Genomic DNA, 56295 nt, shown 5'->3' on the forward strand with positions numbered 1-56295 from the left:
GCCGTCGCGGTCCGCGGAGCCGGTGTCGATGCTGTCCATCTTGACGTCGATGGACGCCGTGGAGGCGGCGGGGTCACGGCCGTCCAGGTGCAGGCCGCCGGTGAAGTCGTTGAACTTGCCCTTGACGTTGGTGACCATGGCGTGCCGGGCGACGAAGCCGAGCGCGGAGTGCGCCGGGTCGATGGTGTAGTCACCCGTCACGGCGGCGAGAGCCGGGGCCACGGCGGCGGTCGGCGACGCGGCGGCGGTCTGGACTGCGCTGTTCTTGCGTCCGAAGAGGCCCATGATCTGTCTGCTCCCAGGGAGGTCGCCCGGGCCACAGAAAGACCCGGGTTCGTTGAATGTTCAACCACGCTAACACCATCCAGCGCGAACCCATTCCCACGGCAGCCGACAACCCGCCCACCCGCCGCCCGCGAAGCGGTTCTCACGCGGCGGACAGCGACCGGGGCAGGCGACGTGCGGGCAGGACAGCCCCGAGCGCGCGGGTCACAGCACCTTGTTGCCGTACATCTCACCGAGTGGATCTGCGATGAGTTCGACGCGGGCACCATCGGGGTCCCGGAAGTACACCGACACCTCGCTGTGCACCGCGTGGTCGATGCCGGCCCGGGTGAGGTTGTCGCACAGGTGGCGCCAGCGGTCCGGATCGACCGAGATCGCCACGTGGTGCAGGCCACCCAGCACCTCGGCGTACGGACCCACGTCGAGCCCGGGGAAATCGAAGAAGGCGAGCAGGTTGCCGTTGCCGATGTCGAAGAAGAAGTGCGACGAACCGGGGTAGTCACGGTTCTCGATCAGCTCGGTGAGCGGGAACTCCAGCACTTCCTGGTAGAAGCGAATCGTCCGCTCGACATCGCCGCTGATCAGGGCGGTATGGTGCAGGCCGCGAGCGGACGAGGCGGGCCGCTGCCCCTTCGGCCGCAGATACCGGTCCTTGATGCGGTTCCGCTCCGCCTCCTGGGCCGACCGGTCCGGCTGCGCGTTGCCGTGCGTGCTGGTCATCGCTTCCCTTCCTCCCGGACTTCACGGTGGAGTGTGCCGCTCGGCGATGCCGCAGCAGAGGAAGCCGAGTGGCCACCTTGAAGGCGTGCCCTCCCAGTACCCCGGCAGCAGGCTGCCGGCCCGCGCGACACCCCCCTGTCCGCACAGGGGCGGACGAGTCCCGCAGGGGACGGGAATGTCCGGAGCCGCAATGTTGTATAACTTTCAACTACAAGCCGAGGGCCGCTTCCCCGGCCGCACGAACAGCAAGGACATCCTCATGGCCTCCCTCCTCGACGTCCGACGTGCCGATGAGCGCTTCCACACTCGCGCCGGCTGGCTCGACTCCCGGCACTCCTTCTCGTTCTCCCGCCACTGGGATCCCAAGAACACTCACTTCGGACTGCTGCTGGTCTCCAATGACGACGTCGTCGCGCCGGGCACCGGATTCGACACCCACCCCCACCGGGACATGGAGATCATCACCTGGGTCCTCGACGGCGGCCTCGTCCACCAGGACTCCGAAGGCCACAACGGGGTGATCTACCCGGGCCTCGCCCAGCGGATGAGCGCCGGCACCGGCATCCTCCACAGCGAGAAGAACGACTCGTGGACCCTCACCGGTGAGCCCGCCCACCAAGACCCCGTTCACTTCATCCAGATGTGGGTGATCCCCGACGAGGCCGGCATCAAGCCCGGCTACGAGCAGCTCGACGTCAACGACGAACTCGCCCGCGGCGACTGGACCACCCTGGCCTCCGGCATGCCGCAGCACTCCGACCAGCGCGCGATCGGCATCCGGCAGAAGCACGCCGCCCTTCACGTCGCCCGCATCCGCCCCGACGAGACCCTCCAGATCGTCACCGCTCCCTTCGCCCACCTCTTCGTGGCCCGCGGCAGCGCCGCGCTGGAGGGCGCGGGAGCGCTGGCCACCGGCGACACGGTCCGGATCACCGGCGCGGAGGGCCAGCGCATCACCGCGGGCCCCGACGGCGCCGAGGTGCTGATGTGGGAGATGAACGCCGCCGTCCCCACAAGCTGACGCGCCGACACGCACTCCGATCCGCGCGGCCGGCCTGCCGGACGACCCACCGGCCGGCCGCACACCACCCTGCCGCGGCCGGGCGCGGGGCCACCTTCGTCGGTCCACTCCGGATCCCGGGTGGAGTCCGCGCCGCGGATCGTGCGGACGCCGAGGGCAGGATCGAGGGGCGGCACGAGGATGCCGGTGGCGATGTCCACCAGGTGCCCCGGCGCCGTGCCGACCTGCAGGGCGGTGACGTATTCGATGACCTGTGCGTGGGTCAGCGTCGGGACCTGCTGTCGCAGTATGTGCATGGCGATGATTCGCCCGTGGGCCACCGCTGCCCGGCGGATCTCCTCGTGCAGGTCGTCCACCGCGGTCCGGGTGGCCGTCTTCCTGATGCGGGTCCGGTGGTCCAGCTCCCACTCGCCGGTCGCAGCGGCCACCGGCCCGATCCGGTGAAGGCTCCCGTCGAGGCGATCCACCAGGTAGGGGCCATTGCCGCCCAGGAGCCGACCTGCGTCGCCCGTACGCAGGTACTCCGCCGTCCGGTAGTGGACGATCCAGACGAGTTCGTGCTCCTCCGCCCCGGTGACCACCAGCCGCCCCGGGAACCTGCGGTCCAGATCTTCCTGAGCCACCCGGATCGCGAACTCACGTTCGATCATGCCTGGCATGATCTCGCACGGTTCGGGACGCGAACAGGCGTTTTTCGTCCGAGTTCGCCGTGAACCCAGGGCGATGGATCCAGGCGGCCGCCTCGTGAAGGTGCGCCTCGACCGGACCCGGACGCCCGACGTCCCCGCGGATCGCGCCGTCCGACAGCCCCGCCGACGCCCTGTCCGGCGCGAAGCCGGCCGGCACGTCGGCCTCGAACCGCTCCAGGTCCTCCGCCGAGGCCGGGTCCCGGTCCTCGCGGGGTGTCGCGCACACCGCCCGTCACTCGTAGTCGTACTTCTGGCCGATGCCGAGGGTGCTCTGCTGCGGGAGGAGCCCGGTGCCGACGATGTCCAGTACCGGCGGCACGAGCAGTTCGGCCAGCCGGGCCGTTTCGCCGGGCGTGAGCGCGTCCCAGGGTGCGGCCGCGAGCTCGTCGGTGAGCTTCTCGACCGCGGTACGGAGCCGGAGTCCCTCGTCGGCGGCCGTGCCGTCGGCTCGCACCAGGCCGCGGGCGGCGAGGCGTTCGCGGGCCGCGCTCCACTCCTCGTCGGTCCATTGCCTGCTGCTGAACACCTCCTGCGGAGCGGCGCCGACGGCGGCGTGCGACACCAGGGACTCGGTGGGACCGATGCCGTGGGCCTGGAGGGCGGCGATGTGACCGTCGCCGCGGTGCTCGCGCAGGATGGTGGCGGCCTGCCAGAGCACCATGTGCGGCTCGTCGGGCCAGGACAGCGCGGAGTTGGCGGCGGCCAGGGGTCGGCCCGCGGTGTCCGCGGCCTCGGCGGTGCGGCGGGCCAGGTCCGCGGCCTCGCGCAGCTCCAGCGAGCCGATCCGGTCGCCGAGGAGCCTGCGCAGCGCGCGGTCCACTCCCGCGCCGCGGGCCTCCAGGACACGCTCGGGTGCGGCGGTGAGCCAGGCTTTCGCGGTGTAGCGCCGCACCATCTGCGGCCGGAAGCTGTAGAAGAGGGCGTTCACCAGCTGCGGACCGGCCGGGCCGAGGGGCGCGGCGCGGTAGGCGAAGTAGCTCGGCCAGCGCTCGTCGGTGGCGTAGCCGAGCGCCGCGGCCTCCTCGAACGCCTCCGGCGCGTAGTAGAGCGTGGCGTGTACGGGCTCCAGTAACTGCCACATCTGCCGGACCGTGCTCAGACTGTGCGTCATGCCGCTTCCTCCGCTGTCGCTGTCGCGCATCCAACAGGAACTTGACATCGACCAGATTGCGCCGCTCTCGCCATCTTGTCAATGACTACTTGTCGGCGACTAGATATGGGATAACCTGCCGTCCATGGCCGCAACACGCACTTACCACCACGGAGATCTGCGCCGAGCCATCCTCTCCGCCACGCTCGAGGTCATCGCGAGCGACGGCGTCGGCGCGATCAGCCTCCGCGACCTCGCGCGCCGCGCCGAGGTCTCGCACGCCGCCCCCGCCCACCATTTCAAGGACAGAGCCGGGCTGCTGACCGCGATCGCCACGGAGGGTTTCGAGCTGCTGGCTGCCGCTCTGGCCACGGTGCCGGCCGGCACCCCGAACCGGCTGCGCGAAATGGGCGTGCGGTACGTGGAGTTCGCCCTGAACCATCCGGCCCACTTCGCGGTGATGTTCCAGCCCCAGTTGCTCCACGGCGACGACCCGCAACTCACCGCCGCCAAGGAGCACGCCTCCCGCGCGCTGCGCTCAGGGGTCGAGGACCTCCCTGCCGCCAGGCGCGGCCCCGATGTCCAGCGCGCCGCGCTGGCCGCCTGGTCGCTGGCCCACGGCTTCGCCACCCTGCAGCTCAACGGCAGCCTCCCGCGACTGGACGACGACCCCGCCGAGACCTTTCGCGCACTCGTCGACGACCAGCGCGCCGCGGACCTTCCGTAGCCGTCGCCCGCCTTCAGCGGCTGTCCGCGCCACCCGGACCCGCCTCCCCGGGCAGCCACCGGGCATCCGGCCGACGTACGAGACCCGGAAACCGGGTTCTTGACCCTCACACCGTGTCAGGCCGTCAACTCGGAGACATCATGTTCACCATCGGAGACTTCGCCCGGCACGGCCGCGTCTCGGTCCGGATGCTGCGTCACTACGACGCGACCGGCCTGCTGCGCCCGGCCCACGTCGACCCCGCCACCGGCTACCGCCACTACACGGCCGCCCAGTTGGCCCGCCTCAACCGCGTCATCGCGCTCAAGGACCTCGGCTTCACCCTCCGACAGGTCCAGGCGATCCTGGACGAGAAGGTGACCACCGAGGAGCTGCGCGCCATGCTCCGGCTGCGACGCGCCGAGCTGGAGGCCGCGATGACGGCCGCGGCGGCCCGGCTGGCCCAGGTCGAGGCGAGGCTCCGCTCCATCGAGAGCGAGGGGCAGATGCCCGGCAACGAGGTCGTACTGAAAAGCCTGCCGACCGTCCGGCTGGCCGAACTGACCGCGATCACAACGGACTTCGACACCATCGGCCCGGTCATCCAGCCGCTCTACGGCGAGCTGTTCCGGCGTCTGACGGCGGCGGGCATCGCTCCGTCCGGGCCAGGGGTCGCCTACTACGAGGACGCGTCGGACGGCGGGATCCTCGTCCACGCGGGCGTCGAGGTCTCCGCGCCCCTCGGCGAGGACGACGGGCTGCGGATCGTGGACCTGCCGCCCGTCGAGCAGGCGGCGACCGTCGTGCACCGCGGCTCGATGGAGACCGTCCTGCCCACCGTCCAGACCCTCGGCCGCTGGATCGACGCCAACGGCTACCGCTCGGCCGGCTACCCCCGGGAGATCAACCTGGAATGCCCCGACAACCAGGACGAGTGGGTCACCGAACTCCAGGAACCGGTGCACAGGGCCTGACGAGAGCAGGGCCGGCCCGGCCTGCACCCAGACAGGATTCGCGGCACCGCCGCTCGGCCGAGCAGCAGCCGCAACCCGCAACCCGCAACCCGCAACCCGCAACCCGCAACCCGCACGAGAAATTGATCAACTCGGGCGCCTCGGGCATAACTTGACGCCAAGAGCTGGCAAATTTTCAGTCACTATCCAGAAATCCCAGGTCATAACGCCAGCAATCAGCCCTGCCGGGAAGGCCGAAAAGGCTGTCCACTGAGGCGCCAGCGAAATGATCATGAACGACCAGACCTGGGAGTACCCGACGGTGAGATCCACCCTGCTCAGCAGTGCGCTGAGCGCGACACTGACTGCCGCGCTCAGCGCGATGTCCCTGTCCGGCACGGCGACGGACGCCTACGCCACACCTGCGACCGCGTCATCACGACTGCCGCTCGGCAAGCCGCAGACCTCGACCAAGACCCCGGCCGGCCGGCCCGGTGCCCCGGTCATCATCGACGCCTCCGGACACAACTGCGGTGACGACGCCAGCCCGACCTCTTACCAGGTCGGAATCCCGGCCACCTTCACCCTGGTGCCTCAGGCCTCCGACAGCACGACGGCCGGCTATCGCTACCAAGTCGACGGCGCGGCACCGCTCTCCGTGACCGCCACCGGGTCCGGCACCACCATCAGCATCACCCCCACCGGGGGCGCGAGCCTGCTGGATGTCACCGCAGTCTCGGCCGACGGCAGCATCGGCGACACCACGCGCTGCGTCTTCAGCGCCGCCCCCGCGGCCACCGCTCACGACGGCGACCTGACCGGCGACGGCATCCCCGACCTGATCACGGTGGGCGGCCAGGCAGGTCTGCCCAGCGGGCTGTGGCTGGCTCGCGGCACGGCCGACGGGCAACTCGACACCGACGCCACCGATATCGGCACGCAGGGCACTGGCGCCGACTCCGCGGGCTCATCGGCGGACTGGGACGGCATCCAGGTCGTCACCGGACACTTCCACACGGGCGCGGGCTTCAACGACGTCCTGGCCTACGACCCGGCCACCGGTAGCGGCACGGTGCTGTTCGGCAGCGGCGACGGCTCGCCCCTCCTGCCCACCAGCGGCCACGAGGCCAACGTGTCGTCCCTCGTCTTCACCGACAGCTCCGGGAACAAGGCGACCAGCATCGCCAGCGGCGGCGACCTGTACCACACCCTCAACGGCGAACCCTCCACCGGCTATCCCGACCTGCTCCTGATCGTGGGCGGACAGCTGTGGGACGCGGCCGCCAACCCCGCCCCCGGCGTCTTCGACCCCGTCGACGCCGCGCTGCCGCTGGGCGGCACCAACCCCACCGGCACCGGAGACTGGACCGGCTGGAGCATCACCTCCAGCCTCGTCGACGGGCTGCCCGCCCTGTTCGCCCGCAACACCTCCACGGGCGCGCTGTACTACTACACCCCACAGCAACTCCAGGAACTCGCCCTCGGCAACCCGGTCACTCCCCTTCAGCTCGCGGACAGCGGATACGACTCCGCGACCCTTCCGGTCCTGCAGGCCGCCGACCTCAACGGCGACGGCACCCCGGACCTGCGCGGCGTCTCCTCCGACGGGGCGAGCGCGGCACGTATCTTCGACGCGGCCACCGGAACCCTCACCACGCAGACAGCGCAGACGCTGATCACCTCCTAGCCTCGCCTGGCTCTTCGACGACGGCAGCGAGGGCGGCGGGGCGCGGCGCCAGGACCTCGGCGCCGTCGTCGCCCGCCGCAGGAGGCGCCTCCTGCGATGTGGGGCACCGTGCCCTGCGGAGCCCCACACCGCAGGCCTGCCGAGCGTCACCAGTGACGCGGCCGCGACAACCCCCGTGGCGAGATCACATTTTCGACACGGCCGCTCTCCGGCGTCGAGGATGCGTCCCGTGACACCCCGATATGTCGCAACCCTCACTTCGCTCATATCAGTTGAACCCTTCCGGACCATCACAGAAACTCACTGAGTTCACATAGGCTCCCCACATCGCTGATCAGCACCGTTCATCCATCGCCGCTGATCAACACTCCTGGGGGGGTCCAGAGTCATGGCTGGCAAGAGACGTGCCGAAATCGGCCGGAGACGGTTCATCCGGCTGGCCGGTGGCGGCGCCGCGGGGGTGGCGGTCGCGGGGGGCGGGGCCGTCACCGCGATGGCGACCGGAGTCTTCGAGTCGCCCGCGCCCGTCGACCCGTTCGCCAACATGCCGCGGTCGATCGCGCTGAGCCTGCCGTCCGGGTCGGGCGGGGAGTCCATACCCGTGCCGGAGCTGCCGGACCCGCTGGAGGGCGGCACCGTCAGCGCGCCGAGCGCAGGCCTCCGGATGCCGTACGCGGTCGGCGCGCCGACCGAGACGGACGTCCCGACCACCCTGCCGTTCGAGTTCCAGAAGGCCGGCTACCAGATCGTCCCCGATCTGCCGGAGGCCATGCGTCCGTGGCGAAACCGGCCCACGACCTGGGCCGGCGCGAACCTCTCGTCGGGGGACTACCACCTGAACGCCGACGGCGTGTACATGAAGTTCACGGCCGACGGGAAGTCCTACGACCACCCCGTGGGTCAGATCCAGTTCGGTCTGGGCTGCATCGCCAGCTACCGCGTCGAGACCGACCCGACCCGCAAGGCCGTGTTCCTCGATCGCGCCAGGGCCCAGGCCGACCGGCTGATCGCCAAGCGGGTCGAGACCCGCGGCGCCTGGTACTTCCCGTACCCGTTCGACTTCACCCACGCCGAGCACAGCGGTGTCGTCTACAAGGCGCCGTGGTACTCCGGCATGGCCCAGGGCGAGGCGATCAGCCTCTTCGCCCAGCTCGCCGCTCTGGAGGACGGGCTCGGCGAGGACGAGCGGGCCCTGTACCGGACGGCCGCCGACGGCGCCTTCGCCTCGCTGCTGCGCGCCGACAACAACAACCCTTGGGTGGTGAACAAGGACAGGGCGGGCTACCTGTGGATCCAGGAGTACCCGTTCAAGACGGCCGGCACCGGCGACTACACCTACAACGGCATGATCTTCGCCCTGTTCGGCGTCTGGGACTACCACCAGCTGACCGGGAACGAGCTCGCCGCCCAGCTGTACGACGGCGGCTGCACGACGATCGCCCGGTACTTCACCCTGCTGCGCAACCCGCGCTGGTTCTCGTACTACTGCCAGACGCACCGGATTCCGGCGAACACCTATCACCACCACCACATCACGCTCTGGCAGCAGCTGAACTGGCAGACGAACAGCTCGGTCTTCGCCCACCAGCTGGACATGCTGATCGAGGACGTCCCGCCGGGCGTGAAGTCCGGCTCGGTGATCGCCATAGCCGCCGGCACGCACACCCTGTACAAGCCGGACACCAAGCCCGACGGCAGCTGGCTGAAGGCCAAGGCGGACAAGATCCTCAGCACCAAGAAGGTCACCTTCACCCGGGCCACCCAGGCACCGACCGACATGCGTCGACGCATCCAGGGCGCGGGCGTCTGGTACCGGATCAGTGCCGGAGCGTACAAGGGCTACTGGATCGGGGAGTCCTACCCGAAGGCGTTCCTGCGCGGTGAGCACGTCGGCGTCACCTACAAGGTGCCGCGCACGCTCACGGTCGCGGCGAACGCGTCCGCCGAGGCGGTCGACTTCGGCACCAACGGCGTGGCGGGGACGCTCAAGACCCTGAAGTACTCCGCGCCGCACACGCTCCAGTTCGACCGCCGGGCGGTCGTGAACGGCCGGTCGATGGTGCGGATCACCTCGGCGGAACTCGCCGGGTACTGGATTCCGGCCAACCAGGTGATCACCGACGGGCATTGAGCCGTCCTCGCCGTACTCGGCGATCGCCCCGGCAAGCCGGTTCGGACGGATCGCGGCCCGGGCACGCGTGTCGCGTGTCCGGGCCGTGCGGTTCGCCGACGCCGCGGCTGTGGGCGGGGCGGCCTCGGGTCAGGCGGACAGTGCCTGGTGGAGGGCGTCGAGGCCGTCACGGTAGATGCCCGCGAACAGGTCCTCGGCCTCGGCGTCCGTGATGCCGTCGGGGGTGAAGCGGCCGGACCACTGGACCTCGGCGACGTCGTCCCGGCCGGCGACCGGGTGGACGCGGAGGGTGGAGAGGTAACCCGTGACCGGGAACGGCGCCTCGAGGATGGCGTAGCTGTAGTGACGCGCGGCCTCGTCGAAGGCGACCAGACGCTCGACGATGGCGTCGCCGTCCGGGTTGGTCAGACGGCGGACCCGGCCGCCTTCGAGCGCGGTGCTCTCGGTGATGTAGGGGAGCCAGTCGGGGAGGGCGTCGAAGCCGCCGATGAGATCCCAGACCCGATGGGGGGAGGCGGGGACGACGCGGGAGACGGAGGTGGAGGCCATGGTCTTCTTTCCTGGGGAGCGGAGCTCGGGGGGCGGGGTCAGGCGTTGTTCGGGAGCGGGGCGGCGGCGCTGACGAGGCCGGCGGCGCGCAGGTCGGTCCAGAACGCGGCCGGGACCCTCTCGTCCAGGGCCGCGGTGTCCTCGGCGATGCGGCTGGGGCGGGTGGCGCCGGGAATGACGGCGGCGGCCGCCGGGTGGGCGAGGGAGAACTGCAGGGCGGCGGCCTTGATGCTCACGCCGTGCTTCTCGGCCAGGGCCTTCAGCCTGCCGACCCGCTCGACGATCTCGGCCGGCGCCTGCTGGTACTCGAAGTGGGTGCCGCCGGCCAGGATGCCGGAGCTGTAGGGACCGCCGACGACCATGTCGACGCCCTGTTCCTGGGCCATGGGCAGCAGGCGCTGGAGGGCGTGGTCGTGGTCGAGGAGGGTGTAGCGGCCGGCGAGCAGGAAGCCGTCGGGGCGGGGCTCGTCGAGGGCGAGGGTCAGCTCGATGGGCTCGGTGCGGTTGACGCCGAGGCCCCAGGCCTTGATGACGCCCTCGTCGCGCAGCCGGGACAGGACGCGGAAGGCGCCGGTGCGGGCTTCCTCGAACTTCTGGAGCCACAGGTCGCCGTGGAAGTCCTGGGCGATGTCGTGGACCCAGACGATGTCGAGGCGGTCGGTGCCCAGGCGCCTGAGGCTGTCCTCGACGGAGCGCTCGGTGGCCTCGGCGGTCCATTCGTGGACGATCTTGTTCGGGTTGCCGTGCTCGAACAGGCCGCCCTTCTCGCCGAGATCGCGGGCGGCACTCTCGTGCTCGTCGAGGATGACCCGGCCGACCTTGGTGGACAGGACGTAGGAGTCGCGGGGCTTGGCCGACAGGACCTCGCCGAGGCGGGTCTCGGCGAGGCCGGCGCCGTAGAAGGGGGCGGTGTCGTAGAAGCGGATGCCGTGGTCCCAGGCCGCTTCGACGGTGGCGCGGGCCTCGTCGTCGGGGATCGCGCGGAACATGTTGCCGAGCGGGGCGGTGCCGAAGCCGAGGCGGCCGGGGAGGATCTTCTTGAGCGACATGACAGTGCCTTTGCTTGTACGTGTGGGGGTGTCGCGGTGCAGCGCGGGCGTGAACCCGCATTCGCTTGCACACACGCCTTACATGCGAAAACAATACTTGCATACGCGGGCAATTGCAAGCGATGGCTGTTTGCTGGGCGTGTCGGCGCCTCGGGAAAAGCGGCAGCACGTCCTCCGCAAGCTCGTGCGGCGCTTCACCCCGAAGGGGCGGACGCAGAACGGGGCTCCGCTCCGGGCGTCTGCCCGGAGCGGAGCCCCGCGGGGAGGGGATGTACGACGGCTCAGTTGAGCTCGTCGGGGTGCGGGCCGGTGCGCAGGCCGCGGTCGAGCGCGGCCACGGCGCGCATCTCCTCGTCCGTGAGGGCGAAGTCGAAGACGTCGAAGTTCTCGCGGATCCGGGCCGGGGTCACCGACTTGGGGATGACGATGTTGCCCAGCTGGAGGTGCCAGCGCAGGACGACCTGGGCGGGGGACTTGCCGTGGCGGGCGGCCAGGTCGCCGACGGAGCGGTCGTCGAGGACGGCGCCCTGGGCCAGCGGACTCCACGCCTCGGTCGCGATTCCGTGCTCGGCGTGGAAGGTGCGCAGTCCGGCCTGCTGCAGGCCGGGGTGCAGCTCGATCTGGTTGACGGCCGGGATCAGCGTGGAGTCGCCCATCAGCCGCAGCAGGTGGCCGGGCTGGAAGTTGGAGACGCCGGCCGCGCGGATACGCCCCTCCCCGGCGAGCCGCTCGAGGGCGCGCCAGGATTCCCGGTACAGGTCTCGGGCGGGCGTCGGCCAGTGGATCAGGTAGAGGTCCACGTGGTCGAGGCCGAGCTTGGCGAGGCTCGCGTCGAAGGCGCGGAGGGTGGCGTCGTACCCCTGGTCGGCGTTCCACAGCTTCGTGGTGACGAACAGCTCGTCGCGGGGCAGCCCGGAGGCGGCCAGCGCGCGGCCGACACCGGCTTCGTTGCCGTAGACGGCTGCGGTGTCGATGCTGCGGTAGCCGGTTTCGAGGGCGGCGGTGACGGCGGCGGCGGTCGCGTCGTCGGGGACCTGGAAGACGCCGAAGCCGAGCTGCGGGATCTCGACGCCGTTGTTCAGCGTCACGGTGGGGATGGTGGCGGGGGCCATGGTGTGCGGATCTTCCTTCACGGGGTGCGCGGGGTGAGGGTGTAGCGGACGGTCTGGGCGCTGATGAGGCCGTCGCGGAAGACGAAGGTGTCGACGCCGTCGGTGACCTGGTGGGTACTGCTGGTCGCGGACCACTCCAGGAACAGGACGTCCGCGGCGAAGCGGGGGGTGAGCTGCCACTCGGCATCGGGCAGGTCGGCCAGCAGCCGGCCGATGCCCTCCCGGACGCCCCGGCGGCCGGTCAGCACGCCGTCGGGAGTCACGAAGACCGCGTCCTCGGTGTAATTGCGGCTGATCAGGTCGAGGTTGCCGGTGCCGAGGCGGGTGCCGTGGTCGGCGAAGACCTCCTGCGGGGTGCGGGTCATCGGGCGAGCTCCTCGAGTGCGCCGGCGGCGAAGGCGTGGTCCTGCTCGGGCGCGCCTCCGCCGACGCCGATGGCACCGACGAGCCGGCCGTCGCGGTGTACGGGGATGCCACCGGCGATGAACAGCAGCGGCCGGTCGAGCGCGGTCGGCAGGGAGTGGAAGGGCCCGTCGGGCTTGACCAGGTCGACCAGGTCGGCGGTCGGGGCGTCGAGCTGGAGCGCCGTGTACGCCTTGCGGGTGCTGGTCTCGCCGGAGATCAGGACCGCCCGGTCGTCGCGGCGGAAGGCGAGCAGGTGGCCACCGGCGTCCAGGACCGTGACGCTGACGGCGACCCCTGCCGCCTCGGCGGCACGGCGGGCGGCGGTGATCAGGATCTCGGCGTCGGCGGTCGTCAGCGGGACGACGGTGGCAGGGGCGGTGGTGCTCATGGCGCTTCTCCTTGGTGATGTGCGGCAGTGGATGGGGACGGCGGTCTGGGAGGTCAGTGGTGTACGGGAGTACGGGCCGGGACGTCGGCGGCGGCCGGGCCGGCCGAGGGCGCACGGCGCTCCAGGGCCGCGGACCACAGGGCCAGGCCCAGCGCGGCGGCGGCGAGGACGGCGCCGACCCAGTTCGGGGACGTGTAGCCGAAGCCGGCGGCGATCACGAGTCCGCCGAGCCAGGCGGCCAGCGCGTTGCCCAGGTTGAAGGCGCCGATGTTGACGGCGGAGGCCAGCGTCGGCGCGCCGTGCGCCTGGTCGAGCACCCGCTTCTGCAGCGGCGGCACGGTGGCGAAGCCGAGCGCACCGACGAGCAGGACGGCGAGCGCGGCGAGGATCTTGTCGTGCGCGAACACCGTGAACAGTGCCAGCACGACCGCGAGCCCGCCGAGCGTGACGTACAGCATGGGCATCAGGGCCCGGTCGGCGAACCGGCCGCCCAGCAGGTTGCCGAGGAACATGCCGATGCCGAAGAGGACCAGGAGCCAGGTGACGGAACCGTCGGAGTAACCGGCGACATGGGTCATCATCGGCGCGATGTAGGTGATCGCGGCGAAGACACCGCCGAAACCGAGCACGGTCATCGCCATGGCGAGCAGGACCTGCGGGTTGCGGAAGGCGGTGAGTTCCCGGCGCAGGTGGGCGCCCTCGGGGCGGGGCGTCGCGGGTACGAGCTTGACGATGCCGAGCAGTCCGATCACGCCGAGCGCGGCGACGATCGCGAAGGTGGTGCGCCAGCCGACCGCCTGCCCGACGAGGGTGCCCAGCGGCACGCCCACGATGTTGGCGACCGTCAGGCCGGTGAACATGGTGGCGATGGCGCCGGCCTTCTTGTCCGGGGCGACGAGGTCGGCGGCGACGACGGATCCGAGGCCGAAGAACGAGCCGTGGGCGAGCGAGGTGATCACACGGCCGGCCAGCATCATCCCGAAGCTGGGGGCGAGTGCGGACAGTATGTTGCCGAGCACGAACAGGCCCATCAGCAGCATGAGCATCCGCTTGCGGCTCACCTTGTTGCCGAGCACCGTCAGCAGCGGCGCGCCGACGACGACGCCGAGCGCGTAGCCCGTGACCAGCAGGCCCGCCGTGGGAATGGAGATGCCGTAGGTGGCGGCTATGTCGGGCAGCAGCCCCATGATCACGAATTCGGTGGTGCCGATTCCGAAGGCGCCGATGGCCAGGGCTAGGAGTGCGAGAGGCATGGGCTCGGCCTTCCAACAGTTGCTTGAGCGAGCTCTTTAGACGCTCAGACAATAGTTGCAGACGCGCTATAAGTGCAAGCGCAGCTAACCCTCGTGCGGTATGACCGGGGTCTCAGAGGGGGCGCGCACCCCGCACCCCGCACCCCGCACCCCGCACCCCGCACCCCGCACCCCGGTGCAGGTGACAGCTCCGGCGGGGCCCGGCGGGACAGCAGGAGGGATACTTGCGCTCGCCCCCTATCAGCCCTGGCCGGTAATTTTTTCCGCGCCTATCCTGGAACCTGTCCCCCGGAAGGAGATACGGACTGATGACCGCCACAGACCCCGCCCTCACCGCCCTCGCCAGCGGATGGGGCGCGCTCTCCCTCCTGCACGGCAAGATCGAGACGCGTATCGAGCGCGCGCTCCAGTCCGGACACGACCTCAGCGTCCGCGAGTACTCACTCCTCGACGTACTCAGCCGTCAGCACGACGGCGAGGGCGGACACCTGCAGATGAAGCAGGTCGCCGACGCGGTCGTACTCAGCCAGAGCGCCACCACCCGCCTCGTCTCCCGACTGGAGGACCGGGGCCTGCTGTCCCGGTACCTGTGCCCCACCGACCGCCGCGGCATCTACACCGACGTCACCGCCTCCGGCCTGGAACTCCTCCAACAGGCCCGCCCGACCAACGACGCGGCCCTGCGGGAGGCGCTCGACGAGGCGGGGAAGAACCCGGAGCTCGCCTCGCTGGTCGAAGCCGTCGAGGCCGCGAACGCCCCGACGCCGCGGCCGTAGCGACCGGAACACGGCAGGGCGCCCTCGCTTCGCCGAAGGGCGCCCGCGGTGCGTCTCCCGGAGGGCTCCGCACCGGGATCAGTGACACGGGCGGCAACGCCCCCGCCCCGGGCCGATCCCCGTCGCCCGCCGCAATTGCCCGCCAAGCGATTGTCACGGGTCGAGAGTCGGTCTCACCGTAGACGGGTGAGGCTCCGCGCAATGTCGACCAAGGGGGAACCGCGTGGGTGTGCTGCGATTTCACTTCACCGCCGCCGATCTCGGCAGGACCCGTGTCGCAGCCCAACCGGATCCGTTATGGGAACTGGTACTGAGCGCGAACCTGCTCGGCAACCGCGAGGGCCGTGCGGTGTTCGACCGATGGCGCGTCGATGCCCGCGCCCGGATACGGACCCTCCCGCCCTGGCTCGGAGGCCTGGTCCGCACCCTCGCACCCCCGAAGGGTGACTTCCCGGATCTGCTCACCCCCCTCGCCGCCCAGCACGGCATCGAGGCCGGCTTGGACGCCGTCCTGTCGACACCGCGGGACCGTCTGACGCGCGAACTCACCGCATTGGGCCCCTTGCCCCGATGGGCGGGTCCGCTCGTCCGGGGCGAGCGTGAGGGTCTGGCCCTGCTCGGCCAGGCCCTGGACGGCTACTACACACACGTGCTCGGGCCGTACTGGCCCCGCGTCGAGGCCCTGGTGGCCGCCGACCAGGCGCTGCGGGCCCGGGCGTTCATGCGGGGAGGTGTCCCCGCCGTGCTCGACAGCCTCCGGCCCTGTCTGCGCTGGCAGGATCCGGTGCTGGAAGCCGACTATCCGCAAGATCGAGACGTGCGTCTCGACGGCCGCGGGCTCCTGCTGGTCCCCTCCGCGTTCTGCTGGCGCCTGCCCGTCACCTGGATCGACCCGGAGCTGCCCCCTGTCGTGGTCTACCCGGTCCACCACACTCCTCAGTGGTGGGGCACTCCGCAGGAGAGCACCGACCGCGACGCCCTCGCCGCCCTGCTGGGCGCCACCCGGGCAGCCGTGCTGCGGGCGGCGGCCGCCGGTGACTCGTGCGGGGAACTGGCCCGTCGTGCCGGCAAGTCGGTCAGCATCACCAGCTACCACCTGAACGTGCTCTGCGAGGCCGGGCTGGCGACCTCGGTGCCGGACGGACCACGCACCTTGTACACCACGACCACCCTGGGACTACGTCTGCTGGAGCACAACGGCACCCCCGACGTGCGCTCCGGCATGCGCTGATCCGCCGCGCCTCCCATGCGAGCAGGCCTTTCGCATCAGGATTGGACAGCGTTGTGGCCCGCACTCCGCCCCGCGACGCTGGGCGCGTGCAGATTCCCGGCGCGGAGAGACCGCGTGCGTACATCGACAGGGGGAAAATCATGAACAGACGAAAGATGATCGCGGTCACCGCGGCGGCCTCCGCCGTGGCGGGGGTGCTTCTCCTCGCCCCCGCGTCACCGGCCTCCGCGGCCACATCCTGTTACGACAGCGCCAAGACCATCACCGGCACCGACGACAACTGGCACTGGCCCGCAAGTGACCCCAACTACCGGTACACCACGTCGTACTGCAACGACATCAACGTGAAGATCACCACGACGGTGAAGGTTCAGACCTGCTTCGAGCCGTCGAGCGGCGGCTATTACTGCAACAGCATGCGCACCGTCTATGCCAACACCTGGGGGCTCGCGGCCACGGACGTGAAGGACGGCACCAAGTTCTGGCTCGTCTTCAACACTTCACAGGTCCGGGGCCTCGTCGCCTACTGAACCGAGGTGCGCTCGCGGCAGCGAGCGGTGCCCGGCCGCACCGAAGAAGCGGCCGGGCACCGCAGGGCCCGCCCACAAACGGCAAGCAGGTCGGCGCGCAGGCCGATGAGGGCGACGGCAGCAACGGCACACCGCGGCGGTCCGGGTGGACGCGGGCCGACACCCGCCTGCGGCCCTGCCACGGGCGCGCGCACGGCACCGGTTGTCAGTGGCTGCTGGAAGCATGAGCACATGGACACAGACGGCATCGAGAAAAGGGCTCTGTCGGCGTTCCTCGCGGCGCAGCGAGCCAGTGTGCTGGCCATTGTCGATGGTCTCGGCACGCAAGCTCTGACCACGTCGGTCCTGCCCTCCGGCTGGACCCCTCTGGGGCTCATAGAACACCTGGGGCATGCGGAGCGGCACTGGTTCCAGGAGGTCGTCACCGGGGCGGTCGAGCCGTTGGACTGGCCCGACGACCATGCCGCGTTGACGACGCCCCGATCGCCGGAGACGGTTTTCGCCTTCTACGACGAACAGTGCCGGCGCTCCGACGCTGTGATCGCCCGCACGCCGCTGTCGGCACCTCCGCGGGGCCGTCACCCCGGTCCGCTGGGGGACGAAGTCACCGACCTTCGCGGGATCGTCCTGCACATGATCGAGGAGACCGCGCGTCACGCCGGCCATCTGGACATCGTCCGCGAACTCCTCGACGGACGCACAGGACTCGGACCTCGCTGACGGTCGTACCGAGGGCCGGTCTCCGACTCTGATCGGCGTGCGCCGGTGGCGGGCGAACCACTCGGTGCCGTGGACGAGGAGCGGGGGTCGTCGCGAGGAGGATGCCGGACACCCGCCGGTCGGTGCAGTGGGGGAATTACACGACCGTCGTCATACGAAAGCGATGAGTTTGGCCGCGGATCGCAGTCTCAGCAACGCAACCAACGACGGGAGTCGAGATGGACGGGCTGAATCAGGTGGCCGACGGCGTCTGGGTCCGGCAGAGCGAGTGGGTCTGGACCAATTCCGTCGTGGTGCGCGCCGAGGAGGGGTTGATCCTGATCGATCCCGGCATCGACGGCTCCGAGTTGAGCCGGCTCGCCGATGACGTGGAACGGCTCGGCATTCCGGTGGTGGCCGGGTTCTGCACCCATCCCCACTGGGACCACCTGCTGTGGCATGCCCGGTTCGGCGAGGTGCCGCGCTACGCCACTCCCGCCGCCGCGCACCTGGCCGGCCAAGCACGGGAGCGCGCGCAGGCGATGGCGGCGGAGAGCGCCTCCGGCATCCCCCTCGACCTGGTCGCGCTCGTCACCCCGCTGCCCACGGACGGCGGACCCGTGCCGGGCGAGATCATCGAGCATCAGGCGCACGCCGTCGGCCATGCCGCCGTCCTCCTCGCGGACCGGGGCGTCCTGCTGGCCGGCGACATGCTCTCCGATGTCCTGATCCCGCTCCTCGACGTTCGCCAGGGCGATCAGGTGGGAGCCTACGAGACCGCGCTCGACCGGCTGGAAAAGGCCGCCAGGCAGGTCGACGTCGTGGTCCCCGGCCACGGCGCCGTTGCGAAGGGTGCCGAGGTGGCGGCGCGCCTCGCCGCCGATCACGCGTACATCGACGCGCTGCGGCGAGCAGCGGAACCGGTCGACTCACGTCTTGATCAGGACTGGCTCTCCGGCCCCCACCAGTCGAACCTGGAGCAGGCCCGTCAGTCATCCGGATGAACGATGCACTTCGGCGTGATCGCCCTCATGCGCAGTCGGCCGGCAGGGCCGCCCTGGCCAGCCAGTCGTCAATCAGTCCCGCCAGGACGTTCGGCTGCTCGTGTGGAAGCGCGTGACCGGCGCCGTCCAGCACTGCCAGGGTGGCCCGCGGGTAGTGGTCGAGCAGGTCCGCGGCCGCCACGTACCCGACGACGGAGTCCTGCCTGCCGGCCACGACGAGTGTCGGACCCTGGTAGGCCGGCCCCTCCGTCTCTTCGAGTTCCCATCGCTCACCGATCCGCTCCATGGCGGCCCGGTCGACGAGGGGGATCGCCGGGGCGACGAACCGCTCGTAGCGGTCGAGCATCGCCGGCGATTGCACCACGAAATAGCGGCGGAACTCCTCACTGCCCAAATCGTCTGCCGCGACCAGCGCCTGATGCGCCGGGATATCGCGGGCCCCTGTGAGCAGCGGACAGACGAGGGCCAGCCCGGCGACCCGGTCTGGGCGTCGAACTGCAATCCCTTGGGCGTAGTAGGCACCGGCCGAGTGGCCGACGACAAGGACGTCGTCTGCCCCTGAGACCTCATCGGCGAAGCCGAGCAGCACGTCGAGAACGTCGTCGGCGCTGCGCAGAGACGCAGGTGCCGGCGTACGCCCCATTCCGGGGAGGTCAGGATAGATTCGCCGGCAACCGTCACGCGCACCCAGAGCCGGCTCGAAGCAGGCCACGGCCTCGCGGTGGTCGACCCCCGCTCCGTGCAGCACCAGCACCGGCCTGCCTTCGCCGTACTCCACGTGGTGCACCGACACGTCGCCCACCGCACACTCCATCCGGTCAACCTATCAACGCAGCACTCCTGCCTGCCGTAGCGGTACGGCCGGACTGGTCCCAGGTGCAGTCCGCGGTCAGCAGCCGGCCGGCGCTGCCGTGCGAACTCGTCGGAACGGTGCAGTTCTGAGAGGTCGTCAGCCGTTGCGCTCACTCCCTGGGCTTCACGACATGTCCGAGACGGCGAGCCGCGACGAGCGCGAGACGGCACTCGACCGGCAAGTCCAGCAGTGCGCTCCTGAAGTCCAGATCCAGGTAGTCGATGTCGGTGATGGCGGCGCCGCACGGGCCCATGACGCGGTTACCGCCGTCCGAAGTGGATCTCCTTGAAGTTTTTGGCGATACTCCGGCGCAACTCCTGGTCGTCGGCGCCGACGTCACCTGAAACCGCATGGAGGCAGAGAAGATGACCGTACAGACCGACCATGTCGACGACGAACTGATCCAGGCAGCGGCGCACGTCGCGGCCACACGCTGCCGGGGCGACAACCACACCATGGCGGCTGCGGCCCGCACCCGGGACGGCCGGATCGTCACCGCGGTGAACGCCTACCACTTCACCGGAGGCCCCTGCGCGGAGCTGGTCCTGATCGGCGCTGCTGCCGCTCAGGGCGTCTACGAACTGGACGCCATCGTCGCCGTGGGTGACCGCGACCGGGGCGTCGTGCCCCCGTGCGGCCGTTGCCGCCAGGTCCTGCTTGACTACTTCCCAGACCTGAAGGTCATCGTCGCGACGAACGACGGTCTTCGGGCGGTCCCCGTCCGCGACCTGCTTCCCGAAAGCTACATCTGGGCGGACCACCGGCTCGACGCTGACGAGAGCACACCACCCAGCACGAGCTGACGCCCAGGCGATGACAGGGCGAACGCTGCCACCAGCGCACCGGACAGAGCGGCGCACAGCAGGGAATCACGGTGAAAGCAGGCGTCGTTGACGGAGCCACAACCCCAGGGTTCGTGCAGGCCCGCTGCGCGGTTCTATCCGGCGATCGCCTCGGCCGCGAAGTCCACCTCCACGGCCGGGAGTACCTTGATCACGCGGTCGGCGTAGGCGATGGTCGCGAAGAGCGCGTTGTGGTGGACGATCACCTGGGCCGCGCTCGGCAGCGGACTGTCGGCGGGGCGCTGCGGGGTCGTGTGGCCGTCGGCGACGAGGACGAGGTCGTAGCCGTGCGAGAGCGCGCTACGGCTGGTGGAGTCGACGCAGTACTCGGTGGCGAAGCCGGTGACGACCACGCGGCGGACGCCGTGTTCACGCAGGAGCCCGTCGAGCGGCGTGCCCAGGAAGGAGTCGGCGCTGTCCTTGTCCAGCACGATGTCGTCCGGTTGCGGGGTCACCGCCGGATGGATGTCCAGCAGCTGCGCCGGCACACCGGGGAGGTCGACCCGCTGGCGCAGGTAGAGGACGGATGCGCCGGCGGCGCGGGCACGCTCGGCCAGTCCGGCGACGCGGCTCAGGCATGCCCCGGCGTCGTGGGCCCCTGTTACCAAGGCGCTCTGCAGGTCGATGATGAGCAGCGCGGTGTCCATGTCCGCAGCCTATCCGCGCCTCGACACGGCGTGACGGCCACTTCCGCAAGACCACCGCTCGTACACCGGCGGAGTGGGCGGGGACGGATTTTTCCGGCTGACGGCGTACCTGCCGCACGGCGGTACAGGGGGCAGGCGGGTCCCAGGAACCCGCCTTCGACCCCTCAGGCAACAGCGGTAGCCGCGCTCTCCGGGAGCAGCTCGGGCATCCCCTCCACCAGCACCACCACCCCGACCACCTCGCCGGCCTCGGAACGGCCGACCCAGACGGGATAGGTGCCGTCCGCCGTCGTCGCGAAGGCCACCAGCTCGCCGCCGGAGGCCCGGTCCCTGGTGCGCAGTATGTACATGGAGTCGTCGATGTCCTCGTACACGTTCGGGTCCAGGTTCGGGTCTCCTTGGATCAGCCCCTTCTCGAAGAGCGCGAGAAGCGGCTCCCACGCCCCGGCGTCGGCGAAGCAGCCTGTGGCGCCGTCGGTGTCGAAGCCGGAGATCCCGTCCTCCAGGAGCAGGCGGGGGTCGTCGTCGGGCCGGAGGGCCATCTCCCAGGTGGCGGCGGGGATGTCGCTCACCAGCACACGGACGGCTGTGGTGGCCGTGCGCGTGACCCGGCTCCCCTCCCACTCGCAGTGGTAGGTGTGGCGGGCCTGTGCCTCCTCCAGTACGTACTCCCCTGGCGGGACGGCGACCGTGAGGTGCGGCCCGTCGCCGTCGTCGATGTCCGGGCCGGAGACGGCGAGCAGTCCGCTGGGCACGCGCAGCACGCCGATCCGGCGCGGTTCCACGACCGTCATCTCGGGGTGGTGGCCGTCGGTCACACGCACACCGGGCCGGAACAGCTCGGTGATCGGCCCGGGCTGCGCGGGGCGGGGCGGACGCCAGCAGGTGACCGGCTCGAGCCCGCTGCTGTCGTCGGTGGCCTCGGTGATCTCGAAGACCGGCGGCTGGGTGAGCCCGTGGACCCGGGCCGAGAACAGCGGCCATGCGCCGAAGGCGGGCCGGTCCATCCATCGCTCGTGGTCGCGGACCCCGGGCAGCGTGACGTGCGAACCCCCGCGCTCGCCCCGGGGTTCCTCCGTCCGCAGGCCTCGCCCGTCCGGGAAGAGCTCCACGGTGACACGCGGACACGTCTCGTCGAATTCCGCCATCTCCGGGTCGGTGTAGCTCCAGCGGACGACGCACCGGCGCAGCAGCCGGGCCGGGTCGTCCAGCAGCCGCATGTCCAGGTCGTAGGTACGGCGGCCCTGGGCGTCGTAGACCCACAGCCCGACATAGCGGTCCCGCCAGGAAACGAGCCGGACTTCCAAGGGAGCCTCCCGGCCCGCCGCCCGGTGCACCACCACGTACGGAAGCCCGGCGGCATCGCGCTCGCGAGCCTCCCCCACCGATATCGGCCGCCAGGGCCGGCGGGCCTCCAGGTCCCACCCCTGCGCGTACCCCACCTCGACCACCATTGCCACTCCCCGCTGCCGCTCGTCCACGTGCTGAGCTGCAACGTAGCCGCCGCCTCTGACAACGGCCCCACGGCGCCGGGCAGCGGCAGCGCCCAGGGCGACGAAGTGAAGTTCCCTCCGCCCAGAAGGCTGTTGAGCGTGCCCTCGATTCCAAGTCCCCCGACCGCAGCACGATTTCTCGGCGGTCGCGCCGCGGTCGGCCGCATAGGGTCGCACCATGACGTCACCAGATGCGGGGTCCCAAGAGCCGTACACCGCACCGCACTTCGCGACCTCCGCGCTCATCACGATCGATGTGCAGCGCGACTTCCTCTCGGAAGCCCCGTACGGGGTGCCGGGGACCACGGAGATCCTGCCCGCGCTGCGGCGGACCGTGTCCGCCTTCCGCGCCGCCGGGCGGCCCGTGGTGCACGTGGTGCGCCTGTACGAGGAGGGCGGGGGCAACGCCGATCTGGTGCGGCGCGGGCTGCTGGAGTCCGGGGTGCGGATCGCCACGCCCGGCTCGCCGGGCAGCGAGCCGGCCGACGGGCTTCTGCCCGAGGACGCGCCCGCCCTGGACCCGGCGCTGCTGCTGTCCGGCAGGCCGCAGCGGTTGGGGCCGTACGACCATGCGGTGTTCAAGCCGCGCTGGGGTGCCTTCTATCGCACCTGCCTGGAGGAGCTGCTGCGTGAACTCGGTGTGGACACGCTGGTGTTCGCCGGGTGCAACCTGCCCAACTGCCCGCGGGCCAGCATCGTGCAGGCGTCGGAGCGGGACTTCCGGGTCGCGCTGGTGCGGGACGCGGTCTCTCGGGTGACGGACTCGGCCCTGACGGAACTCGCGGGCATCGGCGTCCGGATCCTCGACACCGTCGCACTCGAAGGGCTGCTGGCCGAGCGGACCGCTGACGCGGGCTGACGCCGATCGAGACGGCGGTCATCAGGAAGTTGCCGTCCTGCGGGGCGGGGTGAAGACGTAGAGGTCGAGAATGTCGGAGCAGGGGGCGATGCCGGGGCCGCCGGCCTGGATCCAGGTGGCGATGTCCTCGGTGGCGTCGGGGTCGTTGACGAGGCCGAGCCAGACCGGGCGGGCTCCTGCGGCACGTGCGGCGGCGGAGGGCTGGACGACGAACACGTTGGCGTGTTCGCACACGCCGAGGCAGTCCGAGACGCGTACGGGCACCTGCTCGGTCAGGCGCGCGAGTTGGCGGTCGTGGTCCACGCCGGTGATTTTCGGGGTTCCGCAGCAGCAGTCCCGGCAGACGACGACGCGGCACGGTGCCGGGTCGGCGGAGGTGGGCGCCGGGTCGGCTGGTTCATGGCGCGGTCGAGGCATCGCTCGTCACACTCCTCGTCGGGCGGGATCCGTCCGGGGTGACCGGGCGCAGGTAGCGGATCACGGGGTGGCCGGGGTCGTGGGTGACCTCGGTGCGGACGCCGTAGACCCGTTCGATGAGGTCGGGCGTCAGGACCGCGACCGGGGTGCCCTGCGTGACCGCGCGGCCGTCGCGCAGGACGAGCAGGCGGTCGCAGTACATCGCGGCGAGGTTGAGGTCGTGCAGGGCGATCACGGTGGTGACCGGCAGGCTCGCGACGAGTTCCAGCAGGTCGAGCTGGTGCTGGATGTCGAGGTGGTTGGTGGGTTCGTCGAGGAGGAGTTCTCGGGGTTCCTGGGCGAGCGCGCGGGCGATCTGGGTGCGCTGGCGTTCGCCGCCGGAGAGGGTGTGCCAGGACTGACCGGCCCGGTCGGTCAGTCCGGTGTGCCGCAGGGCCTCGGTGACGGCTTCACGGTCGGCCGTGGTCGGGGGTGTCCAGGCGCGGCGGTGCGGGACACGGCCCAGCGCGACGACCTCGCGGACGGTGAGCTCGGTCTGGGTGTCGGCGTGTTGTTCGACGGTGGCGACTCGGCGGGCGGTGGCGCGGCGGCCGACCTCGGCGAGCGGGCGCCCGTCCAGGGTCACGACTCCGGCGGTGGGGGTGAGGGTCCCGGCCAGCAGTCTCAACAGCGTCGACTTGCCCGATCCGTTGGGGCCGAGCAGGCCGATGGTTTCGCCGGGGCACAGGGCGAGGGTGACGCCGTCGACGACGACCTTGTCGCCGATGCGTCGTACGACGCGGTCCGCGTGCAGGCTGGTCATGTCCTGCTCCGTCCGCGGTAGAGGACGGCGACGAAGGCCGGTACGCCGATCAGGGACGTCACCACGCCCACCGGGACCTCCTGGGGGTCGAGGACGGTACGGGCGAGGGTGTCCACCCACACCAGGAAGACGGCCCCGGTCAGCGCGGCGACGGGCAGCACACGGGTGTGCCCGGAGCCGGTGAGGGCTCGGGTGGCGTGCGGGAGGACCAGGCCGACGAAGCCGATCGCGCCGGCGCAGCTGACCAGGGCGGCGATGAGCAGCGCGGTCGCGCAGAGCAGGACCAGGCGGGTGCGGGCGACGCGGACTCCGAGTCCGGCGGCGGCCTCGTCGCCGAAGGCGAACGCGTCCAGCGTACGGGCGTGCCCGAGGCAGACGACGAGGATCACTGCCAGGACGACGGTGCAGAGCAGCACCTGTCCCCAGTCGGCGCCCGTGAGCGAGCCGAGCAGCCAGAAGAGCACGCCCCGGGTGGTCTCGGCGTCCGCCGAGGTGAGGACGACGAAGGAGGTCAGCGCGGAGAACAGCTGCATGGCCGCGACCCCGGACAGCACCACCCGGTCGGCGCTGGGGCCGAGGGTGTGGCTGAGCAGGAGCACCAGGGCGAAGGAGAGCAGCGCGCCGAGGAAGGCGCCGGCCGACAGGGACACCGCTCCCCCGCCCACGCCGAGCACGACCACGGCGACCGCTCCGGTGGACGCGCCGGAGGAGACCCCGAGCACGAAGGGGTCGGCGAGGGGGTTGCGCAGCAGCGACTGCATGACCGCGCCGCACACGGCGAGTCCCGCTCCGCACACGGCGGCCAGCAGGGTGCGCGGCATCCGCAGGTTCCATACGATGCCGTCGCGCAGCGGCGTCGACGTGCCTTCGCCGAGGCCGAGATGGGCCGCGACGGACGCCCAGACGTCGCCGGTGGAGATGTCGGCGGGGCCGATCGTCACGGCCACGGCGATCGACACGAGCAGCGCGATCAGTCCTCCGCCCGTCAACAGCAGGGAGCGGGCCCTCACCTGGCGAACCCGAAGGCACGCAGACCGGCTGCGACCTGCTCGATCCCCTCGATCGTGCGGATGGTCGGGTTCATCGCCTGCCCGCTCAGCAGGACGTACCGCTTCTTCTTCACGGCGGTCAGACTGCGGGTGGCGGGGTTGGACTCCAGGAAGCGGATCTTGGCCGCGGCGGTCTCGGCGGTCTGCTGCTTGCGGGTCAGGTCGCCGATCACGATGACGTCGGGGTCGCGGTCGGCGACCGTCTCCCAGTTGATCTGGGGCCATTCGTCGTGGGTGTCGGCGAAGGCGTTCTTCGCGCCGACCGCGCGGGTGATGACGCCGGGCGCGCCGCAGCAGCCCGCGAGGTAGGGCGACTGGGAGTTGGCGAACCAGTACATGAGGGAGACGTCCGAGGCGTGCAGTCCGGCGGTGGCCGTGCTCACCCGCTGTCCGAGCGAGGCGACGAGCTTCTCGCCGCGCTCCTCGACGCCGAACGCGCGTGCCAGGTCGCGGATCTCCCCGTGGACGGCGTCGAGGGTGAGCGGTTCGCTGCGCGATCCGTCACCGCCGCTGCCGTTGTCCTTGCCCGCCGAGCAGTCGGACGGCGAGACGTACGTGGGCACGCCCAGCTTCTCGAACTGCTCGCGGGTGGCGACCCCGCCCTTGCCGAGGGTGGAGACGAACGAGGCGGTCACGAAGTCGGGTTCGGCGTCCAGGACCTTCTCGAAGGAGGGGTTGTTGTCGGCGAGGCGCGGCACGGACGCGTCGGCCTTCGCCAGGTCCTTCATGACCGGGTCGGTCCAGGTCGCCGTACCGGCCATGCGGTCGGCGAGACCGAGGGAGAGCAGGATCTCGGTGGTGCCCTGGTTGAGGGAGACGGCTCGCTTCGGCGCCGCCTTCAGGGTGACCTGGTGGCCGCAGTTGTCGAGGGTCACCGGGTAGCCGGCGGCGGAGGTCTTCTCGGCTTTCGCGTCGTCGCCGGCGGAGCCGCAGGCGGTGAGCAGCAGCGCGGACGCGAGGAGGAGCGCCGGGGTGCGGAGAAGTGCGGGGGTACGGAGCACGGGCAAGCCTCTGGGGTCGGGGCTCGTACGCGGAGCCTGGCCTACGGACGTCCCTCCGCGCGGGGGCGCGAAGGTGCCAGCAGGTCTTCGGACTCGGGTTCGTCCGGTCGGGGCGCCTTCCCGGTCTCCCAGTGGCGTCGTGCCCCGCCCGTCCCCCTCACCGCTGCGCGTCAGTTCCGGATTCGCACCGGATTCCCTGGCCTCGGGTGTGGCTCGACTGGCCCGCTGAGGCTATCAAGTCCGTCGTACGGTCAGATCGTGCGATCGGTCACGGGGCAGGGAGCGGAGGTGCTGGTGTTCCGGTCGATCCACAGGGGCCGGCCGAGCGGCGGTACGCCCCGCCGGGGACAGTCGGACGGCGAGGCGTTCACAGACGCGGCAGCCCAGGCCGATGCCCCGGGCCCTCTGGATTTCTTCCGGTAATCAATGTGACGGAAGATAAATCCGTCGCCTATTTTCGGCGGTCGAACATTCGAGCCGTATTCCCCCGAGGACTTGCACGGGTATATCGTACGAGTCCGCTTGAAGATCTATTCCCCTTGGGGGCGGCATGGGGGATTTTTCCTCATTCCTCGATCCGACGCATTTCGATCTCCCGCAGCACGATCCCACGTCCCTCGACGGCCTCGATCAACCCTCCGACCTCGCGCCCTCCCCCACCGGCGATCCGCCGGCGCAGGGCGACGGCTTCCACCCGGCGCAGGCCTCCCCCTACGAGCACACGCCGTACGACCCCCACGACCACCAGGACCCCCACGCCTCCCAGGTCCACTTCGGCGCCGGGGACTGCCCTCACTGCGGAGGCCTCGGACAGTCGCGTTGGATCTCCTCCCAGACCGACGAGCCCTGCTGGTACTGCAACCATTCCGGGGTGGCCCCTTGAGCACCGAGATCGGCGGGTGAGGCCGAAATGGATCCCATATCCGCCGGTGTCCTGGGTGTTCTCGCCCTGGGGCAGGCCGCCGGCCACGTGTTGAACTGGTACAAGAGCAAGCGCGACGGATCGTTCCAGGAACAACAGGAATTCCTCGCCGAAGTACGCGAGAAAGAGGCGCGACGTTCTCACAAGAATCTCCTCGCCAGGGACCGCGCGCTCAGGGAGGACCGGAGGCAGGAGGCGGACACCGCCTACGAGCGCGCACTGCACCGGGACCAGGAAATGGCCGCGCGCCACGAACAGGACGCCCGGATCGCACATGAACACACCCTGGAGCGGGACCGCATCCTCGCCGGCACCCGCGCCCAGGAGGCGACCACGGCACACCGACGCTCCCTGGAGCGGGACCTCTATCTGACCAAGCTGCGCATCGAGGAGGCGGACCTGGCCTTCGACCGTGCCCGGCAACTCGCTGTGGTCCAGTCACAGCTACAGGTGAACACCCAGCGGGAGCTTCAGCGCCTGGCCCGCGAGCAGGCGAACAGCCCCTTCGCGGAAGACATCGAGAAGGTGCGCGAGAAGGTCCTGGAGAAGACGGGCGGCGGCAACCGGCCGGTGCTGATCATCGCCCCGTTCCACTACGAGGACTCCGGGCAGCGCAACGGCACGGCGGAACCCGGTTCGACGCTGGGCATCCGGCAGGCCTGGCTCACCTCCGCCTGGTCTCTCGACGCCGAGCCCTACGCCGGGCTGGTGACCCGTCCGCTGATCTGGCCCGACGCCGATGTGCAGACGATCCGGACCACGCTCCACGACCTGCCCGTGATCCTGGTCCAGGGCCAGGTGCAGGCGAACACCCGCCTGTGGCTCTCGCTGTCCGCGTGGAACCTCGGGGACACCAGCGGGACGAGGGTCGTCGACACCCACTTCCCGCCGATGCTGCTTCCGGGCGCCGAGGCCGGGGAAAAGCCGTCGGCGCTGGAGCGACTCGCCTTCGAGGACCACATCGCCGAACTCGTCACCCTGACCGCGGGCGCCCACGCCGAGTGGTTCCACATCCTCAAGAGCGGCCGCCCGCCACGGCTGCACAACCTGCTGCCCGCCGACCGGGACTCCGACCGCCGCGTGCTGGCCGCGAACAGCGCCGCACTGTACGAGGTGTGCGCCGAGCGAGGCATCGTCAGTCCGGAGCGGGCCAGGCTGACCCAGGCCGTGGTGCTGGCGGAGGGAGGACACGAGGCGCGGGCCGTCGACGTGCTGCGGTCGAGTCTCGCCCTCCTGGGCGGCACGACGGCCAAGGGCGCCCGGGATCCGGAACTGGCCGATCTGCTCAGCAGACTGGTCCATCTCGTCGAGCAGAGGGCCGACCCCGAGGCGAAGCGGCTCTTCGCCACGGCACTGGACGAACTGCGCGAGCAGGCGCTGCTGCACCGATTCGGCTGGGGGGACCTGTGATGAGCGGCAAGCACCGGGTGGTGGCGGCGATCGACTTCGGCACCCACGGGACAGGTTTCGCATGGGCCGTGGTGAACGAGATCAACCGTGACATGACCCAGCGCGAGGTGTTCTTCTTCGACCAGTGGTCCCAGGAACTCGCGTACGCCAAGAACCTCTCCGCCCTGCTGCTGGACCGGGACGGGAACCTGGAGGAGTGGGGTTACGCGGCGGAGGAGATCTGGCACACCGAGGGCTCCGCAACCGGCCGCCGCTATGTCAGCGGCTACAAGATGGCGCTCCAGCGGAATCTGAGCCACGGGGGCAGGGCGCGTATCGGCGGTGGGGACGGTGTGGTCTCCGAGACCGCCGACGACGTGCAGGACCTGATCCGGATGTGCCTGCGACAGGTCTACCGCAAGGCCGTCGCCCTCATCGAACGGGGCGGTATCTACAAGGAGGACGACATCCGGTGGTGTGTCACCGTCCCCGCCATCTGGGACAGTTACACCGCCGACCTGATGTACCAGACGGCCTGCCAGGCGGGGCTGCCCGACGACAGGGAGCGTCTGATCCTGTCGCTGGAGCCCGAGGCGGCCGCCCTGTACTGCATCGTCAAGGGCGAGCAGGCACTCCAGCGCCCCGGACAGATCTTCATGGTGGTCGACGCGGGAGGCGGGACCATCGACATCACCTCCTACCGGGTGGAGAACGGCCGCAAACTCAGCCAACTGGCCACGGCCAACGGAAGCAAGGCCGGATCGAACTACCTCAACCGCTACTTCGTGACCGAGGTCCTGTGTGACCGCTTCGGCCCGTCGTTCATCGACAAGGTCTCCGAGCACCACGCCACGGACCTGTACGAGCTCGTGCGGAAATGGGAGGGGCTCAAGCGGGCGGTGACGGTGACGGGCGCCAAACCCCTCATGCTGCCCCTGACGGCGCAGATGTACGCGCTGGTCTCCCAGGACCCTCCGGCGCTGGCCCGTTTCGAGGAGCGGCAGGGCGGTGTGGTCACGGCCATCGTCATCTCCGCCGAGGAAGTCCGCGATGTCTTCGAGAAGGTCGTCGCGAGCGTCGTCGACGAGGTCCGGGAACAGACGGCGCGGATGCGGACGAACGGCGGCTCCGACGGTGGGGAAATCGCCATTCTCGTGGGCGGGTTCGCCGAGTCCCCGTATCTCCAGGAACGCCTCTCCGCTCACTTCACCGAACAGAGGATGCGGTTGCACATCCCCCCGCGGCCATCGGCGGCCGTGATGGCCGGCGCCACCCATTTCGCGTACGACCCCTCCGTCATCCGGGCCAGAAGGGCACCGCTCACCTACGGTGTGGCGACCTCGATGGCCTTCCGGGAGAAGGCCGATCCGAAGGCCAAGCGCTTCACGGACGAGGACGGAAGGGTCCTGTGCGCCGACCGGTTCGACGTGTTCGTGTGCAACGGGGATCCGGTCGACACCGACTCCTACGAGCGGCGCACCTATATCCCGGTCAGCTCGGAACAGACCGGGCTGAACATCGAGATCTACTCCACTCGGGACACCGCGCCGGAATACACCACCCAGGCGGGAGTGGACCACATGGCATCGCTGTCGATCAGCCTGGAGAAGTCGATGCATCTGCCCAGGGACAAGCGGGAGGTCGAGGTCAAGATGTTCTTCGGTGAGTCGCGGGTCCGCGTGGAGGCGAAGAACACGGAGTCCGGCGAGAACGCCACTGCCGAGATCAAGTGGAAGCCGACCTGGTGATGCGGATATTGAGGTTCTTCGGGCTGGGCGGAGAAAGGAAAACAGCATTGGAAGCGGTACGGGTCCCTGGTCCCGACGGCAAGCTGACGTTGGTGGTGCTGGACGACTGGGCACTCCAGGTCGCGCACGGCCTGGAGAAACTCACCGGTAGCGTCGACGAACTGGCCCGTCGCAACGACATGTTGAACCGGGAGAAGCGCAGGCTCGGCGACACGGTCGCGCAGCAGCTGGTGGAACTGGCCTCCGCCCGCGAGCGGATCACGCGGCTGGAGAGCGACCTCGAGGACTGCGCCGCAACCGTTTCCGAACTCCAGCGGGCCTTCGCCGACATCGACCAGCGGTTCACGAACATCGCGGGCGGTATCGCGGCGGCCACCCACCCCGGCCGGCTCACGGAGGACGAATTCGGTCACCACGACCTGGGCAAGCGCTACGGCGACTTCGTCCAGCAGCACGTCATGCCGCTGGCACTGCAGTCGTCGGGTGTCCACCTCAGCCCGTACGAGCAGGCCCGAGTGGTCGCGGACATCTGCCTGATGCTGTTCGGGGAAGCCGAGCCGGAACCGACGCGCCTCACCGACGTACTGACTCGCCACCGACTGACCGTCGACCGTCGCGAGCTGTCGGAGCTGTGCGAGCAGGCTCGTCTGATCAGGAGCGAGGCGCGGCATCTCGGGCGCAGCCAGCGCTGGGTCTTCGACGTACCCGACGACCGGTTCGACGCGAAGCGGCAGCAGCAGTTCGTGGGTTCGGCCATGGGCCACGAGCACGAACTCGCCGTCACTCTGGTGGTGGCGCCGTCCTACGTCGTCGGCGACGGCACGTCGATCGCTCCGCAGCAGGTCTTCACCGTACGGCGCGACGCGGCCGACACGTCGAGGTCCGTCCCGACGGCCTGACGAGGGCGAGCCCGAAGCGGGCCGCCGCCCCCACCGTGGCGCCCCGTTCACCCACGCCGTCGCCGAGTCGTGCACGACTGACCCGAGTTCAATGCCGGCCGCCCCCTACCTACGGTCCTGCTCCGAACACCCGACGCACGGCCGCCGCGTACTTCCGCGGCGGCCGGTCCGCGCTGTCCGCAATCCCCCGGGGAAGGGAACCGCCTCGATCGAACGAGTTTGGGTCGCGACCGCCCTGAGCCCCAGCGCCCCGCCCCCGACAATGGGACTCCCGTTCACCGAATGCCCTCCGAGCGGGCCGTGACGGGACCAGGTCGGCTGCGCTTTTGGACCATCAGTGCCACACCGACGCCCAGACGGAGGACACGCCATGCGTCCCATCCCTGCCCCCTTGCGGCAGCCTCGCCGGGCGGCACTTCGCCCGCGCCCGCTCCCGAGCCGCAGATGCGGTACGTCGACCTGACCGACAGCCGCGAGGCAGTCGGCCGCTCCATCAGGATGCGCGACATGGCCCGGCGTCTGCCGCAACCGGTGCGCCGCTCGCCGGCCCTTGCCCGGCGCCTGGACCGACGAGTGGCCGTCGGCCTCCTGCTGTGCCGGGCCGTCACCGGCGTGATGCACACCCTGGTCGTCATCGTCGGCACCCTGACCGCCCTGTACCGGCTGTCCTCCCGGCTGGGCCCGGTCACTGGCGACCTGATCAACGAGGGACAGGATCTGATCGCCTCGGGCCCGGCCGTGCTGGAGCCCGACCGGTGCGTGGAGTGGCGGTGGTGGAGCCGGTGGGGCGCTCTTGCTGGGACGTCACCGTCCATGGACCGCGCGACATCCGGCAGCGGCACTCGCCACCGCAGCCGAGCCGAGCCGAGCCGCAGGATGCTGTCGGGCAACCAGGTGAAGGCGCCGGCTGTGCGCGACATCGCGGGTGGGCTGGGAGATCATCCCGTTGAGGGTGGGATGATCTCGTCCTCTCCGGTACGCCTGTCGACGCCACGTGTACCGGATCGCCGGTGACCGACGAGGAAGACGATGGATCGATGACACTGAACGTGGGCCAACGGGTGCGGCTGGCGATGGATCTGCGCTTGGCCGGGTCGGCGACCCCGGATGGGGAGCTTCCGGAGGAGACGGGTGCTTTCGCCGCTTCCGCGGCCCTGGCAGCAGGCGTCGAGGGCACTGTCGAGCGCGTGGTCGAGCATCACCGGCAGCAGAGCCAGGAGGTCCGTGAGTACCTGCGCCTCAAGTCGCTCCTCGACGACTTCGGCCACCAGATGCCGCCGGCGAGCAGAGGGCAACTGGAGGAGCAGGTAGGGGCCTTGGAAGAGCAGTGGGTCGCCTACCAGCGACAGATGCTCCGCGTCACGGTCCGTGTCCGGCTCGACAACGGGTTCGTCCTCGACGACGCCCCCGAGGAAGCCTTCGCGTCCGCTTGACCGGGCGCCGCGAGGCGAGACCTTCTCCCCGTCTGCCGGCTTGATCGGTCGAACAGGGTTCCTGTTCGACCGATCAAGCCCGCCGGTCGACAAACGGATGCCGACAACTATCCGGTCTCGAGCGGGCGTTCGGTGTCGCCCTGTCCGCTGTTGCGCCTGTGTTCCGCGCGTGCGGCCTCGAGCAGGCCCCGCCAGGATGTCACGGTCGGACGTCTCCGCAGGAGGCTGCGCCTCTCGCGTTCCGTCATTCCTCCCCAGACGCCGTGCTCGATACGGTTGTCCAGGGCATGAGCAAGGCACTCGGTGCGTACCGGGCAACCGCTGCAGACCGCCTTCGCCTTGTTCTGTGCTGCTCCTTCGACGAAGAGTTCGTCGGGTTCAGCGGTGCGGCACATTGCGTGTGCTGTCCAGTCATCCTCGCCCGTACTCATCCCCGGTACCGTCCTCCCCCGGCTCGCGCAGCCGACGCTCGTACGAATGCAATGCATTGACCGTACGCCAACCGCACAGCGGCGGTGCGCCCCCGGGGTACCCGGGCAATCCTGTTGAGCGGCAACGGCGTTGACATGAGCGGCAGGCAGCTCGAGCCGCGGTGCGGGGCGGCCAGACCCTCGGCGGCCTGGCCGGCAGTGGCGCCGGACGTCGGGGCGACGGCCATCGCCGGCCGGGCTTCCAGCGCTGCGCTCCAGGCCCCGCAGATACACCGAATCCTCCGGGTGAAGCGGTGCCAAGTAATCCGGTACCGCTTTCCGTTGCAGCTTCGTGAACGCTCTTTTACGGCCCATCCGCCGCCGGTCGGCAGCCGCCCAGAACTAGTTGCAAGGCGCATTCACTGCCGCAGACGGCCGGAAACGTGCATGCTTCCCGCGAGGCGTCTGGCCGATTCCCTTCATCCCCCTCGAATCAGGCTGCCGCGATAGCGGCGGAACGAGGAGCGCCCCCCTCCCCATCAGCGACACGCCCATAGCAGACAAACGGAATTGAGTCCCTCTATTTGCATCTCGCAACGCATCAGACGGACAGGGATGGCCGAGAGCGCGGCGGGTGCAAACATCAAGAAAGTGGACCAACCGCCCCATTTCTCGATGTCGCGTCGGTCATCTCCGTCGTGTACGTTCCGATTCGCCACGCAGACGATTGACTTGTTCTGATCAGAGCAGCGCCCCCCGGGGGGGAAGGTGCAGGGTCGTCGCAGCCGTACGGACGGATTCGGGGGAGGCGTAGAAGGCATGTCGGCAAGGTCCTTTGAGCGAGCGCAGAACCCACGGGTCCGATGTCCGGAAAGGCGCTGGGCGCCGGCCTGGAACCGTACGGTTTCGGCACGTCTTCCAGCGGCTGACCGCAGACACGACACAGGTCTTCCAGCTGATTCCAGCTTTGATGAAGCCCATCATCGATCGCGCTTTTCTCATGCCTGTTTTCGCCGGCCGGTTACGCGCGTCGACTCAACTTGACGAATTCTAGGTTCGAAGGATGATGGCGAAACTAACGGGGTCCGAGGAATTTTCCCTGTCCGACATGCTGCGCGCGGCCACCGCCGTCCGGCCCGACCGGACGGCTGTCGCCTGCGGCACGCAGCGGCTGACGTTTCAGCAGCTCAGTGAGCGCAGCATGAACGTGGCCGGCCACCTGCGGCGACTGGGTGTGCCGGCGGACGTACCGGTCGGCATCTTCGTGGAGCCGTCCGTCGACCTCGTGGTGAGCGTCTGGGGTGTCCTGCACTCGGGTGCCCCGTACCTGCCGCTGTCGCCGGAGTACCCGGACGAACGTATCCGCTACATGATCGCGGACTCGAGGACCGAGGTCATCCTGACGGAGGAGTCCTTGGCTTCCCGACTGGCCGCGATGACGCCACCGGGAACGCGGATCGTCACGGTCGCGCAGACTCAGGCTCCCGCAAAAGCCTTACCGGGCAAGGGATTCGAGTTCCCGTACCCCTCCGCGGCAGCCACGCACGGCCACGATCTCGCCTACGTCATCTACACCTCGGGGAGCACCGGCAACCCCAAAGGCATCGGCATCGAACACCACAGCATCGTCGGTCAGATGCGCTGGCTGGCCGACGAACAGGGACTGGACGAACGCAGGACGGTGCTGCAGAAGACACCGCTGAGTTTCGACGCCGCCCAGTGGGAGGTCCTCGCGCCGGCCTGCGGCAGCAGCGTGGTGGTGAGCGAACCGGGCCGCTACGCCGATCCCGGCGGGCTCATCGATCTGATCGTCGCGAACGAGGTCACCACCCTTCAGGGTGTGCCGACGCTTCTCCAGGCACTGGTCGACACCGGACGCCTGTCCGACTGCACCTCGCTCACCCACGTGTTCAGCGGCGGCGAGGCGCTCACCAGGACCCTGGCGATCGAACTGCTCGACGCGCTGCCGGACTTGGAACTGGTCAACCTGTACGGCCCGAGCGAGTGCACGATCAACGCGTCGGCCCACCCCGTGGACCGCGCCACCGTCCACCGCGGGCCCGACCACATCTCCATCGGCCGGCCCGTGCACGGCATGAGCTTCCACATCCTCGATGCCGCACGCCGGCCGGTGGCACCTGGCGCGTCGGGTGAACTGCACATCGCGGGACCCCAGCTCGCCCGCGGGTACCTGAACAATCCCGAGCTGACCGCCGAACGATTCATCTCCAACCCCTTCTCCACCGGGCCCGATTCCGCTCGCCTGTACCGCACCGGAGACCTGGCCCGGTGGAACGACGACGGCACCGTCCAGTTCCTCGGCCGTACCGACAGCCAGGTCAAACTGCGCGGTTTCCGGGTCGAGCTGGACGAGATCAAGGTGTCCGTCGAGAAGCACGACTGGGTCAAGCGCGCCGCCGTCCTGGTCCGGGAGGACACCCGAGTCGGCGCCAACCTCGTCGCCTTCGTCGAGCTCGACCCCCGGCGGGCCGCGCTGATGGACCAGGGCAACCATGGCGCCCACCACCAGTCGAAGCGGAGCAGGCTGCAGCTCAGGGCGCAGTTGGCGAATCTGGGTGTCCGCGAGGAAGAGGCGGCGGTCGTCGTCGAGTTGCCCGGGCGTTCGGCGACGGCCCGGCAGCGGCGCACGGTGTTCGCCCGCAAGTCGTACCGCTTCTACGAAGGGGGCGAGGTCACCCGGGCCGACATCCTGGAACTGCTCGCGCGCCCGTCCCGGGCGCCGGTCGCAGCCCGGACCCCGGACACCCTGACGCTGTCCGAACTCGGCTCCCTGCTGCGCTACTTCGGACAGTTCCCCAGCGGCGAACGGCTGCTGGCCAAGTACGGGTACGCCTCCCCCGGTTCGCTGTACGCCACCCAGTTGTACCTGGAGCTGTCCGGCGTCGCGGGCCTGGAGCCGGGCTACTACTACCACCACCCCGTCAGCCACCGGCTCGTGCTGATCAGCCCCGCTCCGGTCGGCCGGCCGAGGCTGCGCGTCCACTTCGTCGGACGCCGGTCGGCCATCGAACCGGTCTACCGCAACAACATCCAGGAAGTCCTCCAGTTCGAAGCCGGCCACATGATCGGCCTGTTCGACCACGTCCTGCCCCGGTACGGGCTGCGCATCAGCGCCCGCCCGGGAGCGCCCGAGGTCAAGGACGTGCTGCGCTGCCCCGGCGAGGACTACTACCTGGCCACCTACGAGGTGCAGACGGCTGCCGCCCCTGCCGACGGCAGCCCGGTCGACCTGTATGTGCAGGCCCACCCCGACCGGATCGCCGATCTGGCGGGCGGCCAGTACCGCTTTGACGGCAGCGAACTGGTGCGGGTGTCGCAGGAGTTGATCCGCAAGCGGGACGTCATCGCCATCAACCAGGAGGTGTACGACCGCGCGAGCTTCGGGGTCAGCATGATCGGCCGGGCGCCGCAGCCCTGGCAGCGGTACGTCGACCTCGGCCGGGAACTCCAGCGGCTTCAGATGAACGGCCGCCACCTGGGGCTGATGTCCTCCGGCTACAGCTCCGAGACCGGCAACCCGCTGCCGTCCGCCCGGCGCATCGCGCACATCGGCGGCCACGGCCGGGACGCGGCGTCCTACTTCGCCGTCGGCGGCCGCGTCAGTGCCGAACAGCGGCTCAGCGAAGGGATGAAGGAGGACTCCGTCCATATGCGCGGGCCGGCCGAGATCGTCAAGGACCACCTCGCCGCGGCCCTGCCTCCGTACATGGTGCCCAACCGGGTCACCGTGCTGGACTCCTTCCCGCTCACCCCGAACGGCAAGATCGACCACCAGGCGCTGCGCGAGCTGGACAGGGCCGCCGTGGACGACAGCGAGGCACCCGTCGTCCCACCGCGTACGCCCACCGAAGAGGCCATCGCCGCGCTGTGGCGCACGGTGCTGCGGCAGGAGCGGGTCTCGATCCGGGACAACTTCTTCGCCGCCGGGGGCCATTCGCTGACCGCGGTCAACCTGGTCGGCCGGATCAACCGGGAGCTCGGCAGTTCCCTGCCGTTGCAGGTGCTGTTCGACTCGCCGACCATCGCGGAGCTGGCCCGGCGCGTCGACCGTGAGCCCGCGACCGCGCTGCCCCGGCTCGTGCGGCTGCGGGCCGGGGACGGCGGGCGGCCGGTGTTCTGCTGGCCCGGGCTGGGCGGCTATCCGATGAGCCTGCGGCTGCTGGCCGGCAGGCTGGGGCTGGAGCGGCCGTTCCTCGGTGTGCAGGCGCACGGCATCAACCCGGGCGAGAGCGCGTATCCGACGTTCGACGAGATGGTCGCCAAGGACATCGAGCTCCTCCGGCAGGTCCAGCCGGTCGGCCCGTACACGCTGTGGGGGTACTCCTTCGGGGCCCGGGTGGCGTTCGAGGCGGCCCATCGACTGGAACGCGCCGGCGAGCGGGTCGACGAGCTGATCCTGATCGCGCCGGGCAAGCCGCCCGTGGAAGGCCGCGACGAGACGCCCGCCGAGGCCGCCGTCGGCTTCACCGACCGCACCTTCGTCTCGATCCTCTACTCGGTGTTCGCCGGGAACCTCGAACGGTCGGCCGTCGACGCGTGTCTGGCCGCCACCCACGACGAGGACTCCTTCATCGCGTTCGTCTGCGGCCGGTTCGAGCACCTGGAGCGTGACCTGGTGCGCAGGATCGTCGCCGTGGTGCGCCAGACCTTCCTCTTCGAGTACGCCCCCCACGAACTGGCCGAGCGCAGCGTCGCGGCGCCGATCACGGTGTTGCGGGCCCGCGGTGACCAGGACTCCTTCCTCGACTCCGGGCACCCGCTGTCGGCCACTCCCCCCACCGTCCGCCGGCTCGAGGCCGATCACTACGAGCTTCTGCGCGCGAACGGCATCGCCGAACTCGTCGCCTCCCTCCAGACCGCACGACTCCCCAGAAAGGCCATCGGAGTGCCCCACGTCAGCATCAAGCATTTCCCGAACGACCTCGAAGCCGACCAGATCTCGGCTCTCGTCGACGCGATCACCAGCGCGGTACGGACCGCGTTCTCCGTCGACGAAGGCGCGGTGTCGATCGCCCTCGAACCGGTGGCCCAGGACGTCTGGACCGAACGGGTCTACATACCCGAGATCACCAACGGCGCCGGGAACCTCGTCAAATCCCCGAACTACTGACACCCACGGACGAGTTCGACGTGCCAGCGAAGGACCAGGACATGACTCCACGGAGGACCGCATGCGCAAGGTGATCACCAGGGCGAGGGAAGACCTCTCCGTGATCGTCGAGCGGGACCCGTCGATCCGCACCCGCGCGGAGGCGCTGCTGCATCCCGCGCTGCCCGCGCTGTGGACCCACCGGCTGGCACACGCCCTGTACACCCGCGGGCACCGGCAGCTCGCCCGGCTCCTGGCCTACCTGGCCCGCGCGGTGACCGGCGGCATCGAGATCCATCCGGGCGCCACCCTGGGCCGACGCGTGTTCATCGATCACGGGGCCGCGGTGGTCATCGGGGAGACGGCCCAGGTCGGCGAGGACGTCACCATCTTCCACCAGGTCACCCTGGGCGCCGTCGGCTGGTGGCGGGACGGGCGCCGCGACCCCGGTGCCCGCCGGCACCCGGTCGTCGGCGACCGGGTGGTCCTCGGCACCAACGCCATCGTGCTGGGGCCGGTCACCGTCGGCGACGACGCCCTGGTCGGCGCGGGCTCGCTCGTCCTGGGCGATGTGCCGCCCGGCGCCCGCGTCATGGCCCCCGCGGCCGAGATCGTCCAGCCGCTGTCACCCGTGGACCGCGCGCAGGCCGACCGACCGCTGTCACCCGCGGACCGTGAGGAGGCCGACCGGCTGCTGCGCGCGCTGGCCACCTCCGGCTGCTGGTGACCGCCCGCCGGACCGCGCCGCCCGTCCACCGTCCGTCGTTCCAGCCGGCCACCGTACCGGCACGCCATCGGAGGCACAGATGATTCACGTCGGTGTCGTGGAGAGCAACCTCTCCGGATCCGGCTTCGAAGGCCTGCAGATCATCAAGGAACTCGACTGCCGCGTCACCTTCTTCACCCGCGACCTGGACCGGTACCTGGCCGTACCGGGCGGGCCCGCCTACTTCGACTCGTACGTCGACGAGATCGTCCACTGCGAGACGAACCTCTTCGAGGAGCTTCTGCCGCAGGTGCACGCGGCCGCGGCCGAGCATCCCTTCGACGCCTTCCTGACCCTGGCGGAGTACGACGTGGTGGTGGCCGCCCAGGTGGCCGTCCACCTCGGACTGCCCACGGTCAGCGTCGACGGCGTCGCCACCGCGCGCAACAAGGCGCTGATGCGCCGCCGCTGCGCCGAACTCGGCGTGGCCATACCGGCGTTCCGGACCGTGCGGACCCCGGCCGAGGCCGAGGCGGCCGCGGCGGAGATCGGCCTGCCCTGTGTGGTCAAGCCGGCCGACGAGACCAGCAGCGCCGACGTCCGGCTGGTGGAGAGCGCGGCGCAGGCCGCCGAGCACGTCGCTCTGATCCGGTCCCGGGTGGAGAACACCCGCGGCCAGGCCCGCTACCACGAGCTGCTGGTCGAGGAGTACCTGAGCGGCCCCGAGGTCAGTGTGGAGGTGCTGGCCGACAAGGACCGCTACGAGGTGTTCGGGGTGACCGACAAGTCGCTCACCGGGCAGGGTTACTTCGTCGAGCTGGCCCACACCTTCCCCTCCAGCCTGCCCGAGCCGGTGGTGCGCGCCTGCGGCGACCTGGCCGTGGAAGCGCTGCGCGCGGTCGGCTTCGACCTGGGCATGGCCCATGTCGAGATCAAGGTGACCGAGTCCGGGCCCAAGCTCATCGAGATCAACCCGCGGCCGGCCGGCGGCAAGATCACCCACCTCGTCGACCGCGCTCTGGGCATCAAGTCCCTGGAGCTGGTGGCCCGGCAGTACCTCGGACAACCGCTGCCGGCCCGAGTGCTGCCCGAGCGGCCGGTCGGCGGCGCGGCCATCCGCTACCTGACCGCGCACCCCGGCCGCGTGGTGTCGGTCAGCGGCCGACAGCGGGCCGGCGCCCTGCCCGGCGTCGAGGAGGTCGTCGTCAAGCCTCGACCAGGCTCCGTGATACGGGAGTTGCGCCGCAATGGCGACCGCGCCGGACATGTCCTCGTGGTGGCCGAGAGCGCCGAACTCGCGGCGCGGACCGCGGAGGCCGCCGCACAGGAGATCCGCATCCGCACCGAGCCGGTCTCCCGGCGCCCGATCGCGGACTCCCTGGTCGACCTGATCGGCGGAACTCCGCTGCTGCGGCTGCCGGTGGACCGCATCGTGGACGGTGCCCCGGCCGACGCCGAGGTACTGGCGAAGCTGGAGCTGTTCAACCCCTGGTCCAGCAGCAAGGACCGGGCCGCGCTGTCGATGCTGCGCGGCGCCGAGAAGCAGGGGCTGCTCACGCCCGGCGACGGCACCGTGATCGAGGCGACCTCGGGCAACACCGGCATCTCGCTGGCCGCCCTCGCCGCCGCGCGCGGCTACCGCTGCGTCATCGTGCTGCCGGACAACGCCACCCCGGAGCGGGTGGCCGTCCTGCGCTCGCTCGGCGCCGAGGTCGTACGCACCCCGCACACCGGCGGCTACCAGGCAGCCGTCGACAAGGCCGCCGAACTCCACCGCCGGACACCCGGATCGTGGTTCTGCTGCCAGCACGACAACCCGGACAACACCCGGGCGCACTACGAGACGACCGGCCCGGAGATCTGGAGCGACGCCGACGGGCGCATCGACGTGTTCGTCTGCGGAGTGGGAACCGGCGGCACCCTCAGCGGCGCGGGACGCTATCTGCGCGAGAGCCACCCCGCGGTCCGGATCGTGGCGGTCGAACCGGCGGGCTCGCCCCTGCTGTCCGGCGGCGAACCCGGCACGCACACCATCCCCGGCTTCAACGGCGGCTTCATCGCCCCGACCACCGAACGCAACCTCATCGACGAGGTGATCGCGGTCTCCGACGCGGACGCCCTCGACACCACCCGCCGCCTCGCGCAGCGCGTCGGCCTGCTCGTCGGGGTGTCCGCCGGCGCCGTCGTCCACGCCTCCGGCGTCCTGGCCACCCGGCCGGAGTACCGCGGCCGTCGCATCGTGACCCTGCTGCCCGACACCGGCGAACGCTATCTGAGCCTCCTCGGCCGCGAGGCGGACCCGGTGACGGCCGGCACCACACCCGACGGCGGCGCCCGATGACGACGCCCTCCCCCACCGACGACCGGCCCCGCCTGCTGATGGTGATGCCGTATCGCCAGTTCGTGAGCAAGGCACAGGCCGAGGGGTTCTGGGTCGGCGCGATCTGGGACCCCCGCCTGGAGACGCCGGAGTACCTCGACGACGTACGCGCACGGGCGGACCTGTTCGTCACCACCGACTTCCGGGATCCGCGACTGCTGCGCCGCACCCTGCACGAGGTGGCCCGAGAACACCGGGCGACGGTGATCTACCACATAGGCCGGGAGGAGACGATGGTCACCGCCTACGAGGCGGCCGAGGACCTGCGCGCCGAACTCAACCCGGCCGCGGCGATCCGCCTGCTCGCCGACAAGCACGCCATGCGGGACCTGCTCGCCCGGCGCGGGCTGTCACCGGTGTCCTTCGAGGCCGCACCGACCCGGCAGGAGGTGCCGGACGCCGTCGAGCGCATCGGCTACCCGGCCGTCGTCAAGCCGTCCGCGCTCGCCGGGAGCCGGGGCGTGTTCCTGTGGCGGCAGGCCCAGGACCGGGCGGCCTGGACCGCGCTCGTCGACGAGTACGGCTACGACGGCCCGTTCCTGGTCGAGGAGTATCTGCGCGGTCCCGAATACAGCGTGGAGACGCTGAGCAGGGACGGCCGCCACCAGATCGTCGGCATCACCGAGAAACTGCTGGGCCCGCCGCCGCTGTTCGTGGAGGTGGGGCACGTCCATCCGGCCCCGCTGCCTTCGGAGCGGCGGCGGGCCGTCGAGGAACTCACCACACGGTTCCTCACGGCGTGCGACTACCGGTTCGGCCCCGCGCACACCGAGGTGATCTGGACCGAGCGCGGCCCGCGCATCGTCGAGTCGCAGGCCCGGCTCGGCGGCGACCGCATCCCTCGTCTGGTCGAGCTGGCCACCGGAGTCGACATCGAGCAGGCCGTCTTCGCCGCCCTCGCGGGCCGGCCCGCCGAGCCCGTCTCGCCGACGGCGACGGCGATCGTACGGTTCTTCGCCTTCCCGCCGGGCCGCGTGGACGAGATCCGCGGCCTGGAGGCGGCCGCCCGGCTCACCCATGTCGACGAACTGAACCTGCGGCTGAGCCCGGGCGACACCGTGCCGGCGGTCCGCGACTCCAAGAGCCGCCACGGACACGTCATCGTCCTCGGCACCACACCCGAGGAGGCGCGGGCCCGCTGCGCACAGGTGCTCGCCACCGTCGAGGTCGTCGTCGACGGCACGCCCGTACGAGCTGACGGCCGCACCGGAGTGCTCGGAACACCCGTATGAGCGCCCCCGGTCATCGCTCCCCCACCCCGAAGAAAGGCAGCGACCATGCGTCGGCCCCCACCCACGACCAGGAGGTCGCCATGACCACCCCCACCCCCGACGCACAGGTGGTGTTCGTCGGCTACAACGCCGCCTACCTGCGCGCGATCGACGGAAGCGTCCCCAGCGGATCGGTCGTGGTGATCGAGGAACCCGACATCATCCGCAAGCGCGAACTCCAGGACGCGGCGGCCCGCTTCGACTGCCTGGACCGTATCGTCCCGGCCGACTACCAGCAGTCGGCCGGCGCCCTCGACCTGGCGGCCGAACTGTCGGCCGCGCGCCCCGTCGCCGCCGTCGTCCCGGGACTGGAGTACGCGGTGCCGGCCGCGGCCGCACTGGCCGAGAAACTCGGGCTGCCCGGAGCGACCGAGGCGGCCGCGCAGGCGCTGCGGGACAAGGTCCGGCTGCGCAAGATCTCCGCCGCGGGCGGCGTCCGCAACCCGCGCTGGCGCGAGGTGCACGGCCCGGCCGACATCCTCGAGTTCGCCGGCGGCGGACCGGTCGTGGTCAAGCCCGCCAACCGGCAGGCCAGCGTCGGCGTGCAGCTGCTCGACTCGGTCGACGCCACCACCGCCGCCCGGGCCTGGGAACGCACCTCGTCGGCGGCCGAGTACGAGCAGGTGCCCGACCGGCAGCTGGCGTGGCGCTTCCTCGCCGAGGAACGTCTGCACGGTCCCGAGTACAGCGTCGAGGCCCTGGTCCGGCAGGGCGAGATCGTCTTCGAGAACGTCACGGCCAAGACCGTCGTCCCGGGACCGTACCCGGTCGAACTCGGTCATCTGCTGCCCGCCCCGCTCGACCCGGACACGCAGAGCGCGTTCGGGACGGCCATGCGGGCGCTCGTCGCCGCGACCGGCTTCCGGACGGGCATCCTGCACGCGGAGTGGATCCTGACCGAGTCGGGGCCGACGCTGGTCGAATGCGCCGGCCGCTGCCCCGGCGACTACCTGATCGATCTCATCGACCTGGCCTACGGCACCCGGATCAGGCTGACCCTCATCGACCTCCTGGCCGGCCGGCCCGTCGACCTTCCCCGAGCGGCGCGGCAGACCTCCGCGATCCGGTTCCTCGCCGCCGAGCCGGGCACCGTGACCGAAGTCTCCGGCGTGGACACCGCGCAGCGGCTGCCCGGCGTCCAGGTCGCGGAGGTGGATGTGGAGGCCGGCCAGGAGGTCCGGCCGTGGGCGTCCTCCTGGGACCGCGCCGGGCACGTCATCGCGACGGGGCCCGACGCGCACTCCGCTCGTCGGCGCGTCCTGGACGCCGACGCCGCCATCCGCATCGCAACCGATTGAGGAAACACATGTCTGTTCTGTGGCAACGCGTCCGCGGATGGCGCGGGTCCGTGCCCGGAGGGTCGGTCGGCATACGGCTGGCCGTGATGGCGATGATCGACGCGGTCGGCACCGGCGCCTTCCTCGCCGTCTCCGTACCCTTCATCACCAGGTCGGTCCACCTGTCGGAGGGCGCACTCGGGCTCGGCCTGACCCTGTCCGCCGCCATCGCCCTGGGCACCGCCATCCCGATCGGCGTCCTCGCCGACCGGATCGGCCCCAAGAAGGTGCTCGTCGGGGTCAGCCTGTGGCGCTGCGCCTGCTTCGTCGTCTACCCGCTCGTACAGAACCTGTGGCAGTTCCTGACCGTGGTGTGCCTGCTCGGTCTGGTCGACAAGGCGGCCGCGCCGATGGAACAGGCCCTGGTCGGGCAGGCCACGGCGACCGAGGACCGGGTCAGGGTGGTCGCCGTCCTGCGGTCGCTGCGCAACGTCGGCTTCACCGTCGGCGCCCTGCTGGGCGGAATCGGCCTGCTGATCGACACCCGGGCGGGATACAGCGTGATCCTGCTGGTCAACGCCGCCTCCTTCGCCGTGCTCGCGAGCCTGGCCGCTCGGCTGCCGGTGCTCAGCGCGCCTGCGAAGAGCCTGCGCCGGCGCTTCTCCGTCAGTGTGCTGCGGGACGGATCGTTCCTGTCGTTCACCGGCGTCAACGCCGTGCTCACCATGCATATGACCCTGCTGAGCATCGGCATCCCGCTGTGGATCGTCAAACACACCGACGTCTCCTCGGCGCTGATCTCCCCGCTGGTCGCGGTCAACACCGTGCTCGCGGTCGCCCTGCAGGTGCGGGCCAGCCGGGGCACCGACACCATCGCCGGCGCCGCACGCGCCCTGGTACGGGCCGGCATCTCCCTCGCACTGTGCTGCCTGCTGCTGGTCGCGGCGCCGAAACTGCCCGTCGTCCTGGCCGTCGGCGTGCTGCTGCTGGCCATGGTCGCGCTGACCGGCGGCGAACTGTTCCAGTCCGCCGGCGGCTGGGGCGGCTCCTACCTGCTCGCGGCGCCCGGCCAGGAAGGCGTCTATCTCTCGGTCTTCTGGCTCGGCGTGGCCGTCCAGCAGATCGCGGCCCCGGTCCTGGTCAGCCTGGTCGTCACGACCGGCACCGCGGGCTGGGCCGTCCTGGCCGCGCTGTTCGCCGTCTGCGGCCTCGCCGCGCCGGTCATCGGCCGCTGGGCGCAGGCACAGGCGGACAGCAGACCCCAGCCGGACCCGAGCCTGGCCGAGGCCACGTGAACCCCGCACCACCGGCCTCCCGGCCGAACAGAGTTGATCACCACCTGAGGAGAGACATGTCCGTTCCGCTGTATGTTCCTGCCGGTGAGGGCGAGTTCGTCAACATCCGGGACACCAAGAGGACCTACCTCAAGCTGACCACGCCGGACTCCGACGGGGAGTTCGGCTTCTTCGAGCACCACATGGCTCCCGAGGCGAGTGGCGCCGCCCCGCACGTCCACAAGCAGTCCACCGAGATGTTCTACGTGGTGAAGGGCGAGATCGAGTTCACCATCGGCGACCGCAAGGTGGTGGGTGAGCCCGGCGCGTTCGCCTTCGTCCCCAAGGGCGAGCCGCACGGCTTCACGAACCGGGGCAACGAGGACGCCACGCTGCTGATCATGTTCTACCCGATCTACAACCGCGAGGACTACTTCCGCGGCCTGGGGCGCCTGACCGCCAACGGGCGCAACCCCAGCCTGGAGGAACTGCAGGAGCACATGGCGAAGTACGACCAGTTCATGGTCTGACGCCGCGCACGGAGGCAACGAGCGGGGCCTGGCAGCGATGTCGCTGCCAGGCCCTGTCGTACGTTCCGCCGGTCGTGCCGCGGTACGCACCGCCGTGTGTTCCGCCGGTCGTGCCGCTGGTCGTGCCGCCGTCAGTCGCCCGCGCTGTCGCCGTTGCGGAAGCGCCACTGCAACTGACGCACCTGCTCCGCGAGTTCAGCGACCGGACCCGCCACCACGGCACCGGGCAGAACGTCCTGGACGGACAGCGGGCTCAGGGGCGAGGTGATGGGTACACCCCACTCGGCCTTCCAGTCCCGGGCCTGCTGGGACGAGCTCGCGTACACGATACGGCCCAGTCCGGCCCACCCGTGTGCGGCCGCGCACATCGGGCAGTGCTCACCCGAGGTGTACACGGTCGCCGTGGCCCGTTCCTCGGCCGACAGACGGGTCGCGGCCCAGCGGGCGAGTTCGAATTCCGGATGCCGGGTCGGATCGCCCGTGCTGGTCTCACGGTTGCGGTCCTCGGCAAGGATCTTGCCGTCCGCGTCGACGAGCACGGACCCGAACGGCCAGTCACCGGCCTCCACCGCCTCGGCCGCCAGCTCGATGCAGCGGCGCAGATAGGGCAGGTCGGTCTCGCCGACGGTGGTGGCGCGGTCGCTGCCGCTCTCGGGAAGGTCGTGGTCGTGGAGGGCCACTGTTCACTCCGTCTCTTGGATCGTGTCGGCTACGGGCGGTGCGCGGCCAGGGTGGCCAGTGCCTGCCACGCCGCTTCGGGCCGCAGGGTCTCGTCCGGGTCCCCGTGATAAGGGTCGAGGAGCACGGTCTCGGCACCGGCGCGGCGCAACTCCTCGATGTCCTCGAGAATCTGCTCGAGGGTGCCCTCGCCGGCCCGGCGGTCGGGGTCGTCGATCGGTTTTTGCGTGACCTTCAGATAGATGCGCGGCGCCAATTCCGGCACCGGCCGGCCGGCCTCGGCAGCACTGTGCTTGAGGCGGTCCAAGGCATCCCTGAACCAAGGCATCGTGAACCTCAGCGGATGCCACGGAGCACCGAGACGTACGGCCCTCCGAATTGCGGCGTCACTGTTGCCGCCGACCCAGATCGGAATCTGTCCGCAGCCATAGTCCGCTTCGTTCTCCCATGCGGCCCTTATGGTGTGCAGGTGTTCGTCGGTCAGCGCCCCGCGGCGTTCGAACGGGACGCCCAGCGCCTCGAACTCTTCGCGTGCCCAGCCGACACCGACACCGAGAATCAGCCGTCCGCCGCTGAGTTGTTGCAGGTTGGCGGCCATTCGGGCGACCAGCAGAGGGTGCCGGTAGGGCGTGATGAGAACCGTCGTCCCCAGGCCGATCCTGCTGGTGATTCCGGCCAGCCAGGCGAGAGTTGTGACAGGTTCGTAAAATGGGGCGGGATATTGTCTGGCGACATCCGGCGTGATCGCCACATGGTCGGAAAGCATCAGCAGGTCGTAACCGAGACCCTCCGTGGTTCTGGCCCAGCGGGCCAGGTTGTCCGGGTTCGCACCCGGGCCGAAGTTGGGGACGTTCACACCGATCCGCATGTCCCAACACTAGCAACTCCACAACAGCGGTGCGTAGTTGTAGCGGGCTTTCGGTAATGCGCGTGGCCGATGAGCGGCGGCCTGTCATTCATTCCCCGACGACCCGCAATTCCTCGAATCCGTTCGGCGCGCTGTGCGCAGGTCCAGGAGGAGGAATACGGCAAGGACGGCCGCCGTCGCCGGATAGAGGGCGCACGGGCCGCCGACGGCGAGCAGGGGGCCACCCGCGAGCGAGCCGATTCCGGTACCGCCGTCGAAGGCGATGTTCCACGCGGCCCCGGCCGCTCCGAGGCCGCCGGGACGGTCACCGGCCGCCCGCAGGGCGAGGACCAGGGTGGCGTTCTGGACGGCGCCGAAGCCCGCCCCGAACAGGGCGGCACCGGTCAGCAGAAGTGCCGGCTCGTCAGAGGCCGCGCCCGCAGCCGTGCCGAGCGCCGTGACCAGAGCGGCGGGCAGCAGCACCTGACGGCCTCCGTGGCGGTCGATGAGCCATCCGACGCCGAGCCGGGAGAGCACGGCGGCGGCCTGCGCGGCCAGCAGCGCCCGGGGCGCGGCCGACGCGGTCAGCGGCAGGAAGGTGAACAGGACGCCGTACGCCGTGGTGGAGGCCGTCTCCACCAGGAGTGGGCCGGTCATGGGGCGCAGCGACCGCCAGGTTCCGCGCACGGTCCGCGGACGGCCGGAGCGGGGTTCGGCAGGGCGGGCGGACCGGGCGGCACGGGGCAAGCCGAAGGAACCGGCCAGGACCAGTGCGGCCGTGCCCGCCGCCAGGGCGAAGACGAGCGGGTACGCCTCCCGCCGGGCCAGGGCGACGCCCAGCGGAGCGCCCAGGACGCCGGCGACACCGACCACAGCGCCGTACCAGCCGATCGCCCTCCCCCGGCTGCCGGACGGGAACAGTTCGGCGGTGAGGGTGACACCGGCGACGACGAACACGCCGAAGCCCAGCCCGCGTACCGCTGTCAGACCGGTCAGGGCCGCCGGCGTGGAGGCAGCAGGCAGCACCAGGCACGGCAGTCCGAGCAGCGCACCGCTCAGGGCGAGCGAGCACCGCCGCCCGAGCCGTGCGAACAGCCATGGCGTGATGGGCTGGACCACCAGGGTGGCCGCCATCATGGTGGCGGTGAGCGCTCCGGCGCCGGACGGTCCGGTGCCGGAGCGGACGGCGTACGCGGGCATCGCGCCGAGCAGCAGGTTGAAGCCCGCGAAGCCGCCGAACGCGGCGGTCAGAGCGCCGGCGATCGCCGTCCGGCGGCTCCTGGCGAACGGCGCCGGACCGCTGCCGGTGGACGCGGACGAGTCCGCCGGAGTGATCACCGCGGCCGGGCCGTGCCGACGGGCCCGGCGGCGTCCGCGATCACCGCGGCGTTCCTCGCGCCGGTCCTGACCTCGCCCGGACACCCGCGTCCCCCATGCCGTACCACCGTCATGTCAGGAGTTGTCGAGCGGCAGTCCGGGCGGGTTCACCTCGGACTTGGCGACGGCCTCGTTGGAGAGGTTCCAGGCGGCCAGCCACTGGGCGTACTGACCGTTCTCGATCAGGTAGTTGATCGCGTCGGCGATCGGCTCGGCGAGACCGCTGCCCTTTTTCGAGGTGGCCGCGATCAGGCCCTGGAGCGACGCGCCGGCGCCGGAGAACGTGCCCGCGTTGGCCGTGGGCGCGGGCGTCTTCGCGGTCTGGGTGACGTGGTAGGAGATGGTCGGGTTGGGGCCGAAGTGCGCGTCGATCCTGCCGCTGTTGAGCGCCTGGTAGACGCCGTTGTTGTCCGGGTAGTGCTTGACGGTGAGCGTCTTGCCCTCGCTCTGCAACTTCTTCTGCCACTCGAGGAGGATGCGCTCCTGGTTGGTGCCCGACCCGACCTCGACCGTCTTGCCCGCCAGGTTCCGGTAGTTGCCGTCGAACCTCCACTTGCTGGTCTTCAGCACCTCGAACGCGAGGTTGTCCTGCCGGTAGGAGGCGAACTCGTACTTCGTCTTGCGTTCCTCGGTGTCGGTGACGTTGGAGAAGGCCACGTCCACCTTGCCGCTGTCGACGCCGATGAAGAGATTGTCCCAGGTGAAGTTCTCGCTCTGCGGCTCGAGACCCAGGACCGCGGCGACCAGTCGGCCGATGTCGGTCTCGGATCCGGTGAGGGTCTTCTGGTCGTCACCCACGAACTCGAGCGGGGCGGAGCCGGAGGGCAGAGCGCCGTGGCCGATCACCAGCTTGCCGCTCTTGCGGACGGCCGCGGGCAGCTCGGCGCTGATCGACTTGACCTCGGACACCTTGAGCGTGGTCTCCTTGGCGGCGCCGTGCGAGAGCTGACCGATGGTCACACTCCCGGAGACGGCGTCGTCCGTCTTGGTGGCGGCGGCGCTGTCCCCGCCACAGGCGGTGAGCCCGGTGGCGAGAGTGGCGACAGCAGTCGCCGCTGTGATGCCGCGAATCAGGCTACGTCGGGTGACGTGGGTAGACATGGCCGTTCCTTGTCGCTCGGGAGGAGGTGGTGGCGTGGGGGAAGGAGATCGTCGGTGCGCCGTGGGGACGCAGGGGAAGGCGGTGGACCGGACGACTCTGCTCAGGACCACGTGGTCCAGCTCAGGACGTACGCGATCCAGCTCAGGACGTACGGGGTCCACTCGTTCAGCCGGGTGCGAAGACCGGACGGCAGACGAAACCGCCACGCCCGAGGAGGCCACGGAGGCCGACGACCGGCATACGGCCGGCCGGTCCACCCTCCGCGTCACATCGACGAGCGCTGCTTCAACCGGCTGAAAGGCTTCGCGAGATCGCCCTCAGGCACGGCGGAACCGCGGCCTCATCCGGTGCGGCGGTCGGACTCTCGCCGTTCCCGCTCCGGTCAGGCTCCGTACGACAACGGAGCCCAGGTCACGAGCCGTGGGACGGAGGTCAGCAACAGATCTCGTCGAACTGGTCGGCGCGGCGGCTCACCCAGAACGGGTCGAGCAGCACCATGTGTGCCGTGCCAGTGGTTTCCATGGCCGGATATAAGCACACCACCGACAAGGGCGTCCACCATGCGTCCACTGGACGGGACCGGAGCGCACCGCCGAGGCGTCAGGCCTCAATCCACCTTTATGTGCCTGCTGTTCGCTCCGCGTCGCCGCCTTCCCGGCGCGTCTTGACGCCGGAAGAACAGCCGCTCTACGGTGTGCCCGAGCTACGAGTTCCGGTGATCAAGCCCTGGCTGGCCGGACGGCAACCCTCGACGCAGTGGGGTGCCCCAGGTGAAGGCTCGGCGGATCTCATCCTTCTGCAAGTGCGCTCATCACAGCCCCGCAGCGGGCCGGAACCAGGGAGGACGGCATGGCGACGCCCTTGATGCTGTGCTCCCGGCGCCATGTCGACCTGCTGCTGGTCTCCAGCTGTCTGTGTAAGGCCTGAAACCGCCCTTTCCGGGCCCGGAGCCTGCCCGCCCGGCCGTGTTCCGGCCGGCCGCCTCGCCGTGTTCCGGGCCGGTAGACCCGCCGGCCTGACCGTGTGACACCCCACCCCCGTTCTGACGTGATTCGGCCCGCCGTCGGCGCAGGACTGCGCCGACGGCTGCCTCACGCATCCCTGCTGCGGAAACAGAGACCCCTGATGGCACTGCACAACGGCCCGACACCGAACAGACCCCTGCGGTCCGGTCTCGGCGCGATCTCCCTCGGCACGGCGTTCCTGGTGGCGCTGACCGGCTGCACCAGCAGCAAGGACGGCGAGACCACCAGCTCCGCCGAGGCCCTCACCATCGGCACCACCGACCAGGTCACCAGCATCGACCCGGCCGGCTCCTGGGACGCGGGCTCCGGCACCGTCGAGAGCGAGGTCTACGCGGCCCTGCTCAGCCAGAAGAACGGCTCCGCGGACGTCTCACCCGACCTCGCCACCGGGATCGAGCAGACCGGGCCGAAGGAGTACACGGTCACGCTCCAGAAGGGCCTCGAGTTCGCCAACGGCCACGAACTCACCTCCTCGGACGTCAAGTTCAGCTTCGACCGGGACCTGAAGATCGCCGACCAGAACGGTCCTTCGTCGCTGCTGTACAACCTCGCCTCGGTCGCTGCCCCGGACCCTGCCACCGTCATCTTCACCCTCAAGTCGGCCAACGACACCCTCTTCCCGAAGGTCCTGTCGACGGCCGCGGGCTACATCGTGGACGAGCAGGTCTTCCCCGCGGACAAGATCCTCGACGACAAGTCCGTCGTCGCCGCCAAGCCGTGGAGCGGGCCGTACGGCGTCACCGACTACGACAAGAACTCCCTGGTGTCGTTCACCGCCAACGCGCGCTACAAGGGGCAGCTGGGCACGCCGAAGACCAAGAACGTCCAGCTGAAGTACTACGCCGACGCCGGCAACCTGAAGCTCGACGTCCAGCAGGGCGCCCTCGACGCCGTCTACCGCACCCTCACCATCACCGACCTGGACGACCTCGCCAAGCAGAAGGGCGTCAAGGTCCACACCGGTGCCGGCAACGGCATCCGCTACCTCGTCTTCGACTTCGCCACCCAGCCCTACGGCACCAGGACGAAGGACGCCGACCCGAAGAAGGCCCTCGCCGTCCGCCAGGCCGTCGCCGACTCCGTCGACCGCTCCCAACTCGCCCAGCAGGTCTACAAGAACACCTACCAGCCGCTCTACACCTCCGTCCCCGACGGCCTGACCGGCGCCACCCCCTCCTTCACGTCGCGCTACGGCGACAAGAAGGGCGGCCCCGACAAGGCCGCGGCGGCGGCCCGGCTGAAGGCGGCGCGGGTCAAGGCCCCGGTGACGCTCGACCTCCAGTACAACAGCGACCACTACGGCTCCTCGTCGGCCGACGAGTACGCGCTGGTCAAGACCCAGCTGGAGGCCACCGGACTGTTCAAGGTGAACCTTCAGTCCACCGAGTGGACCCAGTACGGCAAGGACCGCGTCAAGCACCTCTACCCGCTCTACCAGCTCGGCTGGTACGCCGACTACCTCGACGCGGACAACTACCTCTCGCCCTTCTACTCGGCCAACAGCTGGGTCGCCAACGGATACGACGACCCCGCCGTCCGCGCCCTGGTCGAGAAGGAGGAGACGGAGACGGACACGGCCAAGCGCACCACGCTGATCCAGCAGGCGCAGGACAAGGCCGCCGCCCAGGTACCGCTGCTGCCGCTGCTCCAGGGCTCCACCGCCATCGTCACCCGCAGCGACATCAGCGGCGTGCCCGACGAGCTGGACGCCACGTACCAGTTCCGCTGGGCGGGACTCGCGACGAAGTGAGCACTCCGACGCAGCAGACCATCGGCGCTGTCGGCACCCCGGCCCACAGCGCCGCCGGTCACGGATTCGCCCGCTACCTGGTGATCCGCTTCCTCCTCATCATCCCCACCGTCCTGATCCTCGTCAGCCTGGTCTTCTTCCTGATGCGGCTCACCGGAGACCCGATCAGCGCGGCCTTCGGCGACCGCCTCACCCCCGACCAGCTCCACGCAAAACTGCACCAGGCCGGCTACGACCGGCCGTTGCTCACCCAGTACCTGGACTATCTGCGCTCGCTGGCCGTCGGCGACTTCGGCCGCACCGTCACCGACAACCAGCCCGTGACCCACGTCCTGAGCACCTACGGCGCCGCGACCGTCGAACTCGCCTGCTGCGCCCTCCTGGTGGCCCTGCTCATCGGCGTCCCGCTCGGCATGGTGGCCGCCTCCCACCGCGACCGGGCACCGGACGCGGCGCTGCGCCTGTTCGCGATCCTGACCTATGCCACCCCCGTCTTCTTCGTGGGCCTGCTGCTGAAACTCGTCTTCGCGATCTGGCTCGGCTGGCTGCCCTCGTCGGGCCGGGCGAGCACAGGCGTGCAGCTCTTCCTCCAGAACCAGACCAGCACGACCGGCGTGTACCTGATCGACGCCCTGCGCAGCGGCGACACCACCGCCATCGCGGACGTGCTGCGGCACGCCGTACTGCCGGGACTGGCCCTGGGCCTGCTCGTGGCCGGCATCCTGCTGCGCCTGGTGCGAACCAACCTGATCGGCACCCTCTCCAGCGACTACGTCGACGCCGCCCGCTCCCGCGGCGTCGCACAGCTGCGGCTCATCACCCACCACGCCACCCGCCCCGCCCTCATCCCCGTCGTCACCGTCCTGGGACTCCAGGTAGCCGGGCTCCTCGGCGGTACCGTACTGACCGAGACCACCTTCGAGTGGAAGGGCCTCGGGTACGAACTCGCCCGCTATCTGACGTCCCGTGACTTCCCGGCTGTACAAGGCATCGTGGCCCTGTTCGCCGTCGTCGTCGCGGTGACGAACTTCCTCGTCGACGTCGTCGCCGCGCTCATCGACCCGCGAGTGAGGTACTGATGACGCTGCTCCTCACCCGACGACTGCCGCCACGGCCACGCATCAGGACCGGCGCGGGAGTGCAGCGCGCCATGCTGCTCACCGGCCTGGTCCTCACCGCGCTCTTCCTGCTCACCGCGCTGCTCGGCCCGCTGCTCGCCCCGCACGGCTATGCACAACTTGGTGACTCACAAGGCCTGTTCGGCTCCCAACAGCACCCGAGCACCGCACACCCACTGGGCACGACCATCACCGGGTACGACGTCCTCTCCCGCACGAGCTGGGGCGCACGCACCGCGCTCCTGATCATCGCCGCCGCGCTGCTGCTGTCGGTGGTGCCGGGCGCGGTGCTCGGACTGGTCTCCGGCTACCTCGGCGGCAGACTGGACAGGCTACTGGTGGGAGTCGCGGACGCGCTGTACGCGTTCCCGCCGCTGCTGCTCGCCATCGTCATGTCGATCGTGATCAGCGGCGGCCGGTCCAGCCTGACCGGCGGCCTCGGCGCGGCCGCCTGCTCGGTCGCCGTGTCCTTCGTACCCCAGTACTTCAGGGTCGTCCGCGCGGAGGTGATCCGGGTGAAGGCCGAACCCTTCGTCGACGCCGCCCGCGTCATCGGCACCGGCCCCTGGCGCATCATGACCCGCCATGTGCTGCGCAACTCGGTGCGCACCCTCCCGCTGATCTTCACGATCAACGCGTCGGAGGCCATCCTCACCCTCGCCGGCCTCGGCTTCCTGGGCTTCGGCATCGAACCCAACTCCGCCGCCGAATGGGGCTACGACCTCAACCGCGCCGTCGCCGACGTCACCTCGGGCATCTGGTGGACCGCGATCCCACCGGGCCTGGGCATCGTGCTCACCGTACTGGGCACGACCCTGCTCGGCGAAAGCCTCACCGACCTGGCCGACCCACGGCTGCGGAGGCGGACCAGCACCCCCGGCCCTCTCACGGACGGAGCCGGCGACGATGACTGATCTGCTGCGCATCGAGGACCTGCACATCGACTTCGCCACCGACGCCGGCACCGCGCCCGCGGTCCGTGGCGTGAGCCTGTCCGTCGCCCCCGGCGAGGTGCTGGCCCTGGTCGGCGAGAGCGGCAGCGGCAAGACCGTCACCGCCCGCTCGGTCCTCGGCCTGCTGCCCGACACCGCGACCGTCCACGGCCGCGTCCTCATCGGCGACGGCTCGCGCGAACCCGAGGAGAACGTGCTCACCGCGTCCGCGGCCCGGCTGCGGGCCCTGCGCGGCGCGCACGCCGCGATGGTCTTCCAGGAGCCCTCCACCGCCCTCAACCCGGTCTTCACCATCGGCTGGCAACTCACCGAGGGCCTGCGCGCCCACGGCCGCGGTGGCGGCAAGGCAGAACGGCGCGCCCTCGCCGTGGACTGGCTGGCCAAGGTCGGCATCCCCGACCCGGCCACCCGCGTCGACCACTATCCGCACCAACTGTCCGGCGGCCAGAAGCAACGCGCGGTCATCGCCATGGCCCTCGCCCTGGGCACCAGGCTCATCGTCGCCGACGAACCGACCACCGCCCTCGACGTCACCGTGCAGGCGGAGATCCTCGAACTGCTCCACCGCTGCCGCACCGACTTCGGCACCGCCGTCCTCCTCATCACCCACAACATGGGCGTCGTCGCCGACCTCGCCGACCGCGTAGCCGTCATGCGCTCCGGAGCGGTGGTCGAACAGGCCCCGGTGCACGACCTGTTCACGGCGCCGGTACACCCGTACACCAGGGAACTGCTGACCGCCGTACCGGACTTCGGGGCCGGCGGACGAACCCCAGCCAAGGCGGCCGACGCCGAGGCCCAGCCGGTCGTGAGCGCGCGCGGGCTGACCGTCGACTATCCGGGACGCCTGGGCCGCAAGGCCTTCCGTGCGGTGGACGCGGTGACCTTCGACATCCGCCCCGGTGAAATCCTCGGGCTGGTCGGCGAAAGCGGCAGCGGCAAGACCACCATCGGACGGGCCGTCGCCGGACTGACCCCGGTCACCGGCGGCCGACTGAACCTGTTCGGCGAGCCGTTGACCAGGAGACGGAAGACCACCGGACAGATCGGCTACGTCTTCCAGGACCCCGCCTCCAGCTTCGACCCACTGCTGACCATCGGCGACAGCATCGCGGAACCTCTCGTCGTACACCGCCGCGAACCGGACGCGAAGGCGATCCGGGCACGCACCGAAGCGCTGCTCGAAGCCGTACATCTCCCGCGTACTTACGTGGACCGCTACCCGCACGAGCTCAGCGGAGGCCAGCGACAGCGTGCCGGCCTCGCCCGCGCCCTCGCGCTGCGGCCCCGCCTGCTCATCGCGGACGAGCCCACCTCGGCACTGGACGTCTCGGTACAGGCCAAGGTCCTCGACCTGTTCGGCGAGCTCCAGCGGGAACTGGGCTTCGCGGCCCTCTTCGTCAGCCACGACCTCACGGTCGTGGAACAGGTCGCCGACCGGGTCGTCGTGCTGCACCAGGGCAGAATCGCCGAGGAAGGCGCCACCGACCAGGTCCTCGGCAACCCGCAGGACGACTACACCCGTCGCCTCATCGCCGCCCTGCCCGTTCCCGACCCGGTCCGCCAGACCCGACGCCGCCAGCGACCCGCGCAGGAAGGAGTGGTCGGCGCGTGACCGATGGCGTCGTAGTTGTAGCCGACCGTGGTTGTGGTCAGCCGTCGCCGACGTCGTAGGCATGGGTGGCCGTGGAGCCGCCGGAGACGGCAGGGGCCTTGGGATTGTCGGGCCCGACTCTGCCGGAGGTCTCCGGCAGCCGGACTCAAGTGCGAGGGGTTTCGAGGGACTTCAGGTGGGGATGTCGTCCTGATGCAGCAAAGTCCAGGGACGACAGCCTCAGTGCGGAGACTTTCTCGG

51 protein-coding genes, 3 pseudogenes and 2 riboswitches are annotated in these 56295 nt (G+C 70.3%); of the genes and pseudogenes, 30 read left to right on the top strand and 24 right to left on the bottom strand.

Annotation, left to right across the window (positions count from 1 at the left end):
* A partial coding sequence (locus ACZ60B_RS21105; RefSeq protein ID WP_469389088.1) for a YceI family protein occupies positions 1-285 on the bottom strand: 285 nt, incomplete at its 3' end.
* 204 nt (positions 286-489) lie between these two features.
* On the bottom strand, positions 490-1005 hold the full coding sequence (locus ACZ60B_RS21110; RefSeq protein ID WP_469389090.1) for a VOC family protein: 516 nt from the start codon (positions 1003-1005) through the stop codon (positions 490-492).
* Positions 1006-1264: 259 nt separating this feature from the next.
* On the opposite strand from ACZ60B_RS21110, the gene ACZ60B_RS21115 reads away from it, so the two are divergent.
* The gene (locus tag ACZ60B_RS21115) at positions 1265-2026 is read left to right on the top strand and encodes a pirin family protein (RefSeq protein WP_469389329.1); all 762 of its coding nucleotides are present in this window, start codon (positions 1265-1267) and stop codon (positions 2024-2026) included.
* A 413-nt stretch (positions 2027-2439) separates the two neighbouring features.
* Here the strand turns inward: ACZ60B_RS21115 and ACZ60B_RS21120 are convergent.
* Together ACZ60B_RS21120 and ACZ60B_RS21125 are read right to left on the bottom strand one after the other, a co-directional pair.
* Positions 2440-2685: pseudogene (locus ACZ60B_RS21120) on the bottom strand (YrhB domain-containing protein); the annotation flags it as partial.
* A gap of 262 nt (positions 2686-2947) precedes the next feature.
* Complete coding sequence (locus ACZ60B_RS21125) at positions 2948-3826, bottom strand: SCO6745 family protein (RefSeq protein WP_469389092.1); 879 nt, start codon at positions 3824-3826, stop codon at positions 2948-2950.
* A 124-nt stretch (positions 3827-3950) separates the two neighbouring features.
* Here ACZ60B_RS21125 and ACZ60B_RS21130 point away from each other — a divergent pair, with 124 nt between their 5' ends.
* The 4 genes from ACZ60B_RS21130 to ACZ60B_RS21145 all read left to right on the top strand — a co-directional run bounded on the left by ACZ60B_RS21130 (position 3951) and on the right by ACZ60B_RS21145 (position 9282).
* Positions 3951-4532, top strand: coding sequence for a TetR/AcrR family transcriptional regulator (locus ACZ60B_RS21130; protein ID WP_469389094.1), 582 nt, complete (start codon positions 3951-3953; stop codon positions 4530-4532).
* Positions 4533-4672: 140 nt separating this feature from the next.
* Positions 4673-5485, top strand: a complete 813-nt coding sequence (locus tag ACZ60B_RS21135) for a MerR family transcriptional regulator (protein WP_469389096.1) — start codon at positions 4673-4675, stop codon at positions 5483-5485.
* A 271-nt stretch (positions 5486-5756) separates the two neighbouring features.
* Positions 5757-7151, top strand: coding sequence for a hypothetical protein (locus ACZ60B_RS21140; RefSeq protein ID WP_469389098.1), 1395 nt, complete (start codon positions 5757-5759; stop codon positions 7149-7151).
* 388 nt (positions 7152-7539) lie between these two features.
* Positions 7540-9282 carry a D-glucuronyl C5-epimerase family protein gene (locus tag ACZ60B_RS21145; RefSeq protein ID WP_469389100.1) on the top strand — a complete coding sequence of 581 codons (1743 nt, stop codon included), beginning with the start codon at positions 7540-7542 and terminating at the stop codon, positions 9280-9282.
* Positions 9283-9411: 129 nt separating this feature from the next.
* Here the strand turns inward: ACZ60B_RS21145 and ACZ60B_RS21150 are convergent, their stop codons facing one another.
* From ACZ60B_RS21150 to ACZ60B_RS21175, 6 genes are all read right to left on the bottom strand, one after another.
* The gene (locus ACZ60B_RS21150; RefSeq protein ID WP_469389102.1) at positions 9412-9831 is read right to left on the bottom strand and encodes an SRPBCC family protein; all 420 of its coding nucleotides are present in this window, start codon (positions 9829-9831) and stop codon (positions 9412-9414) included.
* 38 nt (positions 9832-9869) lie between these two features.
* The gene (locus ACZ60B_RS21155; RefSeq protein WP_469389104.1) at positions 9870-10880 is read right to left on the bottom strand and encodes an aldo/keto reductase; all 1011 of its coding nucleotides are present in this window, start codon (positions 10878-10880) and stop codon (positions 9870-9872) included.
* 281 nt (positions 10881-11161) lie between these two features.
* Complete coding sequence (locus ACZ60B_RS21160; protein WP_469389106.1) at positions 11162-11992, bottom strand: aldo/keto reductase; 831 nt, start codon at positions 11990-11992, stop codon at positions 11162-11164.
* A 17-nt stretch (positions 11993-12009) separates the two neighbouring features.
* Complete coding sequence (locus tag ACZ60B_RS21165; protein WP_469389108.1) at positions 12010-12357, bottom strand: nuclear transport factor 2 family protein; 348 nt, start codon at positions 12355-12357, stop codon at positions 12010-12012.
* Entirely contained in the window at positions 12354-12785 is a 432-nt protein-coding gene (locus ACZ60B_RS21170) for a GlcG/HbpS family heme-binding protein (protein ID WP_469389110.1), read from the bottom strand. Before ACZ60B_RS21170 ends, ACZ60B_RS21165 begins: the two co-directional genes overlap by 4 nt.
* A gap of 53 nt (positions 12786-12838) precedes the next feature.
* Complete coding sequence (locus ACZ60B_RS21175) at positions 12839-14038, bottom strand: MFS transporter (protein ID WP_469389112.1); 1200 nt, start codon at positions 14036-14038, stop codon at positions 12839-12841.
* A 308-nt stretch (positions 14039-14346) separates the two neighbouring features.
* Here ACZ60B_RS21175 and ACZ60B_RS21180 point away from each other — a divergent pair, with 308 nt between their 5' ends.
* The 5 genes from ACZ60B_RS21180 (at position 14347) to ACZ60B_RS21200 (ending at position 18278) form a co-directional block, all read left to right on the top strand.
* Positions 14347-14814, top strand: a complete 468-nt coding sequence (locus ACZ60B_RS21180) for a MarR family winged helix-turn-helix transcriptional regulator (RefSeq protein WP_469389114.1) — start codon at positions 14347-14349, stop codon at positions 14812-14814.
* Positions 14815-15037: 223 nt separating this feature from the next.
* Positions 15038-16045 (top strand): helix-turn-helix domain-containing protein, encoded by a 1008-nt coding sequence (locus ACZ60B_RS21185; RefSeq protein ID WP_469389117.1) that lies wholly within the window; start codon positions 15038-15040, stop codon positions 16043-16045.
* Positions 16046-16185: 140 nt separating this feature from the next.
* On the top strand, positions 16186-16575 hold the full coding sequence (locus tag ACZ60B_RS21190) for a hypothetical protein (protein WP_469389119.1): 390 nt from the start codon (positions 16186-16188) through the stop codon (positions 16573-16575).
* A 231-nt stretch (positions 16576-16806) separates the two neighbouring features.
* A complete protein-coding gene (locus ACZ60B_RS21195; RefSeq protein ID WP_469389121.1) occupies positions 16807-17295 on the top strand; it encodes a DinB family protein in 489 nt (162 codons plus the stop codon).
* A 236-nt stretch (positions 17296-17531) separates the two neighbouring features.
* Positions 17532-18278, top strand: a complete 747-nt coding sequence (locus ACZ60B_RS21200) for an MBL fold metallo-hydrolase (RefSeq protein WP_469389123.1) — start codon at positions 17532-17534, stop codon at positions 18276-18278.
* Positions 18279-18303: 25 nt separating this feature from the next.
* On the opposite strand, the gene ACZ60B_RS21205 is transcribed toward ACZ60B_RS21200, so the two are convergent.
* The gene (locus tag ACZ60B_RS21205) at positions 18304-19080 is read right to left on the bottom strand and encodes an alpha/beta fold hydrolase (protein WP_469389125.1); all 777 of its coding nucleotides are present in this window, start codon (positions 19078-19080) and stop codon (positions 18304-18306) included.
* Positions 19081-19240: 160 nt separating this feature from the next.
* Complete coding sequence (locus ACZ60B_RS21210) at positions 19241-19384, bottom strand: hypothetical protein (RefSeq protein ID WP_469389127.1); 144 nt, start codon at positions 19382-19384, stop codon at positions 19241-19243.
* A gap of 112 nt (positions 19385-19496) precedes the next feature.
* On the opposite strand from ACZ60B_RS21210, the gene ACZ60B_RS21215 reads away from it, so the two are divergent.
* Positions 19497-19934, top strand: a complete 438-nt coding sequence (locus ACZ60B_RS21215; protein WP_469389129.1) for a cytidine deaminase family protein — start codon at positions 19497-19499, stop codon at positions 19932-19934.
* Between the two features lie 134 nt (positions 19935-20068).
* On the opposite strand, the gene ACZ60B_RS21220 is transcribed toward ACZ60B_RS21215, so the two are convergent.
* Positions 20069-20620: an isochorismatase family protein gene (locus ACZ60B_RS21220; protein ID WP_469389131.1), complete on the bottom strand. Its 552-nt coding sequence runs from the start codon at positions 20618-20620 to the stop codon at positions 20069-20071.
* A gap of 164 nt (positions 20621-20784) precedes the next feature.
* The gene (locus ACZ60B_RS21225; RefSeq protein WP_469389133.1) at positions 20785-22074 is read right to left on the bottom strand and encodes a DUF4241 domain-containing protein; all 1290 of its coding nucleotides are present in this window, start codon (positions 22072-22074) and stop codon (positions 20785-20787) included.
* 217 nt (positions 22075-22291) lie between these two features.
* On the opposite strand from ACZ60B_RS21225, the gene ACZ60B_RS21230 reads away from it, so the two are divergent.
* Positions 22292-22972, top strand: a complete 681-nt coding sequence (locus ACZ60B_RS21230; protein ID WP_469389135.1) for a cysteine hydrolase family protein — start codon at positions 22292-22294, stop codon at positions 22970-22972.
* 21 nt (positions 22973-22993) lie between these two features.
* Here ACZ60B_RS21230 and ACZ60B_RS21235 read toward each other — a convergent pair whose 3' ends face one another.
* From ACZ60B_RS21235 to ACZ60B_RS21255, 5 genes and pseudogenes are all read right to left on the bottom strand, one after another.
* Entirely contained in the window at positions 22994-23389 is a 396-nt protein-coding gene (locus ACZ60B_RS21235; protein ID WP_469389137.1) for a (2Fe-2S) ferredoxin domain-containing protein, read from the bottom strand.
* Complete coding sequence (locus tag ACZ60B_RS21240) at positions 23370-24191, bottom strand: ABC transporter ATP-binding protein (RefSeq protein WP_469389139.1); 822 nt, start codon at positions 24189-24191, stop codon at positions 23370-23372. The genes ACZ60B_RS21235 and ACZ60B_RS21240 overlap by 20 nt, the downstream gene beginning before the upstream one ends.
* Positions 24188-25201, bottom strand: coding sequence for a FecCD family ABC transporter permease (locus tag ACZ60B_RS21245; protein WP_469389141.1), 1014 nt, complete (start codon positions 25199-25201; stop codon positions 24188-24190). The genes ACZ60B_RS21240 and ACZ60B_RS21245 overlap by 4 nt, the downstream gene beginning before the upstream one ends.
* Entirely contained in the window at positions 25198-26241 is a 1044-nt protein-coding gene (locus ACZ60B_RS21250) for an ABC transporter substrate-binding protein (protein WP_469389142.1), read from the bottom strand. Before ACZ60B_RS21250 ends, ACZ60B_RS21245 begins: the two co-directional genes overlap by 4 nt.
* A gap of 61 nt (positions 26242-26302) precedes the next feature.
* Positions 26303-26478, bottom strand: a riboswitch (cobalamin riboswitch).
* 14 nt (positions 26479-26492) lie between these two features.
* A pseudogene (locus ACZ60B_RS21255) lies at positions 26493-26643 on the bottom strand (short-chain fatty acyl-CoA regulator family protein); the annotation flags it as partial.
* A gap of 148 nt (positions 26644-26791) precedes the next feature.
* On the opposite strand from ACZ60B_RS21255, the gene ACZ60B_RS21260 reads away from it, so the two are divergent.
* The 6 genes from ACZ60B_RS21260 to ACZ60B_RS21285 all read left to right on the top strand — a co-directional run bounded on the left by ACZ60B_RS21260 (position 26792) and on the right by ACZ60B_RS21285 (position 32632).
* Positions 26792-27124, top strand: a complete 333-nt coding sequence (locus tag ACZ60B_RS21260) for a hypothetical protein (protein ID WP_469389144.1) — start codon at positions 26792-26794, stop codon at positions 27122-27124.
* Positions 27125-27151: 27 nt separating this feature from the next.
* The gene (locus ACZ60B_RS21265; RefSeq protein ID WP_469389146.1) at positions 27152-28573 is read left to right on the top strand and encodes a hypothetical protein; all 1422 of its coding nucleotides are present in this window, start codon (positions 27152-27154) and stop codon (positions 28571-28573) included.
* Complete coding sequence (locus ACZ60B_RS21270; RefSeq protein WP_469389148.1) at positions 28573-30300, top strand: Hsp70 family protein; 1728 nt, start codon at positions 28573-28575, stop codon at positions 30298-30300. Before ACZ60B_RS21265 ends, ACZ60B_RS21270 begins: the two co-directional genes overlap by 1 nt.
* 47 nt (positions 30301-30347) lie before the next feature.
* Entirely contained in the window at positions 30348-31199 is an 852-nt protein-coding gene (locus tag ACZ60B_RS21275; RefSeq protein WP_469389150.1) for a hypothetical protein, read from the top strand.
* A 444-nt stretch (positions 31200-31643) separates the two neighbouring features.
* Complete coding sequence (locus ACZ60B_RS21280; RefSeq protein WP_469389152.1) at positions 31644-32213, top strand: hypothetical protein; 570 nt, start codon at positions 31644-31646, stop codon at positions 32211-32213.
* Positions 32210-32632, top strand: a complete 423-nt coding sequence (locus ACZ60B_RS21285; protein ID WP_469389154.1) for a hypothetical protein — start codon at positions 32210-32212, stop codon at positions 32630-32632. The genes ACZ60B_RS21280 and ACZ60B_RS21285 overlap by 4 nt, the downstream gene beginning before the upstream one ends.
* A gap of 107 nt (positions 32633-32739) precedes the next feature.
* Here the strand turns inward: ACZ60B_RS21285 and ACZ60B_RS21290 are convergent, their stop codons facing one another.
* A complete protein-coding gene (locus ACZ60B_RS21290; protein ID WP_469389156.1) occupies positions 32740-33063 on the bottom strand; it encodes a WhiB family transcriptional regulator in 324 nt (107 codons plus the stop codon).
* Between the two features lie 1087 nt (positions 33064-34150).
* On the opposite strand from ACZ60B_RS21290, the gene ACZ60B_RS21295 reads away from it, so the two are divergent.
* The 8 genes and pseudogenes from ACZ60B_RS21295 (at position 34151) to ACZ60B_RS21330 (ending at position 45590) form a co-directional block, all read left to right on the top strand.
* A complete protein-coding gene (locus ACZ60B_RS21295; RefSeq protein WP_469389158.1) occupies positions 34151-38173 on the top strand; it encodes an amino acid adenylation domain-containing protein in 4023 nt (1340 codons plus the stop codon).
* Positions 38174-38234: 61 nt separating this feature from the next.
* Positions 38235-38879 (top strand): serine O-acetyltransferase EpsC, encoded by a 645-nt coding sequence (epsC, locus tag ACZ60B_RS21300; protein WP_469389160.1) that lies wholly within the window; start codon positions 38235-38237, stop codon positions 38877-38879.
* 436 nt (positions 38880-39315) lie between these two features.
* Positions 39316-39912: pseudogene (locus ACZ60B_RS21305) on the top strand (ATP-grasp domain-containing protein); the annotation flags it as partial.
* Between the two features lie 27 nt (positions 39913-39939).
* The gene (locus ACZ60B_RS21310) at positions 39940-41199 is read left to right on the top strand and encodes a pyridoxal-phosphate dependent enzyme (protein WP_469389331.1); all 1260 of its coding nucleotides are present in this window, start codon (positions 39940-39942) and stop codon (positions 41197-41199) included.
* Positions 41196-42470, top strand: a complete 1275-nt coding sequence (locus ACZ60B_RS21315; RefSeq protein WP_469389162.1) for an ATP-grasp domain-containing protein — start codon at positions 41196-41198, stop codon at positions 42468-42470. The genes ACZ60B_RS21310 and ACZ60B_RS21315 overlap by 4 nt, the downstream gene beginning before the upstream one ends.
* An 80-nt stretch (positions 42471-42550) precedes the next feature.
* Complete coding sequence (locus ACZ60B_RS21320) at positions 42551-43807, top strand: ATP-grasp domain-containing protein (protein WP_469389164.1); 1257 nt, start codon at positions 42551-42553, stop codon at positions 43805-43807.
* Positions 43808-43857: 50 nt separating this feature from the next.
* Positions 43858-45081: an MFS transporter gene (locus tag ACZ60B_RS21325; protein ID WP_469389166.1), complete on the top strand. Its 1224-nt coding sequence runs from the start codon at positions 43858-43860 to the stop codon at positions 45079-45081.
* A 56-nt stretch (positions 45082-45137) separates the two neighbouring features.
* Positions 45138-45590 carry a cupin domain-containing protein gene (locus ACZ60B_RS21330; protein WP_469389168.1) on the top strand — a complete coding sequence of 151 codons (453 nt, stop codon included), beginning with the start codon at positions 45138-45140 and terminating at the stop codon, positions 45588-45590.
* Between the two features lie 131 nt (positions 45591-45721).
* On the opposite strand, the gene ACZ60B_RS21335 is transcribed toward ACZ60B_RS21330, so the two are convergent.
* The 4 genes from ACZ60B_RS21335 to ACZ60B_RS21350 all read right to left on the bottom strand — a co-directional run bounded on the left by ACZ60B_RS21335 (position 45722) and on the right by ACZ60B_RS21350 (position 49593).
* Positions 45722-46270 (bottom strand): nucleoside deaminase, encoded by a 549-nt coding sequence (locus ACZ60B_RS21335; protein WP_469389170.1) that lies wholly within the window; start codon positions 46268-46270, stop codon positions 45722-45724.
* 29 nt (positions 46271-46299) lie between these two features.
* Complete coding sequence (locus tag ACZ60B_RS21340; RefSeq protein WP_469389172.1) at positions 46300-47136, bottom strand: LLM class flavin-dependent oxidoreductase; 837 nt, start codon at positions 47134-47136, stop codon at positions 46300-46302.
* An 84-nt stretch (positions 47137-47220) separates the two neighbouring features.
* A complete protein-coding gene (locus ACZ60B_RS21345; protein ID WP_469389174.1) occupies positions 47221-48537 on the bottom strand; it encodes an MFS transporter in 1317 nt (438 codons plus the stop codon).
* A gap of 30 nt (positions 48538-48567) precedes the next feature.
* Positions 48568-49593: a transporter substrate-binding domain-containing protein gene (locus ACZ60B_RS21350; protein WP_469389176.1), complete on the bottom strand. Its 1026-nt coding sequence runs from the start codon at positions 49591-49593 to the stop codon at positions 48568-48570.
* Between the two features lie 702 nt (positions 49594-50295).
* Positions 50296-50405, top strand: a riboswitch (SAM riboswitch).
* A 314-nt stretch (positions 50406-50719) separates the two neighbouring features.
* On the opposite strand from ACZ60B_RS21350, the gene ACZ60B_RS21355 reads away from it, so the two are divergent.
* Genes ACZ60B_RS21355 through ACZ60B_RS21370 form a run of 4 tightly spaced genes read left to right on the top strand, consistent with a single transcriptional unit; the run spans position 50720 to position 56055 of the window.
* Entirely contained in the window at positions 50720-52369 is a 1650-nt protein-coding gene (locus ACZ60B_RS21355) for an ABC transporter substrate-binding protein (protein ID WP_469389178.1), read from the top strand.
* On the top strand, positions 52366-53448 hold the full coding sequence (locus ACZ60B_RS21360; RefSeq protein ID WP_469389180.1) for an ABC transporter permease: 1083 nt from the start codon (positions 52366-52368) through the stop codon (positions 53446-53448). The genes ACZ60B_RS21355 and ACZ60B_RS21360 overlap by 4 nt, the downstream gene beginning before the upstream one ends.
* Positions 53448-54401: an ABC transporter permease gene (locus ACZ60B_RS21365; RefSeq protein ID WP_469389182.1), complete on the top strand. Its 954-nt coding sequence runs from the start codon at positions 53448-53450 to the stop codon at positions 54399-54401. The genes ACZ60B_RS21360 and ACZ60B_RS21365 overlap by 1 nt, the downstream gene beginning before the upstream one ends.
* Positions 54394-56055: a dipeptide ABC transporter ATP-binding protein gene (locus tag ACZ60B_RS21370; RefSeq protein WP_469389184.1), complete on the top strand. Its 1662-nt coding sequence runs from the start codon at positions 54394-54396 to the stop codon at positions 56053-56055. Before ACZ60B_RS21365 ends, ACZ60B_RS21370 begins: the two co-directional genes overlap by 8 nt.
* Positions 56056-56295: the final 240 nt, after the last annotated feature.

It is taken from the genome of Streptomyces sp. NPDC104096 (genome assembly GCF_055584385.1).

Bases quoted from the DNA above. Each gene is read 5' to 3' on its own strand.
- epsC (WP_469389160.1), top strand. From the start codon at position 38,235: ATGCGCAAGGTGATCACCAGGGCGAGGGAAGACCTCTCCGTGATCGTC.
- ACZ60B_RS21145 (WP_469389100.1), top strand. From the start codon at position 7,540: ATGGCTGGCAAGAGACGTGCCGAAATCGGCCGGAGACGGTTCATCCGG.
- ACZ60B_RS21165 (WP_469389108.1), bottom strand. From the start codon at position 12,357: ATGACCCGCACCCCGCAGGAGGTCTTCGCCGACCACGGCACCCGCCTC.
- ACZ60B_RS21330 (WP_469389168.1), top strand. From the start codon at position 45,138: ATGTCCGTTCCGCTGTATGTTCCTGCCGGTGAGGGCGAGTTCGTCAAC.
- ACZ60B_RS21160 (WP_469389106.1), bottom strand. From the start codon at position 11,992: ATGGCCCCCGCCACCATCCCCACCGTGACGCTGAACAACGGCGTCGAG.
- ACZ60B_RS21175 (WP_469389112.1), bottom strand. From the start codon at position 14,038: ATGCCTCTCGCACTCCTAGCCCTGGCCATCGGCGCCTTCGGAATCGGC.
- ACZ60B_RS21350 (WP_469389176.1), bottom strand. From the start codon at position 49,593: ATGTCTACCCACGTCACCCGACGTAGCCTGATTCGCGGCATCACAGCG.
- ACZ60B_RS21340 (WP_469389172.1), bottom strand. From the start codon at position 47,136: ATGCGGATCGGTGTGAACGTCCCCAACTTCGGCCCGGGTGCGAACCCG.
- ACZ60B_RS21365 (WP_469389182.1), top strand. From the start codon at position 53,448: ATGACGCTGCTCCTCACCCGACGACTGCCGCCACGGCCACGCATCAGG.
- ACZ60B_RS21215 (WP_469389129.1), top strand. From the start codon at position 19,497: ATGACCGTACAGACCGACCATGTCGACGACGAACTGATCCAGGCAGCG.
- ACZ60B_RS21110 (WP_469389090.1), bottom strand. From the start codon at position 1,005: ATGACCAGCACGCACGGCAACGCGCAGCCGGACCGGTCGGCCCAGGAG.
- ACZ60B_RS21270 (WP_469389148.1), top strand. From the start codon at position 28,573: ATGAGCGGCAAGCACCGGGTGGTGGCGGCGATCGACTTCGGCACCCAC.
- ACZ60B_RS21370 (WP_469389184.1), top strand. From the start codon at position 54,394: ATGACTGATCTGCTGCGCATCGAGGACCTGCACATCGACTTCGCCACC.
- ACZ60B_RS21320 (WP_469389164.1), top strand. From the start codon at position 42,551: ATGACCACCCCCACCCCCGACGCACAGGTGGTGTTCGTCGGCTACAAC.
- ACZ60B_RS21130 (WP_469389094.1), top strand. From the start codon at position 3,951: ATGGCCGCAACACGCACTTACCACCACGGAGATCTGCGCCGAGCCATC.
- ACZ60B_RS21220 (WP_469389131.1), bottom strand. From the start codon at position 20,620: ATGGACACCGCGCTGCTCATCATCGACCTGCAGAGCGCCTTGGTAACA.
- ACZ60B_RS21115 (WP_469389329.1), top strand. From the start codon at position 1,265: ATGGCCTCCCTCCTCGACGTCCGACGTGCCGATGAGCGCTTCCACACT.
- ACZ60B_RS21230 (WP_469389135.1), top strand. From the start codon at position 22,292: ATGACGTCACCAGATGCGGGGTCCCAAGAGCCGTACACCGCACCGCAC.
- ACZ60B_RS21140 (WP_469389098.1), top strand. From the start codon at position 5,757: ATGAACGACCAGACCTGGGAGTACCCGACGGTGAGATCCACCCTGCTC.
- ACZ60B_RS21355 (WP_469389178.1), top strand. From the start codon at position 50,720: ATGGCACTGCACAACGGCCCGACACCGAACAGACCCCTGCGGTCCGGT.
- ACZ60B_RS21190 (WP_469389119.1), top strand. From the start codon at position 16,186: ATGAACAGACGAAAGATGATCGCGGTCACCGCGGCGGCCTCCGCCGTG.
- ACZ60B_RS21265 (WP_469389146.1), top strand. From the start codon at position 27,152: ATGGATCCCATATCCGCCGGTGTCCTGGGTGTTCTCGCCCTGGGGCAG.
- ACZ60B_RS21235 (WP_469389137.1), bottom strand. From the start codon at position 23,389: ATGCCTCGACCGCGCCATGAACCAGCCGACCCGGCGCCCACCTCCGCC.
- ACZ60B_RS21290 (WP_469389156.1), bottom strand. From the start codon at position 33,063: ATGAGTACGGGCGAGGATGACTGGACAGCACACGCAATGTGCCGCACC.
- ACZ60B_RS21125 (WP_469389092.1), bottom strand. From the start codon at position 3,826: ATGACGCACAGTCTGAGCACGGTCCGGCAGATGTGGCAGTTACTGGAG.
- ACZ60B_RS21180 (WP_469389114.1), top strand. From the start codon at position 14,347: ATGACCGCCACAGACCCCGCCCTCACCGCCCTCGCCAGCGGATGGGGC.
- ACZ60B_RS21280 (WP_469389152.1), top strand. From the start codon at position 31,644: ATGCGGTACGTCGACCTGACCGACAGCCGCGAGGCAGTCGGCCGCTCC.
- ACZ60B_RS21195 (WP_469389121.1), top strand. From the start codon at position 16,807: ATGGACACAGACGGCATCGAGAAAAGGGCTCTGTCGGCGTTCCTCGCG.
- ACZ60B_RS21225 (WP_469389133.1), bottom strand. From the start codon at position 22,074: ATGGTGGTCGAGGTGGGGTACGCGCAGGGGTGGGACCTGGAGGCCCGC.
- ACZ60B_RS21155 (WP_469389104.1), bottom strand. From the start codon at position 10,880: ATGTCGCTCAAGAAGATCCTCCCCGGCCGCCTCGGCTTCGGCACCGCC.
- ACZ60B_RS21170 (WP_469389110.1), bottom strand. From the start codon at position 12,785: ATGAGCACCACCGCCCCTGCCACCGTCGTCCCGCTGACGACCGCCGAC.
- ACZ60B_RS21240 (WP_469389139.1), bottom strand. From the start codon at position 24,191: ATGACCAGCCTGCACGCGGACCGCGTCGTACGACGCATCGGCGACAAG.
- ACZ60B_RS21315 (WP_469389162.1), top strand. From the start codon at position 41,196: ATGACGACGCCCTCCCCCACCGACGACCGGCCCCGCCTGCTGATGGTG.
- ACZ60B_RS21135 (WP_469389096.1), top strand. From the start codon at position 4,673: ATGTTCACCATCGGAGACTTCGCCCGGCACGGCCGCGTCTCGGTCCGG.
- ACZ60B_RS21260 (WP_469389144.1), top strand. From the start codon at position 26,792: ATGGGGGATTTTTCCTCATTCCTCGATCCGACGCATTTCGATCTCCCG.
- ACZ60B_RS21295 (WP_469389158.1), top strand. From the start codon at position 34,151: ATGCTGCGCGCGGCCACCGCCGTCCGGCCCGACCGGACGGCTGTCGCC.
- ACZ60B_RS21210 (WP_469389127.1), bottom strand. From the start codon at position 19,384: ATGGGCCCGTGCGGCGCCGCCATCACCGACATCGACTACCTGGATCTG.
- ACZ60B_RS21150 (WP_469389102.1), bottom strand. From the start codon at position 9,831: ATGGCCTCCACCTCCGTCTCCCGCGTCGTCCCCGCCTCCCCCCATCGG.